55 protein-coding genes and 1 other RNA gene (1 of these 56 running past the window's edge) are annotated in these 56,093 nt (G+C 59.6%); 32 read left to right on the top strand and 24 right to left on the bottom strand.

What is annotated here, in order from left to right; all coding sequences use genetic code 11:
• The 3 genes from gcvA to ACQZ6F_RS08100 form a co-directional block, all read left to right on the top strand.
• Positions 1 to 186: the 3' portion of a transcriptional regulator GcvA gene (gene gcvA / locus ACQZ6F_RS08110; protein ID WP_449092166.1), read on the top strand. Its footprint begins 705 nt before the window's first position; only the last 186 of its 891 coding nucleotides appear in the window; the start codon falls outside the window, past its left edge; it ends in the stop codon at positions 184 to 186.
• A 2-nt stretch (positions 187 to 188) separates the two neighbouring features.
• Positions 189 to 365: a helix-turn-helix transcriptional regulator gene (locus ACQZ6F_RS08105; RefSeq protein WP_449092167.1), complete on the top strand. Its 177-nt coding sequence runs from the start codon at positions 189 to 191 to the stop codon at positions 363 to 365.
• A 97-nt stretch (positions 366 to 462) separates the two neighbouring features.
• Positions 463 to 1,860, top strand: a complete 1,398-nt coding sequence (locus tag ACQZ6F_RS08100) for a hypothetical protein (RefSeq protein ID WP_449092168.1) — start codon at positions 463 to 465, stop codon at positions 1,858 to 1,860.
• Between the two features lie 6 nt (positions 1,861 to 1,866).
• Here ACQZ6F_RS08100 and ACQZ6F_RS08095 read toward each other — a convergent pair whose 3' ends face one another.
• The 4 genes from ACQZ6F_RS08095 to gstA form a co-directional block, all read right to left on the bottom strand.
• On the bottom strand, positions 1,867 to 2,952 hold the full coding sequence (locus ACQZ6F_RS08095) for a glycosyltransferase family 4 protein (RefSeq protein ID WP_449092169.1): 1,086 nt from the start codon (positions 2,950 to 2,952) through the stop codon (positions 1,867 to 1,869).
• An 81-nt stretch (positions 2,953 to 3,033) separates the two neighbouring features.
• On the bottom strand, positions 3,034 to 3,657 hold the full coding sequence (gene pncA / locus ACQZ6F_RS08090; protein ID WP_449092170.1) for a bifunctional nicotinamidase/pyrazinamidase: 624 nt from the start codon (positions 3,655 to 3,657) through the stop codon (positions 3,034 to 3,036).
• Positions 3,658 to 3,769: 112 nt separating this feature from the next.
• Complete coding sequence (locus ACQZ6F_RS08085) at positions 3,770 to 5,056, bottom strand: sugar MFS transporter (protein WP_449092171.1); 1,287 nt, start codon at positions 5,054 to 5,056, stop codon at positions 3,770 to 3,772.
• Between the two features lie 429 nt (positions 5,057 to 5,485).
• Complete coding sequence (gene gstA, locus ACQZ6F_RS08080; RefSeq protein WP_449092172.1) at positions 5,486 to 6,121, bottom strand: glutathione transferase GstA; 636 nt, start codon at positions 6,119 to 6,121, stop codon at positions 5,486 to 5,488.
• A 149-nt stretch (positions 6,122 to 6,270) separates the two neighbouring features.
• Between gstA and ACQZ6F_RS08075 the strand changes: the two genes are divergently transcribed.
• Entirely contained in the window at positions 6,271 to 6,594 is a 324-nt protein-coding gene (locus tag ACQZ6F_RS08075; protein WP_449092173.1) for a winged helix-turn-helix transcriptional regulator, read from the top strand.
• Between the two features lie 197 nt (positions 6,595 to 6,791).
• Positions 6,792 to 7,862: a type I restriction endonuclease gene (locus tag ACQZ6F_RS08070; protein WP_077468998.1), complete on the top strand. Its 1,071-nt coding sequence runs from the start codon at positions 6,792 to 6,794 to the stop codon at positions 7,860 to 7,862.
• Between the two features lies 1 nt (position 7,863).
• On the opposite strand, the gene ACQZ6F_RS08065 is transcribed toward ACQZ6F_RS08070, so the two are convergent.
• Positions 7,864 to 10,329, bottom strand: coding sequence for an ATP-dependent helicase (locus ACQZ6F_RS08065; RefSeq protein ID WP_449092174.1), 2,466 nt, complete (start codon positions 10,327 to 10,329; stop codon positions 7,864 to 7,866).
• Between the two features lie 360 nt (positions 10,330 to 10,689).
• On the opposite strand from ACQZ6F_RS08065, the gene ACQZ6F_RS08060 reads away from it, so the two are divergent.
• The 4 genes from ACQZ6F_RS08060 (at position 10,690) to ACQZ6F_RS08045 (ending at position 17,099) form a co-directional block, all read left to right on the top strand.
• Positions 10,690 to 11,856 (top strand): efflux RND transporter periplasmic adaptor subunit, encoded by a 1,167-nt coding sequence (locus ACQZ6F_RS08060; RefSeq protein ID WP_449092175.1) that lies wholly within the window; start codon positions 10,690 to 10,692, stop codon positions 11,854 to 11,856.
• Positions 11,853 to 15,008 (top strand): efflux RND transporter permease subunit, encoded by a 3,156-nt coding sequence (locus ACQZ6F_RS08055; protein ID WP_449092176.1) that lies wholly within the window; start codon positions 11,853 to 11,855, stop codon positions 15,006 to 15,008. The genes ACQZ6F_RS08060 and ACQZ6F_RS08055 overlap by 4 nt, the downstream gene beginning before the upstream one ends.
• Positions 15,009 to 15,256: 248 nt before the next feature.
• Positions 15,257 to 16,270 carry a flagellin N-terminal helical domain-containing protein gene (locus tag ACQZ6F_RS08050; RefSeq protein WP_077468993.1) on the top strand — a complete coding sequence of 338 codons (1,014 nt, stop codon included), beginning with the start codon at positions 15,257 to 15,259 and terminating at the stop codon, positions 16,268 to 16,270.
• A 160-nt stretch (positions 16,271 to 16,430) separates the two neighbouring features.
• The gene (locus ACQZ6F_RS08045; protein WP_068398924.1) at positions 16,431 to 17,099 is read left to right on the top strand and encodes an OmpA family protein; all 669 of its coding nucleotides are present in this window, start codon (positions 16,431 to 16,433) and stop codon (positions 17,097 to 17,099) included.
• Positions 17,100 to 17,160: 61 nt separating this feature from the next.
• Here the strand turns inward: ACQZ6F_RS08045 and ACQZ6F_RS08040 are convergent, their stop codons facing one another.
• Positions 17,161 to 17,568, bottom strand: a complete 408-nt coding sequence (locus ACQZ6F_RS08040; RefSeq protein WP_449092177.1) for a DUF2000 family protein — start codon at positions 17,566 to 17,568, stop codon at positions 17,161 to 17,163.
• Positions 17,569 to 17,582: 14 nt separating this feature from the next.
• On the opposite strand from ACQZ6F_RS08040, the gene ACQZ6F_RS08035 reads away from it, so the two are divergent.
• On the top strand, positions 17,583 to 18,479 hold the full coding sequence (locus ACQZ6F_RS08035) for an AraC family transcriptional regulator (RefSeq protein ID WP_449092178.1): 897 nt from the start codon (positions 17,583 to 17,585) through the stop codon (positions 18,477 to 18,479).
• 7 nt (positions 18,480 to 18,486) lie between these two features.
• On the opposite strand, the gene ACQZ6F_RS08030 is transcribed toward ACQZ6F_RS08035, so the two are convergent.
• The 4 genes from ACQZ6F_RS08030 to ACQZ6F_RS08015 form a co-directional block, all read right to left on the bottom strand.
• Positions 18,487 to 19,212 (bottom strand): amino acid ABC transporter ATP-binding protein, encoded by a 726-nt coding sequence (locus tag ACQZ6F_RS08030; protein ID WP_068398527.1) that lies wholly within the window; start codon positions 19,210 to 19,212, stop codon positions 18,487 to 18,489.
• A complete protein-coding gene (locus ACQZ6F_RS08025; protein WP_068398530.1) occupies positions 19,190 to 19,849 on the bottom strand; it encodes an amino acid ABC transporter permease in 660 nt (219 codons plus the stop codon). Before ACQZ6F_RS08025 ends, ACQZ6F_RS08030 begins: the two co-directional genes overlap by 23 nt.
• Positions 19,846 to 20,517, bottom strand: a complete 672-nt coding sequence (locus ACQZ6F_RS08020; RefSeq protein ID WP_449092179.1) for an amino acid ABC transporter permease — start codon at positions 20,515 to 20,517, stop codon at positions 19,846 to 19,848. The genes ACQZ6F_RS08025 and ACQZ6F_RS08020 overlap by 4 nt, the downstream gene beginning before the upstream one ends.
• Before the next feature lie 63 nt (positions 20,518 to 20,580).
• Complete coding sequence (locus ACQZ6F_RS08015; RefSeq protein ID WP_449092180.1) at positions 20,581 to 21,375, bottom strand: transporter substrate-binding domain-containing protein; 795 nt, start codon at positions 21,373 to 21,375, stop codon at positions 20,581 to 20,583.
• Positions 21,376 to 21,725: 350 nt separating this feature from the next.
• On the opposite strand from ACQZ6F_RS08015, the gene ACQZ6F_RS08010 reads away from it, so the two are divergent.
• Together ACQZ6F_RS08010 and ACQZ6F_RS08005 are read left to right on the top strand one after the other, a co-directional pair.
• Positions 21,726 to 23,138, top strand: a complete 1,413-nt coding sequence (locus tag ACQZ6F_RS08010; RefSeq protein WP_449092181.1) for an FAD-binding oxidoreductase — start codon at positions 21,726 to 21,728, stop codon at positions 23,136 to 23,138.
• Positions 23,139 to 23,499: 361 nt separating this feature from the next.
• Positions 23,500 to 27,261 (top strand): AsmA family protein, encoded by a 3,762-nt coding sequence (locus ACQZ6F_RS08005; protein ID WP_449092182.1) that lies wholly within the window; start codon positions 23,500 to 23,502, stop codon positions 27,259 to 27,261.
• Positions 27,262 to 27,442: 181 nt separating this feature from the next.
• Here ACQZ6F_RS08005 and ACQZ6F_RS08000 read toward each other — a convergent pair whose 3' ends face one another.
• The 4 genes from ACQZ6F_RS08000 to ssrA form a co-directional block, all read right to left on the bottom strand.
• Positions 27,443 to 27,655, bottom strand: coding sequence for a ribbon-helix-helix domain-containing protein (locus ACQZ6F_RS08000; RefSeq protein WP_068398545.1), 213 nt, complete (start codon positions 27,653 to 27,655; stop codon positions 27,443 to 27,445).
• A 105-nt stretch (positions 27,656 to 27,760) separates the two neighbouring features.
• On the bottom strand, positions 27,761 to 27,955 hold the full coding sequence (locus ACQZ6F_RS07995; RefSeq protein WP_077468980.1) for a DUF4169 family protein: 195 nt from the start codon (positions 27,953 to 27,955) through the stop codon (positions 27,761 to 27,763).
• 56 nt (positions 27,956 to 28,011) lie between these two features.
• Positions 28,012 to 28,521: an SspB family protein gene (locus ACQZ6F_RS07990; RefSeq protein WP_174071616.1), complete on the bottom strand. Its 510-nt coding sequence runs from the start codon at positions 28,519 to 28,521 to the stop codon at positions 28,012 to 28,014.
• Between the two features lie 121 nt (positions 28,522 to 28,642).
• Positions 28,643 to 29,013: a transfer-messenger RNA gene (gene ssrA, locus ACQZ6F_RS07985) on the bottom strand.
• 203 nt (positions 29,014 to 29,216) lie between these two features.
• Here ssrA and ACQZ6F_RS07980 point away from each other — a divergent pair.
• A complete protein-coding gene (locus tag ACQZ6F_RS07980; protein WP_449092183.1) occupies positions 29,217 to 30,137 on the top strand; it encodes a thymidylate synthase in 921 nt (306 codons plus the stop codon).
• A 39-nt stretch (positions 30,138 to 30,176) separates the two neighbouring features.
• On the opposite strand, the gene ACQZ6F_RS07975 is transcribed toward ACQZ6F_RS07980, so the two are convergent.
• Positions 30,177 to 30,704, bottom strand: a complete 528-nt coding sequence (locus ACQZ6F_RS07975) for an N-acetyltransferase family protein (RefSeq protein WP_449092184.1) — start codon at positions 30,702 to 30,704, stop codon at positions 30,177 to 30,179.
• Between the two features lie 149 nt (positions 30,705 to 30,853).
• Here ACQZ6F_RS07975 and ACQZ6F_RS07970 point away from each other — a divergent pair, with 149 nt between their 5' ends.
• From ACQZ6F_RS07970 to ACQZ6F_RS07945, 6 genes are all read left to right on the top strand, one after another.
• Positions 30,854 to 31,420 (top strand): helix-turn-helix domain-containing protein, encoded by a 567-nt coding sequence (locus tag ACQZ6F_RS07970; protein WP_449092185.1) that lies wholly within the window; start codon positions 30,854 to 30,856, stop codon positions 31,418 to 31,420.
• A gap of 147 nt (positions 31,421 to 31,567) precedes the next feature.
• Positions 31,568 to 32,404, top strand: coding sequence for a DUF1932 domain-containing protein (locus ACQZ6F_RS07965; protein ID WP_449092186.1), 837 nt, complete (start codon positions 31,568 to 31,570; stop codon positions 32,402 to 32,404).
• 106 nt (positions 32,405 to 32,510) lie between these two features.
• Positions 32,511 to 33,029 (top strand): dihydrofolate reductase, encoded by a 519-nt coding sequence (locus ACQZ6F_RS07960; RefSeq protein ID WP_449092187.1) that lies wholly within the window; start codon positions 32,511 to 32,513, stop codon positions 33,027 to 33,029.
• A 163-nt stretch (positions 33,030 to 33,192) separates the two neighbouring features.
• Positions 33,193 to 34,326 carry an FtsH protease activity modulator HflK gene (gene hflK / locus ACQZ6F_RS07955; protein ID WP_077468970.1) on the top strand — a complete coding sequence of 378 codons (1,134 nt, stop codon included), beginning with the start codon at positions 33,193 to 33,195 and terminating at the stop codon, positions 34,324 to 34,326.
• The gene (gene hflC, locus ACQZ6F_RS07950) at positions 34,326 to 35,267 is read left to right on the top strand and encodes a protease modulator HflC (protein ID WP_077468968.1); all 942 of its coding nucleotides are present in this window, start codon (positions 34,326 to 34,328) and stop codon (positions 35,265 to 35,267) included. Before hflK ends, hflC begins: the two co-directional genes overlap by 1 nt.
• Positions 35,268 to 35,459: 192 nt before the next feature.
• Positions 35,460 to 37,172, top strand: coding sequence for a DegQ family serine endoprotease (locus ACQZ6F_RS07945; protein WP_449092188.1), 1,713 nt, complete (start codon positions 35,460 to 35,462; stop codon positions 37,170 to 37,172).
• A gap of 4 nt (positions 37,173 to 37,176) precedes the next feature.
• Here ACQZ6F_RS07945 and ACQZ6F_RS07940 read toward each other — a convergent pair whose 3' ends face one another.
• The 3 genes from ACQZ6F_RS07940 to serB are packed head-to-tail and all read right to left on the bottom strand — an operon-like array spanning position 37,177 to position 39,238.
• Entirely contained in the window at positions 37,177 to 37,755 is a 579-nt protein-coding gene (locus tag ACQZ6F_RS07940; protein ID WP_449092189.1) for a GNAT family N-acetyltransferase, read from the bottom strand.
• Positions 37,752 to 38,315 carry a GNAT family N-acetyltransferase gene (locus ACQZ6F_RS07935; protein WP_449092190.1) on the bottom strand — a complete coding sequence of 188 codons (564 nt, stop codon included), beginning with the start codon at positions 38,313 to 38,315 and terminating at the stop codon, positions 37,752 to 37,754. The genes ACQZ6F_RS07940 and ACQZ6F_RS07935 overlap by 4 nt, the downstream gene beginning before the upstream one ends.
• Positions 38,316 to 38,347: 32 nt before the next feature.
• Positions 38,348 to 39,238, bottom strand: a complete 891-nt coding sequence (gene serB / locus ACQZ6F_RS07930; protein ID WP_449092191.1) for a phosphoserine phosphatase SerB — start codon at positions 39,236 to 39,238, stop codon at positions 38,348 to 38,350.
• 13 nt (positions 39,239 to 39,251) lie between these two features.
• Here serB and miaA point away from each other — a divergent pair, with 13 nt between their 5' ends.
• Positions 39,252 to 40,133, top strand: coding sequence for a tRNA (adenosine(37)-N6)-dimethylallyltransferase MiaA (gene miaA / locus ACQZ6F_RS07925; RefSeq protein WP_449092192.1), 882 nt, complete (start codon positions 39,252 to 39,254; stop codon positions 40,131 to 40,133).
• A 7-nt stretch (positions 40,134 to 40,140) separates the two neighbouring features.
• Here miaA and ACQZ6F_RS07920 read toward each other — a convergent pair whose 3' ends face one another.
• Positions 40,141 to 42,165, bottom strand: coding sequence for an ATP-binding protein (locus ACQZ6F_RS07920; protein ID WP_449092193.1), 2,025 nt, complete (start codon positions 42,163 to 42,165; stop codon positions 40,141 to 40,143).
• A gap of 328 nt (positions 42,166 to 42,493) precedes the next feature.
• Here ACQZ6F_RS07920 and ACQZ6F_RS07915 point away from each other — a divergent pair, with 328 nt between their 5' ends.
• The 4 genes from ACQZ6F_RS07915 to ACQZ6F_RS07900 all read left to right on the top strand — a co-directional run bounded on the left by ACQZ6F_RS07915 (position 42,494) and on the right by ACQZ6F_RS07900 (position 46,711).
• Positions 42,494 to 44,287, top strand: coding sequence for an acetolactate synthase 3 large subunit (locus ACQZ6F_RS07915; protein ID WP_449092194.1), 1,794 nt, complete (start codon positions 42,494 to 42,496; stop codon positions 44,285 to 44,287).
• Between the two features lie 89 nt (positions 44,288 to 44,376).
• Positions 44,377 to 44,949, top strand: a complete 573-nt coding sequence (gene ilvN, locus ACQZ6F_RS07910; RefSeq protein WP_174071602.1) for an acetolactate synthase small subunit — start codon at positions 44,377 to 44,379, stop codon at positions 44,947 to 44,949.
• Between the two features lie 91 nt (positions 44,950 to 45,040).
• The gene (locus ACQZ6F_RS07905) at positions 45,041 to 46,078 is read left to right on the top strand and encodes a capsular polysaccharide export protein, LipB/KpsS family (RefSeq protein WP_449092195.1); all 1,038 of its coding nucleotides are present in this window, start codon (positions 45,041 to 45,043) and stop codon (positions 46,076 to 46,078) included.
• Between the two features lie 264 nt (positions 46,079 to 46,342).
• The gene (locus ACQZ6F_RS07900; protein WP_449092196.1) at positions 46,343 to 46,711 is read left to right on the top strand and encodes a DUF7677 family protein; all 369 of its coding nucleotides are present in this window, start codon (positions 46,343 to 46,345) and stop codon (positions 46,709 to 46,711) included.
• A 103-nt stretch (positions 46,712 to 46,814) separates the two neighbouring features.
• Here the strand turns inward: ACQZ6F_RS07900 and ACQZ6F_RS07895 are convergent, their stop codons facing one another.
• Positions 46,815 to 47,663: an aldo/keto reductase gene (locus ACQZ6F_RS07895; protein ID WP_449092403.1), complete on the bottom strand. Its 849-nt coding sequence runs from the start codon at positions 47,661 to 47,663 to the stop codon at positions 46,815 to 46,817.
• A 212-nt stretch (positions 47,664 to 47,875) separates the two neighbouring features.
• Between ACQZ6F_RS07895 and ACQZ6F_RS07890 the strand changes: the two genes are divergently transcribed.
• Genes ACQZ6F_RS07890 through ACQZ6F_RS07875 form a run of 4 tightly spaced genes read left to right on the top strand, consistent with a single transcriptional unit; the run spans position 47,876 to position 50,148 of the window.
• Entirely contained in the window at positions 47,876 to 48,469 is a 594-nt protein-coding gene (locus ACQZ6F_RS07890; RefSeq protein ID WP_449092197.1) for a LysE family translocator, read from the top strand.
• Between the two features lie 23 nt (positions 48,470 to 48,492).
• Positions 48,493 to 49,134, top strand: a complete 642-nt coding sequence (nthA, locus tag ACQZ6F_RS07885) for a nitrile hydratase subunit alpha (RefSeq protein WP_449092198.1) — start codon at positions 48,493 to 48,495, stop codon at positions 49,132 to 49,134.
• Positions 49,131 to 49,790, top strand: a complete 660-nt coding sequence (gene nthB, locus ACQZ6F_RS07880; protein ID WP_449092199.1) for a nitrile hydratase subunit beta — start codon at positions 49,131 to 49,133, stop codon at positions 49,788 to 49,790. The genes nthA and nthB overlap by 4 nt, the downstream gene beginning before the upstream one ends.
• On the top strand, positions 49,777 to 50,148 hold the full coding sequence (locus ACQZ6F_RS07875) for a nitrile hydratase accessory protein (protein WP_449092200.1): 372 nt from the start codon (positions 49,777 to 49,779) through the stop codon (positions 50,146 to 50,148). Before nthB ends, ACQZ6F_RS07875 begins: the two co-directional genes overlap by 14 nt.
• 6 nt (positions 50,149 to 50,154) lie before the next feature.
• Here the strand turns inward: ACQZ6F_RS07875 and ACQZ6F_RS07870 are convergent, their stop codons facing one another.
• Genes ACQZ6F_RS07870 through ACQZ6F_RS07860 form a run of 3 tightly spaced genes read right to left on the bottom strand, consistent with a single transcriptional unit; the run spans position 50,155 to position 51,873 of the window.
• Positions 50,155 to 50,958: an anti-sigma factor family protein gene (locus ACQZ6F_RS07870; protein ID WP_449092201.1), complete on the bottom strand. Its 804-nt coding sequence runs from the start codon at positions 50,956 to 50,958 to the stop codon at positions 50,155 to 50,157.
• Positions 50,955 to 51,509 carry an RNA polymerase sigma factor gene (locus ACQZ6F_RS07865; RefSeq protein WP_077468945.1) on the bottom strand — a complete coding sequence of 185 codons (555 nt, stop codon included), beginning with the start codon at positions 51,507 to 51,509 and terminating at the stop codon, positions 50,955 to 50,957. Before ACQZ6F_RS07865 ends, ACQZ6F_RS07870 begins: the two co-directional genes overlap by 4 nt.
• Positions 51,493 to 51,873 carry a COG4315 family predicted lipoprotein gene (locus ACQZ6F_RS07860; protein WP_449092202.1) on the bottom strand — a complete coding sequence of 127 codons (381 nt, stop codon included), beginning with the start codon at positions 51,871 to 51,873 and terminating at the stop codon, positions 51,493 to 51,495. Before ACQZ6F_RS07860 ends, ACQZ6F_RS07865 begins: the two co-directional genes overlap by 17 nt.
• 152 nt (positions 51,874 to 52,025) lie before the next feature.
• Between ACQZ6F_RS07860 and ACQZ6F_RS07855 the strand changes: the two genes are divergently transcribed.
• The gene (locus ACQZ6F_RS07855; protein WP_068398620.1) at positions 52,026 to 53,153 is read left to right on the top strand and encodes an ATP-dependent DNA helicase; all 1,128 of its coding nucleotides are present in this window, start codon (positions 52,026 to 52,028) and stop codon (positions 53,151 to 53,153) included.
• 165 nt (positions 53,154 to 53,318) lie between these two features.
• A complete protein-coding gene (locus tag ACQZ6F_RS07850; protein WP_449092203.1) occupies positions 53,319 to 54,071 on the top strand; it encodes a pyridoxine 5'-phosphate synthase in 753 nt (250 codons plus the stop codon).
• A gap of 35 nt (positions 54,072 to 54,106) precedes the next feature.
• Here ACQZ6F_RS07850 and ACQZ6F_RS07845 read toward each other — a convergent pair whose 3' ends face one another.
• Positions 54,107 to 54,475, bottom strand: a complete 369-nt coding sequence (locus tag ACQZ6F_RS07845) for a winged helix-turn-helix transcriptional regulator (RefSeq protein WP_077468940.1) — start codon at positions 54,473 to 54,475, stop codon at positions 54,107 to 54,109.
• Positions 54,476 to 54,600: 125 nt separating this feature from the next.
• Between ACQZ6F_RS07845 and ACQZ6F_RS07840 the strand changes: the two genes are divergently transcribed.
• A complete protein-coding gene (locus ACQZ6F_RS07840; RefSeq protein WP_449092404.1) occupies positions 54,601 to 55,185 on the top strand; it encodes a glutathione binding-like protein in 585 nt (194 codons plus the stop codon).
• A gap of 82 nt (positions 55,186 to 55,267) precedes the next feature.
• A complete protein-coding gene (locus tag ACQZ6F_RS07835) occupies positions 55,268 to 55,972 on the top strand; it encodes a hypothetical protein (protein WP_449092204.1) in 705 nt (234 codons plus the stop codon).
• Positions 55,973 to 56,093 lie beyond the last annotated feature (121 nt).

The raw sequence follows: 56,093 nt of genomic DNA, 5'->3' as shown, positions 1-56,093 counted from the left end.
CAGGGCATAGTTCTCGCCAACCGGGATTTCGTCGCACGGGATATGAAGGAAGGGCGCTTGATGCAGGTCGTTGAGGGTACGCTCAGCGGCTCTGCCGACTTCTATCTCGTCTGGCCGCGCTATCGCAAATCCCCGGCAATCGAGACCGTGATCGCCTGGATGAGCGAAGAGGCGAGGAGGAAATAGCGGTGCAGGCCTGCCCAGGTCGGCACTGCTGGTCCCAGAGCGAGCTTGCAGCCAAGTTCGATGTCTTCAGACAGACTGCAAACGCCGTCGATAGCGAGCGCTATCATCCCAGCCTGCCGCTTGCCTTCGTCATCGCCAGGGTTTTTCCCCTGCAGATCGAGGAGATCTTCGAAGAGTGAGGCCGCTACCTAATGACGAATGGCACTTGTCATCCTCTTCCGGAATCTTCCCTTTGGGATTAGCGCTTTTCTCAATCTTTTGCTGTTAGCTGGCTGCATGGCAAAGATCGTGGCATTGGCGGCATATTTCTATCAGGCAGCGGTGGCCTTCGGGCTGCTGATTGCGGTGGCGCATCTGCTTAAGCCTGCAGATTATGCTGCTTATTCACTCTTCATCACCATCAGCCAGTTTGCCGCGATCTTCTGCTTCGAGTGGGTCCGCTTCGCCTGCAGCCGCTTCTATCCAGGATCGACACCGGGAAGCGAAGCGCTTGAGCGGAAGGCTCTGGGCGTCGAGTTCGCGGCATGCGCGGCGATCTGCCTGATCGCAGCATCCACATCGATCTTCTTTTCGGTTCCCGGCGACATTGCTGTCTTCGGTGGTCTGGTAGCGATCCTGCAAGGTGGCAGCGACCTGCATCTGACCATGCTGCGCTTCCGGCAGGAGTTTCGCGTCTTTTCCCGCCTGCAGGGATCGCGAGCCACCATTCTGGCGGTTGGCACACTCGCCGGTGCAATTGTGGCTCCAACCTTTGCTTCAACGGTCGCTGGCCTGTTGGCGGGCTATGTCACCTATGGTTTCTGGGCCGCATTTCTGACCCGCAACAGCCTGCGCGAAGCAGCAAGCTTCGAGCCTGTGTTGGTTCGCAAGCATTTCGTCTATGGCAGCGTCGCGGCCAGTGCGTCGGTCATGGGTATGCTGGCGCCGCTCGGATTGAAGTCCATCCTGACAGCCACGTTGGGAGCAAGTGGAGCAGCCGGCGGGCTGCTGGCGCTCGATCTGCTGCAACGGCCGTTCGTGCTGATCGTTTCCGCCCTGCAGGCCATTCAGTATCCGGATGTGGTGGCGGCCTATGATCGTGAGGGGCCGACACCGGCTTTCAGGAAGCAACTCGGGGATTATTATTCGCTTCTGACCGGCCTTACGCTGATGACGGCGGCCGGTATCTTTGCATTGCTGCAGCCTGTGGGGCAGTGGGTCATTTCCGCAGGCCTACGCACTGAATTTCTAGCCGCGGCGCCTTTCGTCATCGGGCTCGCCACATGCCGCGCGCTGACATCCAATATGCTGCCGACGCCTGCGCATCTACGGCATCGGTTGCTGGCAATTTTCCTGCTTGCGCTGCTCGATTGTGTGCTGTTGAACGCCGGCACCCTGGCGGGCGGCTATCTCGGTTCCTTCGGCGATGCGGAATTGATGGCGGGCGGCATGATCGGTGCGCTGATCGCGATGGCGATCGGGGTGAAGGTGCTGGTGTCACTGCCGTTCGATTTCGTTTGGCAGCCGGTCTTGCTCGCAGCCATTGGTCTCGCTGTGCCGGTGCTTGCGACGGCTGGCTTCCACTATTCGCTGTGGCTATCGGTGTCGGTCGGGGTGTTTGGCGGCGCGCTTTTCTGCCTGCTCGGCCTCTACAGCTACTTCGTGACGATGTTCCGGCGGCAAGTCCGGCCCTAGAGTTTCCTAGAGAGCCTCCAGCATGGCCAGTACACGGTCAGCGCTGCCATCCCAGGAAAAGCGGGTGACATTCTCACGGCCGCGCCGACGCAGATCGTCGCGCAGGGCTTCGTCCGTTGCGATCCGCTGCATGGCAACGACAAGCTCGTCCTGTCGCGTGGGGTCGAAGTAGAGGGCCGCATCACCGGAGGCTTCGCGAACGGCGGGGATATCGGCCGCGAGCACCGGGCAGCCCTGCGTCATGGCTTCCAGCGGCGGGATGCCGAAACCTTCATAGAGGCTTGGAAAGACGAAGGCTGTGGCATGGCGTTCCAGCGCTGCGATCTCCGCGTCCGTCAATCGGCCGGGAAAGAGCAAACGATCGTTCGACTGCGGGCCATCCGACTTGAACACGCTTGGGGCGGTGCCGCCGACCACCACGAGTTTCTGGCTGATATCGCCGAGCGCCTCGAAGGCGCGGATTGCGAAGTCGAGATTCTTGTTCGGCTTCATCGTGCCGACGAGCAGGAAGAAGCCATTCGTCTTCAGTCCGAGCCGCTCGATGATGGTTTCATCGGGCTCGATGGCGGCGAAATGATCGACGGCGTTATAGACGACCTCGATGCCAGCAGCGGATACGCGGAAGACGGAGGCGAGCTCCTGGCGCGAGAACTCGGAGACGGTGCCGATCTTGGCGGTGCGGGTGAGCACGGCGCCGAGCGCGCCATGCAGAAGGCGGTAGCTGCGCTTGAAGGATTGCGGGTGGCGGAAGATGGTGACGTCATGGATGACGACCATCTGGCGGCGATGCAGGAGCGGCCCGCTGCCGCCGAAACCTATCAGCCTGTCCCCGCGCGAGCGTGAAAGCAGTGCCGTCTGCTCCCAGACATGGCCTGGGCCGGAGCCGAAGCTGTCGATCTTTATCGTGGAAAGTTCGAGATCGACGGGCGTATTGTTGGGCACGGCCAGCCGCCAGCTTGCGCCCTTCAATGCAGCGGGCACGGCGCCGGCGGCGATCTTGCGGTCGAGCGCCAGCGTCAGCTCGCGGGCAAAGCGCTGCACGCCGGAGAGTGGCTGGCCGAGGAAACGCCCGTTGATGGTGATCGATTGCACGCGATAGGTCCCGAAATCTTATTGATCGGGAACAGCTTGCACGATTTTCCTTAGGGAAGGTTTAGCTCTGCGTGCTTGATTTCAGGCGAACGCGTCCGTGCTGCTGACAATCGCCACGCCACGCGTCCGCATTTCGTCGATAGCGGCTTTGACGCCAACCGGGTCGATGCCGCGGCTTGCATCCTCGATGAAACGGATTTTGACGCCGGGTAGCATCTCGACTGCGTCGAGCGCCGAGAACTTCACGCAATAATCCGTTGCCAGACCGCAGAGATCGAGCTCGGTGACGCCTTTAGCGCGCAGATGTGCGGCAAGGCCGGTCAGCGCCGCCTGATCGTTGTCGCGGAAGGCCGAATAGCTGTCGACGGCCGGGTTCTGGCCCTTCTGCTGGATGAAATCGATGCGATCGGCATGAAGAGCGGGATGGAACTCCGCGTCTTCGGTATCCTGGACGCAATGGTCCGGCCACATCATCTGCGGCTTGCCCGAGAGCATGCCCATCTCGAAAGGCTTCTTGCCGTGATGGGCCGAGGCGAAGCTGCCGTGACCAGCCGGATGCCAGTCCTGCGATGCCACGATCAGGTCGTATCCGCCGCTGTCGATCAGCCTGTTGGCAACGGGCACTATCTCATCGCCTTCAGGTACCGGAAGATTGCCGCCGGGGCAGAAGCCGTTCTGGATGTCGATGAGCAGCAGTGCTTTCATGAGGCCTGTCCTTCCGTCCTTGTTGCACTGCACGATGCCAAGTGACGGGCTTCGGATCAAGCCTTTTGCGCCCCGCCGATCAAGGCGGCGAGGCGCGATGGTTTGCAAAGGCTTACGCGACGGGCTTGTGGCCCTTGAGGCCATAGTAGGCGATGTAGACGTAGCAGATGATCGGCATCAGGAAGGCGAGGTGGATGCCGATGGTGTCGGCAAGGCCGCCTTGGATCATCGGCAGGATGGCGCCGCCGACAATGGCCAGGCACAGGATGCCCGAGCCCTGGCTCGTATATTTGCCGAGACCATGCAGCGCCAGGCTGAAGATCGTCGGGAACATGATGGAGTTGAACAGGCCGATCGCCAGTACGGACCACATGGCAACGTGGCCTGTCGTCAGCACGGTGACCGCGAGCAGGATGATGACCACGGCGGCATTGAAGGCGAGCGCCTTGCCATCGTCTACATGACGCATGATTAGTGCCCCGACGAAACGGCCGATCATGGCGCCGCCCCAAAAATAGGAGACATAATGAGCGGCGTCCGCCTCGGAGAGGTGGGCAATATCCGGCTGGCTCAGGAAGTTGACGAGGAAGCTACCGACGCTGACTTCGGCGCCGACATAAAGGAAAATGCCGACAGCGCCGAGCACGAGATGGCGATATTGCCAGGCAGAACCGCCGCCGCGCATCGGCTCGACGGTTTCCTCATCTTCGACTTCAGGCAGCTTCAGCGCTGCAAAGACGGCAGCCAGCACCAGGAAGGCTGCGGCAAGGAGCAGGTAGGGGAATTTCACTGCACTTGCTTCCGCGACCCGTATCGCGTCGAGCTGTTCCGGCGTGGCGTTGGTGGCGGCAACGGTTGCCGCCGACAGGATCAGCATGGCACCGAAGAGCGGTGCGATCGTCGTGCCGAGCGAATTGAAAGCCTGTGTCAGGTTCAGGCGGCTTGCGGCGGTATCAGGCGGTCCCAATACGGTGACATAGGGATTGGCGGCGACCTGGAGGATCGTGATGCCGGTGGCAAGCACGAAGAGGGCGCCGAGGAAGAGTGCATAGACGCGATAGCTGGCGGCCGGGATGAAGAGCGCGCAGCCGACTGCTGCAATGGTAAGGCCGACGACAATGCCCCACTTATAGGTGATGCGCTTCACAAGCGCTCCAGCCGGCAGTGATACGATGAAGTACGCACCGAAGAAGCAGAGCTGGATGAGCATCGATTGAGTGTAGTTGAGCTGAAAGACGCTCTTCAGGTGCGGCACCAGAATGTCGTTCAGGCAAGTGATGAAGCCCCACATGAAAAAGAGTGAGGTGAGTGCGATAAGCGCGAATTGGTAATTGCCCTGGCCTTGGCGTGCGGATGCACGCGCGCTGGTGGACGCAGAGCTTGTTGCTGAGCCAGCCACTTTTTTATCCTCGGTTCTAGTTTTACCAGGCTTCGATGTTCGACCCGGGCGGTGAGCCCGAACGGGCCGAAAGACAGGCTGGTAGCGGCTTGCCGAGATATCGCGGAAGGTGCGGAATCCCGAAGCCACTAAGGTCGATATAATCGATTAGGCCTATATTGGTAGCATGCTAGCGATGCGGATTTTGCAGGGCAGGGTTGTTGGAACCGGGATGCGCTTGCGGCAAAAGCCGGATCGCGTTGCAAACGTCTTTTTGAAGTCTAGCAGAGAATTTTGTCTGCCGCCCGATAAACTATTTTGATGCAGGATTTACGATGGATATGGCCGCGCCGGGCTATCGCGCGACCGAAAGACAAGGACATTCTCCGGACTGATGAGAAGGGCGACCGCCCACCGATCTCCCAAGCCGAACGGCGGCATTTGCCCGGATCAATCGAAAGCCAATCCCTCTTCTTCGATAGACTTCCGCACGGCGTCACGCTGTCTCATGTGGGTGTACCAGGCTTCGAGATTGCGCAGCCCATCGAAGTGGATGTCGGCCTTGTAGTAGGACTTGAGCCACGCCGCCTGGCCCCAGCCGGTGAGTGCGAACAGATAGGCATCGGCAACCGTGAACCTGTCACCCATCAGGAAGGGGCGGTCGGCGAGATGCTCGTTGATCCATTGATATCGCTTTTCGAGTTTCGGTCTTGCCGTGTCGACATAGTTTCCCGCCAGCCGCGCATAGAGGAGCGGAATGAAGCCCTTGTGGATCTCCGTCGACAGGAAGCCCAGCATTTCCTGCAGCTTGTAGCGCTCCATCGTGCCGGCGGCAGCGGCCAGCCCGGATTCGGGCTTTAAATCTGCCAGATATTGAACGATGGCCGGCCCCTCCCGTAGGAGATTTCCATCGGCGAGTTCGAGAAGGGGGACATAGCCGTGCGGGTTGATGTCGTAGAAATTAAGTCCCGTCTCGGTCTGGTGGCTGGTGTGATCGACCTTGATCAGCTCCACCTCCAGGCCGAGTTCGTTGATGACGATATGGGGCGAGAGCGAGCAGCTTGCGGGCAGATAGTACAATTTCATGAGGGAACTCCATGGTGTTTCCGATGCCAGCTTCCGCTTGGAAAGACGGCTGCTGATCCATGTATTCTCTCTGGTATGGAATAGTAAGAACGGAAAAGTTTGACATCTAGGTACAAAAATTATACCGCCTTGCATATGAGGTACATCCGATGAAAAAGACCGTGACAGGCTGCTCCGTCGAAGAGGCGATGCATTTGCTGGGAGGCCGCTGGCGGCTGCTGATCGTCTCCTATCTGGTCGATGGTCCACAACGCTTCAACGAGTTACGGCGACTGATGCCGGGCATCTCGCAGAGAATGCTGACTTTGGACCTGCGTGCGCTGGAGGAGGCGGGTCTTATCAACCGCACGGTCTATCCCACGGTTCCTGTGAAGGTCGAGTATTCGCTCACGGAGGACGGGTGCCGTCTGGAGAAGGTGGTGGCGGTGGTCAAGGAGTTTGGGCTGTGGCTGAAGGATCGGGATGCGGCTTGAGTTTGGCTTTTCGCTTTGAGGGAGCGCATGGGAACAGGGAAGATATCGTGAGTTCCGAGTTTTTAACGGCGATGGACTACACGCTATATTTGGTATCGGCCCTGTAGGTAAACTCAATCAAAAATATACGCTCGCATCGATTGCATCCGGCGACAAATATAATATTGTTTTGTTGGGGATCGAATTTGGGAGCTAGTATGTCGTTCAAGGAACAAGTTGCGGAACTATCGAAGCGCGCGATTTCTGCGCAGAATATCGCTCTTACTGAAGAAGCGACAAAGAACGCTCTTGTTATGCCATTTCTGCGCACGCTTGGCTTTGATGTTTTTGATCCAACACAAATTGTGCCGGAATTTATAGCTGATGTTGGTTTGAAAAAGGGAGAGAAGGTCGATTATGCTGTAAAGATAAATGACCGGATTGAATTCATTCTGGAAGCGAAGGCTGTTAGTGCGAATCTTTCGCAGGCCCAATACAGCCAGCTTTATCGGTATTTTTCGACGACCGATTGCTCAATTGCGATCCTCACGAATGGCATACAAATCTGGTTTTTTACCGATCTTGATGCGCCCAACAAACTTGATAGCAATCCGTTCTTTAAATTCGATCTTTTCGACTACGACGATAACGATCTGAAGGAACTCGAAAAATTTCACAAAGAAAAATTTTCGATTGAAGACATTAAAAGCTCGGCCAGTATTCTCAAACGGATGAAGGCGACGATTAGCTGCATAGAAGCACAATTCAACGATCCTGATGACGAGTTCGTTCGGCTCATTTCAAAGGAAATACATGACGGCAAGCTCACTGCAACCGTCGTTGCTGAATTCAAGCCGATTATCAAACGGGCGTTCGAAGATCTCGTTCGTCAGAAAATCCAAAAGAAATTAAGTGCTGCATTCAACGAGAATGTGAATATTCCGACGATAAAGGACGTAGATTCGGTCACTCAAATCAATGACGAAGGCGACGGTATCGAGACAACCCAAGAGGAAATTGACGGATTTAATATTGTCAGAGCAATCGGAGCAGAACTGGCGGATGTCTCGCGAATTGTCATGCGTGATCAAAAATCCTATTGCGGCATCAATTTCGACGACAACAATCGTAAACCGATTGTCAGACTACATTTTAATTCCAAAACCAAATTTCTCACGATCTTCGATGCTGAGAAAGTTGGATCTCGGTTTGATATTACGCAAACTGCAGATATCTTTAAGGCCAAAGCGCAAATACACGCTGTAATCCAGTCGTACGTTGCTTCTTGATTCACACCCTCTCCACAAACCCATCCAGCACTCTTTTCTGCCCCGCCCGATCGAACTCGATTGTCAGCTTGTTGCCTTCGATCCCTGACACATTGCCGTTGCCGAACTTGATGTGGAAGACACGGTCGCCGACCATGAACTTCGAAGGTTCGGCGGAGGTGGATTTGGCCACCAGTTCGCCGTCGATGGTGCGGGTCTTCGGGCCGCTTTCGCCATAGCCGATGCGTTCGACGGCGTGGCCGGAGCGAGAGCCCCAGTTGTCGCGGGTGGCGTCGGTCTTGTTGGCCTGGGCGCGTTTCCAGCCTGGGGTCGAGTAGGAGTTGGCGAAGGGTTCGGCCTTGTCGAAGCGCGACTGGCCGTAGCCGCCACGGCCGTAACCGCCGTAGGATTGCTCGACTTCGGCGACTTCGACATGGGTGATCGGCAGTTCGTCCAGGAAGCGGGAAGGGATGGTCGACTGCCATAGGCCGTGGATGCGGCGGTTGGAGACGAACCAGATGTGGCAGCGGCGCTTGGCGCGGGTGAGGCCGACATAGGCGAGGCGTCGCTCTTCCTCCAGACCGGCGCGGCCGCTTTCGTCCAGCGAGCGCTGGTGCGGGAAAAGGCCTTCTTCCCAGCCGGGTAGGAAAACGGTTTCGAATTCCAGGCCCTTGGCTGAGTGCAGCGTCATGATCGAGACGGCATCGAGATTTTCGTTCTGCTCGACATCCATGACCAGCGCGACATGCTCCAGGAACCCGCGCATGGATTCGAAGCTGTCCATCGAGCGGATGAGTTCCTTCAGGTTTTCCAGCCGTCCGGGCGCTTCCGCCGATTTGTCGTTTTTCCACATGTCCGTATAGCCGGACTCTTCGAGGATCTGCTCGGCAAGGTCGGTATGCGGGGTATTTTCGAGCAGGCCCTGCCAGCGGCGGAAGGACTGCACGACGTCGAATAGCGCCTTGCGCGGCTTCGGCTTCATCTCGTCGGTCTCGATGATGTCGGCTGCTGCCGCCAGCATCGGGATGTTGCGAGCGCGGGCATAATCATGCAGTGCGCGTATGGTGGTGTCGCCAAGGCCGCGCTTCGGCGTGTTGACGATGCGCTCGAAGGCGAGGTCGTCGGCCGGCTGGCAGACCAGGCGGAAATAGGCCATGGCGTCGCGGATTTCGAGACGCTCATAGAAGCGGGGGCCGCCGACGACGCGGTAGTTGAGGCCGAGCGTGACGAAACGATCTTCGAATTCACGCATCTGGAAGGAGGCGCGCACCAGGATCGCCATATCGTTCAGTTTGTGCTGATTGCGCTGAAGCTGCTCGATCTCTTCGCCGATGGCGCGGGCTTCTTCCTCGGAATCCCAGGAGGCGTGCACCTGCACCTTGATATCTTCGGGATCGGAACGGTCGGTAAACAGCGTCTTGCCGAGCCGGCCTTCATTATGGGAAATCAGATGTGCCGCAGCGCCGAGAATATGCTCGGTGGAGCGATAGTTGCGCTCGAGCTTGATCACCTTGGCGCCGGGAAAATCCTTCTCGAAGCGAAGGATATTGTCCACTTCCGCACCGCGCCAGCCATAGATCGACTGGTCGTCATCACCCACGCAGCAGACATTCTGCAACTCGCCCTTCGGCCGCTGCGCCAGGAGACGCAGCCACATATATTGCGCCGTGTTGGTATCCTGATACTCGTCGACGAGGATATAGCGGAAGCGTTGGTGATAATCCTTCAGCACATCCGGATTCTGCCGGAACATGTTGATCGGATGCAGCAAAAGGTCGCCGAAGTCACAAGCATTCAGCGTCTTCAGGCGGTTCTGGTAGGCGGCGTAGAGTTCGCGGCCCTTACCATCGGCAAAGGCGCGGGCATCGCCCTCCGGAATCTCGGCCGGGCTGAGGCCTTTGTTCTTCCAGGTGTCGATCATGCCGGCGAATTGCTTGGCCGGCCAGCGCTTGTCGTCGATGCCCTCTGCCTGGATCAACTGCTTGATCAGGCGGGTAACGTCGTCGGTATCGAGAATGGTGAAGCTGGAGGTCAGGCCCACAAGTTCGGCATGGCGGCGCAGCAGCTTGACGCCGATCGAGTGGAAGGTGCCGAGCCAGGGCATGCCTTCGACCGCCCCGCCGACGAGCAGGGCGACGCGTTCCTTCATCTCGCGGGCCGCCTTGTTGGTGAAGGTGACCGCGAGGATCTGGCTGGGGAAGGCGCGGTTGGTGGAGAGGATATGGGCGATGCGGGTCGTCAGCACGCGCGTCTTGCCGGTACCTGCACCAGCAAGCACCAGAACGGGGCCGTCGAGCGTTTCCACCGCTTCGGCCTGCTCCGGGTTGAGGCCCGACAGATAGTCCGGCCGGCGATGGCTGTCGCGCGCCGCCATGGCACGGGCCGCAATGCCGCCGCCGATGCTGCCGGTATCCGGCGCAACGCGGCGCGGCGCCAGGTGCTCCGGCTCCTCGTCAAAGAAGGGAATGTCGTCATGTCCGATGGTCATGCGGCCCAATGTAATGATTCTACCCTGAAAGGCAAAAGAAACGGGCCCAAAATAGAACAAAAAGTGCACATTCACAGGGAGAAAGCAGTGAGGGAGACGCTATTTCAGTGTCCGAAAGGCGACGTTGGGCTACGAATGAAACGCCTCGTTGTCCGCGCAAAGATTACAACTTCGTCATAATCGGCAGCAAAGCTTGCTGCATATGTATAAAAAAACGATATTGCAGCAAATCGGGCACAATCGTGCGTTATACCACCGCCGACCCGAACTTGGCCTCAGTAAGTGCGCTTGGCGAAATGAGGCCATATTGAACTGACGACGCGATTTCATCGCCTCTGACACAAAGAGCCGGAGACGTACATGACCGCCTGGAAGCAACTTTCCTTGTGTTTTTTCTTATTGCTGGCAGGTCTTGCCGCCGCCGTGGCTTTTGTGCCGGGCGCAGCCAACCTGTTGCGGGGGGCTGGTGTTCCCGAGGCTGCTGTGGCGGTCCTTGCGCCCGGCAAGAACAACAGTGGCGGGAAGCAGGCGGATGCGGCCAATAACGCAGGGCGGCGTGGGAAGAATGTGCCGTTGGTGGTCACCGAGCCAGTGGTGGGCGCCATCGTCAATGATCGGCTGAGCGCGATCGGCACGGGCGATGCCATCCGTTCCGTGGTCGTCATGCCGCAGGCAGCCGGCACAATCCGGGAAATCCTCATCAAATCCGGCGACCGCGTGACACAGGGGCAGGTGCTGGCGCGCCTCGACGATGATGAGCAGATCATTGCCCGCGGCCAGGCGGAAGTGGCGCTGAAGAGCGCCTCCGAGAAATCCCAGCTTTATCGCAATATCAAATCCAGCGTCTCGCGAATGGATGTTTTCGATGCCGAGATCGTCGAGCAGGGGGCGAAGCTTGCGCTGCAATCGGCGGAGCTGGCGCTGAAGCGCCGCGACGTTGTTGCGCCGATCGACGGCATCGTCGGCATCGTGCCCGTTGTCGTCGGTGATAACGTGACGACGGCCACCAGCATCGTGATGCTGGACGATCGCTCCGAGATCCTGGTGGACTACTGGGTGCCGGAGCGTTTCGCCAACACCGTCAAGGTCGATCAGCCTGTCGAGGCGACATCGGTTGCGCTGCCGGGGCGCGTCTTCACAGGCGCGGTCGAGGCGGTAGACAATCGCGTCGACGGTGCCAGCCGGACCCTGCGTATTCGCGCGCGCATCGACAATGCCGCCGATGAGCTGCGTGCAGGCATGTCCTTCAACGTCGGCATGCGCTTTGCCGGCGATACCTATCCGTCCGTCGATCCGCTTGCCGTGCAATGGGATGGGGAGGGCGCCCATGTCTGGCGCGTTGCCAACGGCAAGTCGTCGAAGGTGCGGGTCAGCATCGTGCAACGCAATCCCGATGCCGTCCTGGTCAAGGGTGATCTTCGCGATGGTGATCCCATCGTCATCGAGGGGCTGCAGCGGGTGACCGAGGGCGGCGACGTGCGTTTTGCGCGCGATCTCGCCCAGGCCACGGAGGTCATCACGCAATGACCGGCCACAATGATGATGTGACCGAAGCCGGCGTGAGCCACGGCAAGCAGTCATTCACGGCAATCTTCGTGCGCCGGCCGATCCTGGCGCTGGTCTTCAATACGCTGCTTGTCGTTGCCGGCCTTGCCGCCTATTTCGGCGTCGAAGTGCGCGAATTGCCTGACGTCGACCGTCCCGTCGTCACGGTCAGAACCATGTTCGACGGCGCGTCACCGCAGACGATCGACCAGGAGCTGACCAAGGTCATCGAAGGTGCGGTTGCACGCGTCAGTGGGTTGAAATCGGTCTCCTCCAGCTCCTCCTTCGGGCAGAGCAGGGTGACGCTGGAGTTTTCCGATGCCACGGATCTTTCCGTCGCGGCCAACGACGTGCGCGATGCGATCGGCCGTATCACCGAGCAATTGCCAGATCAGGCCGATGCACCGCAGATTGTCAAAGCGGATTCGGATTCGCAGCCGATCATGCGCCTTGCCGTCACCTCCAATACGCTGACGATGGATGACCTGACCCAGCTCGTCGACAAGGAGATCACCGACCGGCTGGCTTCGGTAGAAGGCGTTGCCGATGTCGAGCTTTACGGCGATCAGGAGAAGGTCTTCCGCATCGATGTCGATCAGGCAGCGCTGGCCGGGCGAGGCCTGACGATCGGCGATCTGACGACGGCGCTTGCGACTGCGGCCCTCGATGTGCCGGCGGGATCGCTGAAGAGTGCGCGCCAGGATATCGTCGTGCGTGCCACCGCTGCGCTACAGACGCCGGAGGAATTTGCGCGGCTGATTATTAAAGACCGTGTGCGGCTCTCGGATGTCGCCACCGTGACGCTCGGTCCGCGCGACGGGACGACCGCCCTGCGCTCCAACGGCGTGCAGGGTGTTGGCTTGGGTATCATTCGTCAGGCGCAGTCGAATACGCTGAATATTTCCGAGGGCGTAAAGGCCGTCGTTGCACAGCTGGCGAAGACGCTTCCGGAGGGAACGCGCATTGCCATCACCAGTGATGACGCCGTGTTCATTCAGGGGGCGATCCACGAGGTCGTGCTGGCGCTCATCCTGTCGGCTCTGATCGTCACTGTTGTTATCTACCTCTTCCTGCGCGACTGGCGGGCAACGCTGATCCCGGTCGTCACCATGCCGGTGGCGCTGACGGGCACGCTTGCCGCGCTCTACATGGTCGGCTTCTCGATCAACATTCTGACGCTCCTGGCTATCGTGCTCGCCACCGGCCTCGTGGTCGACGACGCCATCGTCGTGCTTGAGAATATCGTGCGCCGAAGGTCCGAGAAGATCGGGCCGCGGGCGGCCGCGGTGCTTGGCACACGCGAAGTGTTCTTCGCCGTCATCGCGACGACTGCGACGCTTGCCGCGGTTTTCATTCCGCTGTCGTTCCTGCCGGGGCAAGTAGGCGGCCTGTTCCGCGAGTTCGGTTTCGTGCTCGCCTTCTCGGTCGGCCTGTCGTCCATCGTCGCATTGACGCTTTGCCCGATGCTTGCCTCGCGGATGCTGACCAAGGAGATGCGCGAGGATCACGGCATGCTTGGCCGTTTCGGCGAACTCTTCGCCAGTGTCTATCGTCGCACGCTGCGGGCCTGTCTCCATGGGCCGCTTGTGGTCATCGTCTTCTGTGCGCTGTTCTCGGCTGCCGCCGTCCTGGCATTCATGAATGTCAAAAGCGAACTGACGCCCACGGAGGATCGGGCCATGGTCATGCTGCGGCTGACAACGCCGCAGGGGGCCGGTCTCGATTATACGAAGGATCAGCTGCAGCGCGTCGAGGAGCGGCTGCAGCCGCTGATGGATAGCGGCGATATCCGCAACATCTATGCAATCTCCGGCATGAACAGCCAGAAGAACAGTGGCTTCATGGTGCTGACGCTGGCGCCGTGGAGCGAACGCCATCGCACGCAGCAGGACATCGTTTCCGACATCAATCGCGCCATGGCCAATGTGCCGGCTCTTCGCGGCAACGTCGTCCAGGCAAACAGCCTGCGCATCCGCGGCGCCGGCAGCGGCGTGCAGATGGCGCTCATCGGCAACAATCACGAGGCGCTGACGGAATCGGCACTGAAGCTGGTGCAGGCGCTTGACGCGACGGGACAGTTCGACACGCCACGGCTCAATAACGAGCCGACGCAGGCTCAGGTCTCGGTCGCTATCGACCGCGAGCGCGCCTCCGATCTCGGGGTCGACATAGCCGGCCTTTCGGTGGCGTTGCAGTCGCTGCTTGAAGGTCGCTCTGTGGTCGATGTCTTCGTGGCGGGTGAATCCTATCCGGTGCTGCTCACCTCGACGATGCGTCCGATCGATGATCCCACGGATCTAGAAAACGTCTTCCTGAAAACGGGCGATGGCAAGATCGTGCCGATGTTGGTGATCGCATCGTTGAAGGAGAATGCCGTTGCGCCGCAGTTGACCCGCGAGCAGCAGCTGGCCTCGGTTGCAATCACCGCCGGCCTCAAGAACGGCATGTCGCTTGGACAAGCCGTGGAAGAGGTAACGCGGATCGCGACGCCGCTATTGCCGCCCGGCGCGCGGCTGATGCCGCTGGCCGAAGCAGCGACGCTGGAGGAGAATTCCAGCGGCATGGCGCTGACCTTCGGCTTTGCCATCGTCATCATCTTCCTCGTGCTGGCTGCGCAGTTTGAAAGCGTGCTGTCGTCGCTGATCATCATGTCCACGGTGCCGCTGGGCCTTGCCTGCGCGGTCTTCGCTCTGGTCATCACAGGTTCCAGCCTCAACATTTACAGCCAGATCGGACTGGTGCTGCTCGTCGGCGTGATGGCGAAGAACGGTATCCTGATTGTCGAATTCGCCAACCAGCTCCGCGACAAGGGCGAGGGTGTGCGCGATGCGATCGAGAAGGCCTGTGCGCTACGTCTGCGCCCCGTCATGATGACCATGATCGCGACCATCCTCGGCGGCGTGCCGCTGGTATTTGCCGAGGGAGCCGGTGCGGAGGCGCGCGTAGCGCTCGGCTGGGTGATCGTCGGCGGGCTAGGTTTTGCGACATTGGTGACGCTCTACATCACGCCTGTCGCCTACCTCCTCATTGCCCGCTTTGCGAAGCCACAGATGCATGAAGAGCAGCGCTTGCATGATGAGATGTCGGATGCCGTACTTCGTTCGAAGCTTGCCAATCTGAGGGCCGCGGAATGAAGGCGGCACGGATGAGTTGCTTTCTCTTCGTCCCACGCTCTCATTTATGGTAAATCATACGTTCCGATTAGCGGTTTATTAAGCGTGTTTGCTAATCATAGCGGCATGTAACCGCTGGAGTTCGGGTGTTGTTTTTGCCTGGCTCCTCGTCCGCCGATACTCTCGGCCCGCGTGCATGAGCGCCCGCGGCAAGGTTCCGATGTCTCCCAGTATTTGTTGCGTATTGTTGCGTCCGGAGTTCGTGTGCCGTGAGTATTTTTTCGACCTTCATCAGGGTCAGTCCCTCTGTGAATACAGCGCTGGAAGTGTTGAAAAACACCCAGGCAAAATTGACCAATGCGGAGCGGCAGATGTCGTCCGGACTGCGGGTGCAGACGGCCAATGACAACGCTACCTACTGGAAAATCTCGGTTTTGACGCATACCGACATCGGCGCGATCTCATCGGTGCAGGATGCACTCGGCCTTGCGGCGTCCACGGTCAATACCGCGTCCACGGGCGTCAGTAGCGCGATCGACGTCGTGACGCAGATCCGGACGAAGCTGGTCAGCGCCTACGAGACGAGCGTCGACCGGACCAAGCTCAACGATGAGATCACGCAGCTCAAGCAGCAGTTGCGCAATGTCGGGGAGTCAGCGACCTTCAACGGTGTCAACTGGACCGTGCTGCAGGATGGCACCGATCCGACGAAGCCGCACCAGGTTCCCGGTTCTCTCATCCGCGGCAGCAATGGAACCGTCTCGATCGGCATGCTGAACTACGAAGGCGTGACGTCGACGAGCGGGACCATCACCTCAAGCGATGCGCGTTACCTGATCGACGATCAGTCGAGTGGCTCAGGCGGATATGGCGTACTGACTTCGACTGCCTTTGCCACCGCCGCCGGTTCTGCCAAGAATTATGTGCTGATCGGCAGCAAGAACGGCAATACGAGCGGCCAGGTCGAAATCTCGCTCGATGCCAATACGACGAAGGGTGCCCTGACCGATATGGTCAACACCGTGACGGGGATGCTGCAGCAGTTGAACACAATCGGCTCCGCCTTCGGTTCTCTCGAATCCCGCATCGGCCTGCAGACGGCGTTCGCCCAGCAGCTCAGCGATTCGCTGACCAGCGGCGTCGGCAAGCTCGTGGACGCCGATATGGAGCAGCAGTCCAGCAAGGTCCTGGCGTTGCAGACGCAGCAGCAGCTCGGACTGCAGTCACTCTCGATCGCCAATGCGAGCTACAATACCGTACTGCAGCTCTTCCAGAATCTCTGATCGTCGACCCCTCGGGATCTCGGGGCGGTGATCGGTGTTCTGAAAAGCCGCACGTTTGCGCTGTGCACAGGGGACAACGGTCTGGAGAAGTTTTCTCTTCATCATATTGCCGCAATGCTTCATATCTGCTGCGGCCATCGAACTGGAGAGCGACGATTCTATGATCAAGAAAATTGCCATGCTTGCCCTAGCGGCGGCCTTTTTGAACGCATGCACGACGACCGACCCCTATACGGGCGAGCAGAAGATGTCCAACACGGCGGGCGGTGCGGCACTCGGTGCGGGCGTCGGCGCTGTGGCCGGCCTTCTCATCGGTCATTCGCCGTCTTCGCGCCGCAATGCAGCGTTGATCGGCGCCGGTGTCGGCGCACTCGCAGGTGCCGGCATCGGCAACTATATGGACCAGCAGGAATCCGAGCTGCGCGCACAGCTGCAGGGTACCGGGGTTTCGGTTACCCGCGCTGGTGACCGCATCATTCTGAACATGCCGTCGGCGATCACCTTCGATATCGACCGGGATGCGATCAAGCCGGAATTCTTCGCGACGCTTAATTCGGTCGCCATCGTTCTGCGCAAGTTCAACCGCACGCTGATCGACGTCAACGGTCATACGGACTCGACCGGCAGCCTGCAGCATAACCAGGATCTGTCCGAACGCCGCGCCGGCTCGGTTGCCTCTTACCTTGGCAGCCAGGGCATCGACCAGCGCCGCATGTCCGCCATTGGCTTCGGTCCGACGCAGCCGGTTGCATCCAACGCGAGCGAAGCTGGACGCGCCCAGAACCGCCGCGTCGAGATCCAGATCGCGCCGATCACGCAGAACGGCTAAGCCTTTCTCAATCAAAAACGGCCGGATCTCGCGATCCGGCCGTTTTTCTTGCGCGCTGTTATCATGCGTGCATGCTTGCGCCCTTGGTGATCTTGTCGACGATCTTTTTGTCGGCCCGGATGGCGATGCCGACGACCTTGGCGTCTTCGGGGGCGAATTCGGAAAAGACGGCGCGATTGGCCGCATCATGACCGGTCGCAAACATTTCCTCAATGAACAGCGAAGAGGTGACGCCGCGTTCCAGCGAGCGGCGATGGATGGTTGCGATGCTGCCTTCGTCGGCCGAGAGGACGATGATCGGCTGGATCGATAATGCGTTGTAGACGTTGCCGGCACGATCGCGATAGGGTTCGCCGATGATTTCCGGATTTTGTCCGGCTATGCCGCTTGTGAGAAATGCGGTCACATTCAGTTTTTGCCAGGATTGAAGGTCGCTTCGCAGGACGATCGCGATTTTGGTATCGAACATCGGTGGTCACTTTCATGCAGTCTGGAAATGGGACGTTGCGCGAGGATGTAGCCGGACAGATCTTCGAGGGTCTTGAACGTTTGTGCGTGACGCCTGAAGCGAACCGCATCCTGTCGGCGCCCGCCTATCCGGGCATCGAACGCATACAGGCGCAATTTCGCGGCGACGCCTTCGATCTCCATCGGCACGACACCTATGCGCTGGGGGTCACCATGCGCGGCGTTCAGACCTTCCGTTATCGTGGCGAGCAGCGCTACAGCCTGCCGGGGCGGGTGATCGTTCTGCATCCGGACGAGCTGCATGACGGCGGGGCGGCAACCGATGACGGCCTCGTCTACCGGATGCTCTATCTGGAGCCTTCCCTGCTGTTTCAGTGTCTGGAGGCGGCACGCATCGGCCTGCCTTTTGTCGACGAGCCTGTGATTGAGGATAATCGCTTTGCCGGCCTGCTGTTGGCAGCGCTTGGTGAACTCGACCGGGAACTCGATGAACTCTTCGTGGACGACTTCGTCTCGCAGCTTGCCGATGGTCTCGTGCAGCATGCGCGCCTGCCGCTGAGGCCGCTGGGCAGCATCGCCTGGGGGCAGGCGAAAGCGGCGCGCGACTATCTGGAAGCGCATGCGACCCGGGGCGTGAGTTCACAGGACCTTGAGCGGATCACCGGCCTCGATCGGTTCGCGCTCGCCCGGCATTTTCGAGCTGCCTTCGCCACCAGTCCGCACCGCTTCCTGCTGATGCGGCGGCTGCAGCAGGCAAAGATCATGATCAGCCAGGGGGAGCCGATTGCCGAAATTGCCGCTGCGACCGGCTTTGCCGACCAAAGCCATCTGACCCGACATTTCAAGAAGGCCTTCGGCATCGCGCCCGGTGCTTGGGGCAACATGGTGCGGGGAGGCGGACAGCGGGGCTGACCAGCTTTCAGTGGTGGCCGAGGAACTGCTTGAGTTCCGGCGTCTGCGGATTGGCGAAGACGTCGCTCGGTGGCCCGATTTCGTGAACTCGCCCCTGATGCATGAAGACCACGCGGGAGCAGACGTCGCGAGCGAATTTCATCTCATGCGTCACCATCAGCAGCGTCATGCCTTCGCTTGCCAGTTCGCGCACAACGGCGAGAACTTCGGCGACCAGCTCCGGGTCGAGCGCCGAGGTGATCTCGTCGCAGAGAAGCGCGATCGGCTGCATGGCGAGTGCTCTGGCAATTGCGACACGCTGTTGCTGGCCGCCGGAGAGTTCGTCCGGATAGGCGTCGAACTTGTGCCCGAGGCCAACGCGATCGAGCATCCGCCGCGCCATGGCCTCCGCTTCTGCCTTGGCGATCTTCTTGACGACCATTTGCGACAGCATGACGTTGCGGCCCGCACTCAAGTGCGGGAAGAGATTGAATTGCTGGAAGATCATGCCGACCTTCAGCCGCAGCGCCTTCAAGTGCAGGTCGTCGGGCAGGAGTTGCGCGCCTGCGACTGAGATCGAGCCGTCATTGATCGTCTCCAGCCCATTGATGCAGCGCAGAAGCGTCGACTTTCCCGAGCCGCTCTTGCCGATAATGGCGATCACCTCGCCGGGTTCGACATCAAGGTTGATGCCTTTCAGAACCTCGTTGGTGCCAAAGCTCTTGCGGACTTCAGTGACCTCGATGAGCGACATTGAGCTTCCTTTCCAGGATCTGGCTGCTTTTCGACAGCGGCCAGCACAGGGCAAAATAGATGAGTGCGACGAAGCCGTAGACGGTGAATGGCTGGAAGGTCGCATTGGTGATGACGGTGCCGGCCTTCGACAACTCTACGAAGCCGATGATCGAGGTGAGGGCGGTGCCCTTGACGACCTGCACGGAGAAACCGACCGTCGGCGGCACGGCGATGCGCAGCGCCTGCGGCAGGATGACGTAGCGCATCTGCTGGATATAGCCCATGCCGAGGCTGGCGGAGGCCTCCCATTGGCCTTTGGCGACCGCCTCGACGCAGCCGCGCCAGATTTCGGTAAGGAAGGCGGCCGACCAGAGGGTCAGTGCAGCGCCCGCAGCGAGCCACGCCGGTACGTCGATGCCGAACAGGCCCAGGCCGAAGAAGGCGAGGAAGAGCTGCATCAGCAGCGGCGTGCCCTGAAACAGCTCAACGAAATACTTGACGGCGATGCGCCCGGCTTTGCGCTTGCCGATGCGCAGGAACAGCAGGGTTGCGCCGACGATGGCGCCGCCGGCAAAGGAGACCAGCGACAGAAGTATCGTCCAGCGCGTGGCCAAAAGCAGGCCGCGGAGAATATCCCATGTGGTGAACTGGATCATCGGCTGGCCCTGCGTGGAAAGATCAATGCGCCGACAGCCGCAAGCGCCTGCCGGAGCAGGATCGCCAGCGCCAGATAGATCGCCGTAGACACGAAATAGGCTTCGAAGGCGCGGAAGGAGCGCGACTGGATGAAGTTTGCCGCGAAGGTCAGATCTTCCGCCGCGATCTGCGAGACGACCGAGGAGCCGAGCATGACGATGACGACCTGTGATGACAGCGCCGGCCAGATGCGCTGCAGGGAGGGCACGAGGACGACATGACGGAAGGTCTCGAATGGCGTCATCGCGAGGCTGGCGCCGGCCTCAAACTGGCCGCGCGGGGTTGCCTGTATGCCGGCGCGGATGATCTCGCAGCTATAGGCGCCGAGATTGATGACCATGGCGAGATTGGCGGCCGTCATCTCGTTCATCTGGACACCGATGCCGGGCAGGCCGAAGAAGATGAAGAACAGCTGGATCAGAAATGGCGTGTTGCGGATCAGCTCGACATAGGTGGCGACAAGAGGTTTGAGCCAGCCTGGGCCGAGCGCACGCACCCAGGCGCAGGCTATGCCGAGAATGATGCCGAGCACGGCGCCGATCAGGGTCAGCTCGAGCGTGACGAGGACACCCTTGATCAGGACCGGGTAATATTCGGCGAGCCAGCCGAAGTCGAAATGATAGCGCATGGGAAGATGCCTCGCTCGGACAGACCGCGCCGCCAGTGGACAGCGCGGTCTGTCGTGCGTTGATCAGAAGCCGGCGGGAAGGTCAGCGCCGAGCCACTTCTGCGAGATCTTGTTCAGCGTTCCATCGGCCTTGGCGGCGGCGATGATCTCATCGACCTTCTTCTGCAGGGCCGGCTCGCTCTTGTTGAGGCCGATATAGCAGGGCGAATTGGTGATGAGGAATTTCATCTCGGGCTTTTTCGGCGGGTTCTTGGCAAGGATCGCCGCGGCGACGACATTGCCCGTGGCGATCAATTGCACCTGGCCAGAGAGAAAGGCCGAGATGGTGCCGTTATTGTCTTCGTAGCGCTTGATCGTCGCGTCCTGTGGCGCGACCTTCGTCAGCGCCAGATCCTCGATCGCGCCGCGGGTGACGCCGATCGTCTTGCCGGAAAGATCCTCCGGCTTGGCGGCGGCCGTCTCAACCGGGCCGAAGATCCCGTTGAAGAACGGCGCATAGGCGTCGGAGAAATCGATGACCTTTTCACGGTCAGGATTCTTGCCGAGGCTCGAAATCACCAGATCGACCTTGTTCGTCTGCAGATAGGGAATGCGGTTGGCACTGGTGACCGGCACAAGTTCCGTTTTAACGCCAAGCTTTTCGCCGATCAGGTTGGCGATATCGATGTCATAGCCCATCGGCGCCATGTCCGTGCCGACGCTGCCGAATGGCGGGAAGTCCTGCGGAACTGCGACGCGCAGCGTGCCGCGCGATACGATGTCGCTCAAGGCGTCCGCCCTTGCTGCGTGCGGGGCGGAAAGCGATCCCGTCGCGAGTATCGCGATGCCGAGTGCCATGAGCAATTGTCTGCGCTTCATCGAATGTCCTTCCAATCGGGCTATGTAAGCTGGAAGGCAAAAAGCAAGCGCCATGCCAGTCGCCTGTGTGGCGCCGATCTCCACTAACTGTCAGTGCCATCGCGAGAAGGCTTCATCTTCGGCGGGTAGTTTGTGCGGCGTTTGCATAAAATTTACGCATATTCAGCCGTGTCGCTTCTTTGTGCGGGCCTTTTCCAAGCCTTTGAGGCCCGCCCGATCCCAAAGGTGCGAGGGGCAATATGAGGTCGGGAGTACGGGTCATTTTCATGACTGGACACCGCCCTTTCTATGTCCCATAGAACCGTCAAAAGGTTAACGCCTTTCGATGTGCGCGATGGGAGATTCGGATTATGGTTCTGGCTGATGCGAAGGCGGGGATACGTAACGAGGCTGGGATATCAGTCGTTCTCGGTGTCCTGAAACAGGCATTCGGCGAGCGCTTCCAGACCGGCGAAAGCTTTCGCTCGCAACATGCCCATACGACCACCTATATTCCCGCTCAGCTTCCCGATGGTGTCGTTTTCGCTGAAACGAGCGAGGATGTGCAGGCCGTCGTCAAGGCTTGCGCGGAGCACAAGGTGCCGATCATTCCCTTTGGCGCGGGCTCTTCCCTGGAGGGGCAGGTGAATGCGCCACAGGGTGGAATTTCCATCGATTTCAGCCGGATGAATCGCGTGCTGGAAGTCAATGCCGAGGATCTTGACTGCACGGTGGAGCCCGGCGTGACGCGCGAGGATCTCAACACCTATCTTCGCGACACCGGCCTGTTTTTCCCCATCGATCCCGGCGCCAACGCCTCGATCGGTGGCATGGCGTCGACGCGTGCCTCAGGCACCAACGCCGTGCGATACGGCACGATGAAGGACAATGTGCTGGCAGTGACCGTCGTCACTGCAAATGGCGAGGAAATTCGCACCGCGCGCCGCGCCAAGAAATCATCCGCCGGCTATGATCTGACCCGGCTGTTCGTCGGTGCGGAAGGCACGCTCGGCGTGTTGACGTCGGTAACGCTGCGCCTGCAGGGCATTCCCCAGAAGATCGCTGGCGGCGCCTGCGCATTCCCGGATGTGAAGGCGGCCTGTGATGCCGTCATCATGACGATCCAGATGGGCATTCCCGTCGCCCGCATCGAGTTGCTCGATGCCATGCAGATGCGCGCCTGCAACCGTTATTCGGGCCTTACCTACGATGAGAAGCCGACGCTTTTCCTCGAGTTCCATGGCACGGAGGAGACAGTTGCGCTGCAATCTGCGCAGTTTGCCGAGATTGCCGCCGAATGCGGCGGTGGCGAATTCCTTTGGACTGCCAATGCCGAGGAGCGCAACAAGCTCTGGAAGGCGCGCCACGATGCCTATTGGGCATGCCGTGCGCTGGCGCCGGAGCTGACAGCCTTGTCGACGGATGTGTGCGTGCCGATCTCGCGGCTTGCCGAATGCGTTGCCGAGACCCAGGCCGATATCGAGGCGCATGGGCTGCTGGCGCCGATCGTCGGTCATGCCGGTGACGGCAATTTCCACGTGCTTGTGCTGTTCGACGACAAGACGCCCGAAGGGATTGCCACGGTCGAGAATTTCGTTGCGCGCCTGAATGCGCGCGCGCTCGCCATGGACGGCACCTGCACCGGCGAGCATGGTGTCGGACAGGGCAAGATGTCGTTTCTCGAGCAGGAACTCGGCAGCGCCGTCGATCTGATGCGCCAGATCAAGGAGGCGCTCGACCCCGATGCGATTTTCAACCCCGGAAAGATATTCCATCCCCACTGAGAACGGGAGCGTTCCCACGATCCTGCCTTGCTGCCGGTGCGAATGACGCTAGAGCCGGACCATTTTGGGTCGAACCGACCTGAAATCTGAATCCGCCCTAGAATCAAACAGGTAGAGCCCGATGCCGTCTGAAAACCGCTTACACTTTTCGGCATCATGCTCTAGGCTGCAGCCGCTTTTCCCAACTTATGTCATGGAAAGCAGCCAGGATGCGCTAGATCATGCGGCAGGCCCTGGAAAAATGGTGCGATTTTGAAATGGGGTTCAATAGAAACGTGCGTATCCGGGGCGATGTGGTGTATGTGCTCCGATAGGTCACGGTTTATCGCTTATTTGGAATGCAGATTGGAGACGGTGCGCATTGTTAGGTAGGGTCCTGGTTTTTCTGGGTGGATTGCTCGTAGTGGTGCTGTTCGTGGCACTGCTCGCTCCGCTCTTCATAGACTGGACCGATTTTCGCAAGAATTTCGAGGATCAGGCGAGCCGCATCATCGGCAAGAAGGTGACGGTTCACGGCACTGTCGACGCGCGTCTCCTGCCTTTCCCATCCGTAACTCTGCATGATGTCCGCGTTGGCCAGGAGACTGATGGAACGCCGCTCGTGCAGATTGACGAATTCTCCATGGATGCGGAGCTTGCTCCCTTCCTGTCCGGCGAAGCGCTGATCTTCGACATGCGCGTGTCGAAGCCGAAGGTGCGCCTGCGGCTGCTGAAGGATGGCACACTCGACTGGATGCGCGGCAGCCAACCCGAGATTCCCGCAAAGTCAGTGGTGCTCGAAAGCGTGCATGTGGAAGACGGCGATCTGCTGTTCATCGACGAGCAATCCGGCCGTACCCGGCATGTGACCGGTCTCAATGCCGAAATGTCCGCCAAATCGCTGGCCGGTCCGTGGCGTATCGAAGGCGATGCGGCGCTCGACGGCGAGCACGGCAACTTTACGGTTTCCAGCAGCCAGCCGGATGACAATGGCGTGTTGCGCGTCCGCACCCGGCTGATGCCCGATCGTCATCCCCTCAATGTCGATCTCGATGGCGAGCTGAAGCTGGTCGACAGCAAGCCGGACTATATGGGTTCGTTCAATGCCGGTGTCGACGACAAGCGCTCCGGCAATTCCGGCGAGCAGCAAGCCCAGCCTCGCATCAAGGGTCGCTTCGAGCTGACCAACGATCGCATTCGTGTACCAGAGTATCGCCTGGAGGTCGGTGCTGCCGACGATCCCTATGTGGTGACGGGCGAGGCGACGCTGGATACGGGGACGAAGCCCGAGTTTCTGCTGACCGCCGATGGCCAGCAGATCGACGTCAATCGTCTCGGCAACAACAAGGGTACCAACGGCAAGACCAACCGCAACCCGGCGGTCTCGGCACGTCAGCGCCTGAACAGCCTGATTGCGATCGCCGCTGAAATTCCGGTGCCGCAGGTACCCGGCAAGGCGACCTTCCGCCTGCCGGCAATCGTCGCTGGTGACACAACCGTGCGCGACGTGCAGCTCGATCTCGAGCCGGCGGGAACGGGGTGGAAGATCGATCATGCGATCGGCACGCTGCCTGGGCGTACGCAGGTCGAGGCACGCGGCAACCTGATGCTGCAGGGCGAGCCAAACTTCAGCGGCAATCTCGTCGTCGCGTCGAACCAGCCCTCCGGGCTTGCTTCGTGGTTGGTCGGGTCTGTCGATCCATCGATCCGGCAGCTGCGGCAGGCAGGTTTCTCCGCCGATGTCAGCCTGCGCCATGAGGAGCAGCGCTTCGAGAACCTGGAGATCGCCATCGGCCCGGCGATGCTCAAGGGCCGGCTTGATCGGGAAGTGCCGAACGAGAAGGATGCACCGAAGCTCGCCGTCGATCTCATGGGGGATACGCTCGATCTCGATGCGCTGAGAGCGTTGACGGGCCTCTTCACCGGCCAGGACGGTGGGGAATCATTGTTCGATCATCGCATCACCGCGCATCTGCAGGCCGGAAAGTTCGTCGCCTTCGGTGTGCCGGCCGATAATGTCGACACATCGTTTTCCATCGCGGGCGGTGCACTGACGATCGACAAGCTTGCCGTGCGCAATGTCGTCGGTGCCGAAATCACCGCAACGGGGCGTGCCGATGGCTCACCCTCGGATTACAAGGGTTCGGGCGAAATCACCTTCAAGGCTGCCGATCCCGGCCCATTCTTCGAAATGCTGCGCCAACATCTGCCGCATCATCCCGTCATGGACCGGCTGGTGCGCAATGCCGCCTGGTATGGAAACACGGCGCTTCGCGGCGCAGTGACACTCGGCGGCGATCAGGACAATGCCTTGACCGTGACGCTCGCCGGTGTCTCCAATGGCAGCCGTGTGAATTTCGATTACCGCATGTCTGATCTCTCGGCCTTCACCGGCAAGGGCACGACAACGCTTGAGGGAACGCTCGAAAACTCGATTACCTCGATCCTTTTCGGTCAGGCAGGTCTCGATCCACTGCCGGTGGAAGCTGATGCCAATGGCCGCATGACCCTGAAGGTGTCTGCAAACGGTACTGATCCGGCCGATGCTGCGCTGACCTTCGCGACCGACAAGACGTCGTTCACCGCGAATGGCAAGGTCGATGTGCGGCCTGACAGTTTCCTCAATGGCAATATCGCGCTGTCGCTCGAAAGTGCCGATCTCGATCCATATTTCGTGATGAACGGTATCGGCACGCCGCAAATGGGCACCGGCCTGCCGGTCAAATTCCAGGCCAATGCCGCGCTGAGCCCCGACAAGATCGTTCTGTCCGATATGAAGGGGTTGCTCGCCGACAATAATGTGTCGGGTGCGCTGACCTTCGACAGAAAGGCTGCCAATATCAAGGCGACCGGTGCGCTGGCGCTCGACAAGGTGGATCTTGGTTGGCTGGCGGAGTCGATCTACGGGCCGATGACGGATGCCAAGACTGGCAATCTGTCCAGGGAGAAGCTCGGATTGCCGGCCTTCACCGGGCTTGATATCGGCGTCAAGCTGTCTGCGAAGCAACTATGGCCTGGCGTATTCGGTCCAATATCGAATTTCACGGGTAATGCCGCCTATAAGGGCGAGGAGCTTCGGTTGAACGATCTGACCGGCGGCTGGAACGGCGGCACGGTGAGCGGCAGCCTGATGCTTGCCAACTCCGACGGCACCGGGCTGCTGCAAACGAAGCTGAACCTTGCCGACGGCGATCTCGCTGCCGTTGCCTGGCAGCGTGACGGCGCGCCGCTCGCCAGCGGCCGCTTTGGCCTGGGAATGAATGTCGAGGCAAGCGGCAAGAGCCTTGCCGAGCTTGCGGCCAATGCCAGCGGTTCGGGCGAGATCAAGCTTGGTGAAACGCATGTGCGTGGCCTCAATCTTGCCGTCCTGCCGCCATTGCTGTCTGCGACCGACCAGATCCAGGGTGACATCACGGCCGACAAGGTGCTGCCAATCGTGCAGACGCTGCTCAACAATGGCGAAGCGGTGCTGCCGGCCACGAGCATACCATTCAACATCTCCGCCGGCGTCGTGCGCGCGACCAATATTGCGGCCGGCAATGATCTGGCGAAACTTTCCGGCAATGCCGAAATCAGCCTGCCGGACGAGCGCATGCGCGGGTCGCTCGGCATCGACTTCAATGCCGGAAGTGAGACGCAGAGCGGCGCAGAACCAGCTGTGCGCCTCGATTTTGCCGGTCCGCTCGCAACGCCGGGCCGGACGATAAATATCACCGACGTCACCAGCTTCCTCTCGGTGCGTGCTTTCGAGCGCGAGCGCCGTCGGGTCGAGCGCCTCCAGGCCAATGTGCTGGAGAAGCAGCGGCTCCGGCGCGAGGTGGCGCTCTACAAATATGCCGCCGGCGTACGTGAGGCGCAGAGGCAGCGGGATGCGGCCATTGAGCAGCAACGCCGTGCAGAGGAGATCCGGCTGCGCGATCTCGCCCGGCAGGCAGCTGCGCAAAAACAGGCGGAAGATGATGCCAAGGCCAAACAGGCAGCGGACGAGGCCAAAGCGAGAGCCGCCGCCGAGGAGGCGAAGGCTAAGGCCGCCGCAGAGGCAAAGGCCAGGGCCGAAGCCCAGCAGACGCCTGCACCCAGTGGCCAGGCTCCGAAAACCGGAGCACCCCTGAATTTCAACGAATTGCCTGGTGTGGCTCAGTAGTCATCCGCGCTTGTGAGCCTGTTCGCAGCCGTGGCGGTCAAGCCGCCAAAGGAGCGCTGCCGTATTTCCCAGGAATTGCCAGAGCACTTCCAGGAAAAGTGCGCAGCGGTTTTCCATCCGGAATGCGTCAAGAAAGAAAAAGATAGAGCGTTTTCGCGATTCGAAGAAAAGCGGAAATGTTCTAGTGGCGGTCTTTCAGCCATTTGAGAACATAAAGGCGCAGCGCAGAGGAGAGGTTGCTGCCGGCCTCACGCCCGTCGTCGATTTCGGAGATCAGTGCTGCGAGCGAGATGCCGCGCGCATTGGCGATCGCCTTCAGTTCTGTCCAGAAGGCGTCCTCAAGGGAAAAGCTCGTGCGATGGCCATGCAGCGTCGCGGAATGTTTACGGATCATCGGTGGATCGATCAAAAATCGGAAAGGGTAGGGTGTTTCTGAAAATGATTCAAAATGCTTTAGTAAGCAACTGATTTCTGAAGTTTTTTTATGCCGACACAGTAATTATTCGTCTGCTTTCGGCGTGTCCATCCGACCAGCTTCGTGGGTCTTCGCGGCCTTGTCGTTGAGCGCTTTCGTCAGGTTCTTTTCTGCCTTGGTGCGGCCGAAGCTGATGCGGTTCTGCTCAGCCTCCTTTTCCTTTTCGGAACGGGCTTGCTTCTTGCGAAACTGACGCAGATTGACGATTTCCGCGCTCATCGAGCTCTTCCTATTGGCGATGTGGAAAGGGGAAGCAGATGCTCCCCCTGATACGGCTATTGTTTCTTGCGGAATGAGTCGAGGGATACGACAGATCCCGGCTTCTTTTCCTCGCCATCCTTGGCTGCCACGGGCTCTTCCGCGCCTTCGGCCGGAACCGGATAGGCGGTGATCTCGCCGGACGTGGTTTCCTCCTCGTCGTCGGCCAAGGGAACGTCGAATTCGAGTTCGAAATTGACCGAGGGGTCGTAGAAGCCGCGGATCGCATTGAAAGGTACGACCAGCTTTTCCGGGACGTCGGAGAAGGACAGGCCGATCTCGAACAGGCTCTCGGTGATTTTCAGATCCCAGAACTGATGCTGGATGACGATGGTCATCTGCTCCGGATACTTCGACTTCAGGTGCTGCGAAATGCGCACGCCAGGCGCGCCCGTCAGAAAGGTGATGAAGAAATGGTGATCACCGGGTAGACGGCCGGTAGCGCCGACTTCAGTCAACACCTTACGGATGACTCCACGCAGGGCGTCCTGTGCCAAAATATCGTAGCGGATGTGATCCTGCGCCATGCTTTCCTGTCTTTCGTTAGCCCATGTTTTTTTAAAGGCTTATGCCACGCTCGGCGCCAAGGGGAAAGCCCCGTGCGCGAGTCATCGCCTTGTCTTACTATAATATAGCACTGGAGGATAAGGTGAAGGCTTCTGTTGCCAGGTGCCTTCGAACCCCGCCTAAGAGTGCGACCCCTTAGGACTTTATTTGAAGTGTCACACCGCGATTAAGCAGCGAGACGAGCTTCCGCATAGTTGTCGTTTGCAACTACAATTTTAGCCCGATAACGGCGGTACAATGCCGAGCAAAAAGTCGATCTTTACACCCTTGTCGATCCTGTTTCGCCCCCATCAAAAGCCGGTCTGACGCCGATTTTGCCGGCCGGTTTTTGGTGGAGGCGCCGGGTACCGCCCCCGGGTCCAATAGGTTTATTACACCGCTCATTTATCGCCATAGCCGGCCCGAAGACCGGCAAGGGTGATATAGTGTTTTCCGCGGGCGAAGGGAAGGGCAATTGTCACAAATGCTTTGCCAAAACAGCGGTTGGCGACGCCGGATACGACATTTGGCCGGGATTACGCCGCGCTATGGTTGGTTTCGTGCCGGCTTGTCATTAAACTCGCGAAAAAGGAATCGGCTGATCGTAGGCCGATGAATTGCCGCTGGCGGTTTTCGCGCCGACTGCAAAACTTCAAGAACGATTTCGGAGCTGAAGATGGTTCGCCACCCGGAGTATCAATATCTCGACCTGATGGCGCACCTGCTCGAACATGGTGACAGGCGCATCGACCGGACGGGCGTCGGCACTTTGAGCGGTCTCGGCGCGATGATGCGCTTCGATCTGTCGAAGGGGCAGATCCCGATCTTCACGACCAAGCGCGTCTACTGGAAGCTCGCGGTCAAGGAAATGCTCTGGTTTCTGACCGGCGACACCAATATCCGCAATCTGCTGAAGGAAAATGTGCGGATCTGGACGGATTGGCCGCTCGCGAAATATCGCAAGGCCACCGGCGAGGACATCGACCAGGTCGCCTTCGAGAAACGGATTCTGGAAGACGAAGGTTTTGCGATTCAGTGGGGCGATCTCGGTCCGGTCTATGGCAAACAATGGCGCCAGTGGCGCGATGCCGAGGGCCGCGTGCATGATCAGCTAGCATCCGTCATCAGGGATCTGAAGACCAATCCCAGCAGCCGCCGCATGATCTTTCATGCCTGGAATGTCGGTGAGCTTGCCGAGATGGCGCTGCATCCCTGCCACATGGTCTATCAGTTCCATGTGTCGAATATATCCAATGCAGACGGCAGCCGTCCGCGCCTCAGCCTGATGGTCTTCCAGCGCTCATGCGACCTTTTCCTCGGCAATCCCTTCAACATATCGCAGCAGGCGATCTTGCTGGCGATGATCGCGCAGCAGGTCGACATGGATATGGGGGAACTGGTCTGGTCGGGTGGTGACGTCCACCTCTATCTCAATCATCTGGATGCGATCCGTGAGCAGTTGAGCCGTGATCCCAAGCCCTTTCCGACACTGCGCCTGCTGCGCCGGCCTGACAGCATCGATGACTACCGTATTGAGGATTTCGAAGTTTTCGGTTACGAACCGCACGCCGCGATCGCGGCCGAAGTCGCGGTTTAGCCGGCGCCCGCCTCTGTGAGCAGAGTGATGCGGCAGCTTTCAGGCTGCGGGTTTTGAATCGGGATCAGTACGCTCGTCGAGCAGCAATTGCAGGAAAGCGAGGTCAAGCCAGCGGCCGAACTTCGTGCCGACTTGCGGGAGCAGGCCGACCTGCTGGAAGCCGAGCTTTTCATGAAGCCTGATAGAGGCCGCATTGCCAGCCTCAATGCCGGCGACCATCGCATGCTTTCCGATCGCTCTGGCACGTTCGATCAGTTCGACCATCAGCGCCTTGCCGATACCGCTTCTATATTGGTCGTTGCGGACATAGACGGAATGTTCGACCGTGTGGCGATAACCGTCGAAGGCGCGCCAATCGCCAAACGAGGCATAGCCGACAACATCGCCATGGTCGTTGGTGGCGACAAGCACCGGATAGCCCAATTTGCGCCGATCCTGCAGCCATAGCCTGCGATTGTCGATGTCGACCTGCGTGTCGTTCCAGATCGCGGCCGTGTTGACGACAGCGTCATTGTAGATCGCGGTTATTCCCGCAATATCGGCATCATTGGCATCGCGAATCTGCATCGGCTGCTCCGTGAAGCTATCCACTAAATTGGATGAATGTTGGATTGATCCTTACGTCTCTCATACGCCGATTTCAGCGATTGTCCATGATATTATTAAGCTTGCCCAGCTAATTGCGGGTTTTCCAATAGTCTACTATAGTAGCACATATGTCCCATCTTGACGATATAGACAGGCGGATAGGCGCACGTATTCGCATCGAACGCGAGAGCCGCGGCTGGTCGCTGACGGAGCTTGCGGAACGCTCCGCCGTTTCGCGCGCCATGATCCATAAGATCGAGCGCGGGGAAAGCAGTCCGACAGCGACGCTGCTGGGTAAGCTGTCGGGCGCCTTCAGCCTGAGTATGTCGGCCTTGATGGCCCGTGCGGAAATGCAGCAGGGTCGTTTCTTGAAGAAGGAGGATCAGCCCGTCTGGGTCGATCCGCAGACTGGTTATGAGCGGCGGCATGTTTCCCCAAAGTCGGATCTGCCGCTGGATCTGGTTCGCATCGAATTGCCTGCAGGCGCGGACGTTCCGATGCCGGCATCGGCCTATGCGTTCATGCGGCAGCTCATCTGGGTGCTGGAGGGTGAACTGACCTTTATCGAGGGCACTGCAAGACATCATATGTCGGCAGGCGATTGTCTCGAGCTCGGCCCACCGACGGATTGTGTGTTCAGGAACGAGGGCGACAAGCCCTGCACCTATGCCGTTCTTGTTCTGCGCAACGTCTAGCCTCAGCCCAATCCGCCATGCGGTGCAAAGTAGGCTGCGGAAAGTTCTCCACGCGCAGTAAAACTTATCGTTACCGCTAGCCATTCCGCTCGTCCGGTCATGCCCGAGGCGCTATGTTGTCGCCTTGCGTGGAGAAGGAGTTCAGTCGTGGATATTGCAGTCATCGGAGCAGGCGCGATGGGCAGCGCCATTGCGAGGCGTTTGGTCGAAAACGGTGCGAAGGTGCTGACTTACCTTGAGGGCCGCTCACCGGCGACCATCGAGCGTGCGAAGGCTGCGGGTATGGAGCCCGTCGGGCTAGACGTTATCGCCGGCGCGGGTCTCATCCTCTCCATCGTACCGCCTGCCAGTGCCATTGGCGTGGCCAAACAGGTCGCTGCCGCGATACGCCAGCGCGGCTCGAAAACGGTGTTCATGGACTGCAACGCGATTTCGCCGCAGACGATGACGCAGGTCGCGGCCGTTTTCGGCAATGATTGCGGCGTCGTTCTCGATGGCTGCATCATCGGCGGGCCGCCGAAAAGCGGGCAAAAGGGGCCAAAGCTTTATGTGAGCGGCGACCAGGCCAACAGCGGCGCCGTGCTTTCTGAACGAGGCCTCGAGGTGCGCCGTGTCGATGGGGCGATCGGTGCCGCCTCGGCCCTGAAGATGTGCTATGCCGGCATCAATAAGGGCGTGACGGGTCTGGGTACGGCCATGCTGCTTGCGGCGATCCGTTCCGGTGCGGACGAGGCGCTGAAACGCGAACTTCAGGACAGCCAGCCGGATCTCGATGCAAAACTGGTGCAGGGCATTCCGGACATGTATCCGAAGGCCTATCGCTGGGTTGCCGAGATGGAGGAGATCTCGGAATTTCTCGGCGAAGATGATCCTGCCTCCCTGATATTCAGGGGAATGGCTGGCCTCTATCGCAAGATGGCGGAGGACCGGGAAGGCGGCGGCGTGCTGGCCGAGCAGCTCGACGGGCTCAATAAAGGTATCTGACGGGGCGTTGAAAGGGGTGCTCTTGATCCATCGTCCAGACTATCATGCGGCGGAAGCGCAAGGCCGACTCGCATATGACGGCAGCGACCGTATTTGAGGAAGACGCATGACCCAGCCGATCAAGACCATCGTCGTTGCCGTATCGCGCAACAATATTATCGGGCGCGACGGCGATATGCCCTGGCGGCTGTCTTCCGACCTCAAGCGCTTCAAGGCGATGACGCTCGGCAAACCTGTCATCATGGGGCGCAAGACCTTCCAATCGATCGGCAAGCCGCTGCCTGGCCGTCCGAATGTCGTGATTACGCGCGATGCAAGCTTTTCGCCCGAAGGCGTGACGGTGGCGCATTCGCTGGAAGAGGCCGTTGATGCAGCCGCCCACATTGCCGCGGAAGGCGGCATTGACGAAATCTGCATTCTCGGTGGCGGAGAGATCTATCGGCAGGCGATCGGTCTGGCCGACCAATTGCTGATCACGCATGTCGAAGCGGAGGTGGATGGCGACACATCCTTTCCGATCATCGATCCGGCCCTTTGGCGGGTTGATAGCGAGCTTGCCTTGCCGGCAGGTGAAAAGGACACCTATCCGACGCGGTTCGTCACCTATCTTAGGCGAAAAGCATGAAAGCGGCGGCGAAAAAGCAAATATTTTCCAGTTAATCCGACGAACTTCCTCAAGTCGCGTTGAAAGCAGGTGTGTCGATACCTATAACGGGAAACAATCGCTGCCGCCTGCGAATTTCGTGGGTTCGGCGCGATATTGGGGTTCAACAAACAAAGAGGTCTTGATGCCTTGGAGCAATCAGAATGGCGGCGGTGGCGGCCCGTGGGGCGGCGGCGGCAGCGGCGGTGGTGGAAATAACCAGGGACCTTGGGGGCAGGGACCGAACCGGCCGCGAGGAAGCGGTAACGGTGGTCCTCCGGATCTTGAGGATATTATTCGCCGCGGCCAGGACAGGCTGAAGGGGTTCATCCCCGGTGGCTTCAACGCCGGCGTCTTTCTTATCATTGCCGCTGTTATCGGTGTTTTCTGGCTCATTCAGTGCGTCTACACGGTGCAGCCCGATGAGCGCGGCGTGGAACTGCGTTTCGGCAAGCCGAACACGGAAGTTTCGATGCCCGGCCTGCACTTCCATTTCTGGCCGATGGATCGCGTCGAGTTCGTCAAGGTGACGGAACAGCAGCGCAATATCGGTAGCCGTTCGACAGCCGGTTCGACCAACGGTCTGATGCTGACCGGCGACCAGAACATCGTCAACGTGCAGTTTTCGGTTCTTTATGCGGTGACCAACCCGCAATCATACCTCTTCAATCTCGAAAGCCCCGACGAGACATTGCAGCAGGTTTCCGAAAGCGCAATGCGTGAAGTTGTTGGCCGTCGTCCCGCCCAGGACATCTATCGTGACAACCGTCAGGAAATCGCCGTTCAGGTGAGGGCGATCATTCAGGATACGATGGATCGCTATGGCGCTGGCATCACCATCAACGCCGTGCCGATCGAGGATGCCTCGCCGCCGCGTGAAGTGGCAGATGCCTTCGATGAGGTGCAGCGTGCCGAGCAGAACGAAGACCAGCAGGTCGAAGAAGCCAATCAGTACGCCAACCAGCAGCTCGGTCAGGCTCGCGGTCGCGCGGCTCAGATTCGCGAAGAAGCAGCTGCGTACAAGGATCGCGTCGTGAAGGAAGCTCAGGGTGAGGCTCAGCGCTTCATCTCGATCTATGACGAATACATCAAGGCACCGGTAGTGACGCGCAAGCGGCTGTTCCTTGAAACCATGGAGACCGTTATCGGCAATTCCAACAGTGTCATCATCGACGACAAGCAGGGCGTCGTTCCCTACCTGCCGCTGAATGAAGTCGGCAAGCAGTCCACGACGCAGGCGGCCAAGCCTGCCACTGCAGCTCAGCCGGAGGCCAAATAATGACGTCCAGCCGTTTGCCTACCATTCTTATCGCGCTTGCGGTGATATTGTTGCTTGTCTATTCGTCGGTGTTCGTGGTCAACGCCAAGGAGCAGGCCATCGTCCTGCGCTTCGGCCAGATCCGCGCGGTCAAGACGGAGCCGGGCCTCTACTTCAAGCTGCCCTTCGCGTTCATGGACGCCGACCGCGTCCAGTACATCCAGCAGCAGGAGCTCCGTTTCGATCTGGACAATATCCGCGTCCAGGTTTCGGGTGGTAAGTTCTACGAAGTCGATGCGTTCGTCGTCTACAAGATCACCGATGCGCGGAAGTTCCGCGAAACGGTGTCGGGTGATCGCGACGCGGCGGAATCGCGTCTCAGAACCCGCCTCGATGCCTCGCTGCGTCGCGTCTACGGTCTGCGCGGCTTCGAAGCGGCGCTGTCCAACGAACGCGCGTCGATGATGACCGAAGTGCGTGACGATCTGCATCGCGATGCCGAAACGCTCGGCCTCAACATCGAGGACGTCCGTATTCGCCGCACCGACCTGACGCAGGAAGTCTCGCAGCAGACATACGACCGCATGAAGGCCGAACGTCTGGCGGAAGCGGAACTGATCCGCGCACGGGGTAACGAAGAAGGCCAGCGCCGCCGTGCTATTGCCGACCGTCAGGTCGTCGAGATCGTTGCGGATGCGCAGAAGGATTCGGAAGTCCTGCGTGGTCAGGGTGAAGCAGAGCGCAACGGTATCTTTGCCGATGCCTCCTCGCGCGATCCGAACTTCTATGAATTCTACCGCACGATGGCTGCCTACAACAAGGCATTCGTCAACGGTGGCAAGACGCTGGTGCTGCCGCCGAACAAGTCGGACTTCTTCAAGTTCTTTGATAGTCCGAATGGCACGGCGCCCGATTCCGCTGCGCCGGCACTTGCCAATCCGACGACGACCCCTGCGAACTGAGGGGTCATGCGCTGAAATCGAAGGGCTGCCTCACGGCGGCCCTTTTCTTTATGTGACGAGGCCGCACCTTTACCATAAAGCCAAGGGCCGGGCGGAGGTTCGGGGATATCGCAAAAAGGTGATTTCATGCTTCATCATTCCGCCTTATGCTGATGCTTATACAAGATTTCCCAAATTCGACGAGGATGCCTGATGGCTTCGAACACTAGCCTGCCCTTCAGACGTTCGTTCGCTTTGCTGGCCAGCATCGCGTTGATTGCCGGCCCTGTTGCGGGCGGCGCGAAACAGGCTTTCGCTCAGGCACAGAATAGTGGTTTGGGCGCTGGTATTCAGGCCCCGCCCGTTACCAACAACCAGACGCCGCCCGCAAATACGCCGACCATGTCGATGAACCCGGCAATGAACGCCGGCCCCGCTTCGGTGGCTGATCTTGCGGCTGGACTGCTCAATGCCGTCGTCAATATCTCCACCTCGCAGAAGGTGAAGGATGAGGGCGATGGACCGGCGACGCCGAAAGTGCCGGACAATTCACCGTTCCAGGATTTCTTCAACGATTTCTTCAAGAACCGGAACAATGACGACAGCAACCGCAAGGTCAGCTCGCTCGGCTCCGGCTTCGTCATCGATCCTGCAGGCTATATCGTCACTAACAATCACGTCATCGAGGGTGCTGACGATATCGAAGCGATCTTTCCTGACGGCACCAAGCTGAAGGCAAAGCTGATCGGAACGGACACGAAGACCGATCTTTCGGTTCTCAAGGTCGAGCCGAAGCACCCGCTGACCGCCGTCAAGTTCGGCGATTCCGCCAAGATGCGGATCGGAGACTGGGTGATGGCGATCGGCAATCCCTTTGGTCTCGGCGGCTCCGTTACCATCGGCATTGTCTCGGCCCGTGGGCGCAACATCAATGCCGGCCCCTATGACAATTTCATCCAGACGGATGCCGCGATCAACAAGGGCAATTCCGGCGGCCCGCTCTTCAACATGAAGGGCGAGGTGATCGGCATCAACACGGCCATTATCTCCCCGAGCGGCGGCTCGATCGGCATCGGCTTTGCCGTGCCCTCGGAACTGGCCGAAGGCGTCGTCAACCAGCTGAGAGATTTCGGCGAAACCCGCCGCGGCTGGCTTGGCGTGCGCATTCAGCCGGTAACGGACGATGTCGCGACCAGTCTCGGTCTTGGCAGCGCCAAGGGTGCGCTCGTGGCCGGCGTCATCAAGGGGGGCCCGGTCGACAATGGCACCATCAAGGCGGGTGACATCATCCTGAAGTTCGACGGCAAGGATGTGGACGAGATGCGCGACCTGCCGCGCGTGGTCGCCGAAAGCCCGGTTGGCAAGGCTGTCGATGTGATCATCTTCCGCGATGGCAAGGAACAGACCGTCAAGGTCACGCTCGGGCGGCTTGAGGATAGCGATCAGGCGGCAGCAGCCAGCACCGACAAGGACAAGAAACCGCAGCTTGCGCCCGATGGCAACGGCAACCGTGACGGCATCATCAATCCCGATGGGAGCGATGATGGCAATGATGACGGCATGGATGGAGAGGATCAGGGCGACAACCAGCAGCAGTCGCCGCAGGCTCAGCCACCGGCCCAGGCAAGTTCGGCCATACTCGGCATGAAACTGGCGACGCTGACCGCGGAAAACCGCAAGAGCTTCGGCATTGCCGACAGTGTCGACGGTGTCGTCATCACCGAAGTGGCGCCGGGTTCGGCTGCGGCCGAGAAAGGTTTGAAGCCGGGCGATGTCGTCGTGGAAGTTGCTCAGGAGTTCGTGCAGACACCGAGTGCTGCTTCGGAAAAGGTATCGTCGCTGAAGCGCGAAGGACGCCGCAACGCGCAGATGATGATTGCGTCTCCGAAGGGTGACTTGCGCTTTATCGCCGTCCCGTTGGAATAGGCGCTCAGCCTTCGGCTGGCCGGGTCCGGAGCGAGCGCCACGCGGTGGCGCTCAAGCGATAAACGACGTGGCGCTTCAAATGCGGATGCGTGTCCGGAATTTGTGGATGGTCGAAATCGCCTGTTGGGTCGGCATCCATGCCGATTTTTCGCATGACCGCCAGGGCAGGGTAATTGTCATGCACGGCGATCGACAGGACTTCTGCGAGCTTCAGTGTCTCGAAGGCATGGTGCAGAAGCCCCATGCCGGCTTCGGTGGCGTAGCCGTTGCGCCAATGGCTCGCCGAGATCCGCCAGCCGATCTCCACCACGCCTTCGGGCAGATGAGGTTGGAGTTGCGGCTTCGACAGGCCGCAAAGCCCGACTGCCGCACCGCCTTGCTTCAGGGTCATCACCAGAAGATCGAATCCCGGCTGCGACGTGAGCTCCCGGATCATGGTGAAGACCGCATCGGCATCTTCGCGACTGCGGCGAAAGGGAAAGAATTTGAGGACGGCGGGATCGGAGCTGAGTTCGTAGAAGAGATCGCGATCCTCTTCCCGGCAGGGCCGCAAGATCAACCGCGATGTTTCAACCGATGTCATCGCCCGGCGCGCCACTCTGCTGCCGTCAGGTGATAGAGCACATGGTGTTTCAGGTGGGGGTGGGTATCCGGTACGACAGGGTGATCGAAATCGCCACCGACGACGCGATGCATGCCGATCCGCTCCATGACGGCGGTCGACCTGACATTGTTGTGCACGGCAAAAGAGACGATCTGGTCGAGACCGAGCTTTTCAAAGCCATGGGCAAAAAGTGCCCGCGCCGCCTCGCTGACCAGGCCCTTGCCCCAATGCCGTTTCACCAGCCGCCAGCCGATTTCGACTGTTCCGGCCGCGATGTATGGTTCCAGGTGATCGGTTCGCATCAGCCCGCAATAGCCGATTGCCTCGCCAGTTGCCTTGAGTTCGAGAACATAAAGACCGAGGCCGGTCTCGGCGATCATCGAGTGGACGCGGTCGAAGAAGGCATCCGATTCCGTGCGGTTGCGGCGGAACGGAAAAAACTCCATGACCGCATCGTCGGAGTTGATCTCGAAGGCCAGGTCGCGGTCGGTCTCGCGCCAATTGCGGATGATGAGGCGTTCGGTTTCCGTGATGATCATCGGTGCCCCCGATTTCGGCAACTCTGCCGGTTCTATGGTTTGATGAAGTCGCTCTTTCGATAGCCCTGGATGTAGAGCAGGGCGGTCAGGTCGCCGTGGTCGATGCGCATCCTTGCCTGTGCTGAAACCGTCGGCTTGGCGTGCAGCGCGACGCCGGAACCGGCGAGTTGCAGCATGCCGAGATCATTGGCGCCGTCGCCGACGGCGAGTGCTTCGTCGGTGGAAATGCCGAGCTTTTCAGCGATATCGTTGAGTGCATCGACCTTGGCCTGCTTGCCGAGGATGGGTTCCTCAACAAAACCAGTCAGCACGCCATTCTCCTCCAGCAGGAGATTGGCGCGATCCTCGTCGAAGCCAAGCGTCGCGGCGATGCGGCTGGTGAAGACGGTGAAGCCGCCGGAAACGAGGGCGGTGTAATAGCCCTTCGCCTTCATGGTGGCGATGAGTTCGGGGCCGCCCGGCGTCAGGGTGATGCGCTTGGCGATGACATCGTCGACGACGGAGAGCGGCAGGCCTTTCAGCAAAGCCACGCGCTCGCGCAGCGCCGGTTCGAAGGCAATCTCGCCGTTCATGGCGCGGGCGGTAATGTCGGCGACCTTATCCTTCAGGCCGACTTCGGCTGCCAGCTCATCGATGCATTCCTGGCCGATCATGGTGGAATCCATGTCGGCGATCAGCAATTTCTTGCGCCGGGTCTCGGCACTCTGAATGACAAGGTCGATCGGCGCGTTGCCGATCGTGGCGAGGATATTGGCTTCGGCCGCCTGCAGATCGGCATCGTCACGTAGCGCGATATCGCAGGCAATGCCGTCGGCCAGCCAATAGAGCCCGGAAGCCTTGGCGGCCTCTGCTGCCCGTTCGGCAATCGCCGGAACAAGAACGGGGTTTGACGGATTGGCAATAAGCGTGGCAACGAAGGCCATGAGCAGAAACCTTATGAGCGATATCGACGCGATCCTGATAACCGGGCCGACCGCCAGCGGCAAGTCCGCGCTTGCGGTTGAATTGGCCCGTGCGCATGACGGCGTGGTCATCAATGCCGACAGTATGCAGGTCTATGATACGTTGCGGCTGCTGACTGCACGGCCTTCCGAAGAGGATATGGAAGGCATTCCGCATCATCTCTATGGTCACGTTCCGGCCGGACGGGCTTATTCCACCGGCGTCTGGCTACGCGAGGCCACCGAACTGGTTGCGCGCTTGCGCGGTGAGCGGAAATTGCCCGTTTTCGTCGGCGGAACAGGACTTTATTTCAAGGCGCTGACGGGCGGTCTTTCGGATATGCCGGCCATTCCCCTGGAGATCCGCAACAGCCTGCGCGCACGGTTGCTCGCGGAGGGAGCTGAGATCCTGCATCGCGAGCTTGCCGCTCGTGACGCTCCCGTTGCAGAAAGCCTCAATCCTCAGGATGGCCAGCGCATCGTCCGTGCTCTGGAGGTGATCGAGGCGACGGGGCAATCCATCGCCGCCTATCAAGGCAAGACCGGGCTCGTGGTGATCGATCCTGACCGCGCGCAAAAGATCGTGGTGCTGCCCGAACGCACCCTGCTGCATCAGCGCATCAACGGCCGCTTCGAGGCGATGTTGGCGATGGGGGCCGAAGAGGAGGTGCGGGCTCTGCTGGCGCTGGATCTGCCGGCAGAGATGCCGGTCATGAAGGCGATCGGGGTGTCGCAGATCGCGGCGATGCTGAGGGGCGAGATGACGCGCGACGAGGTTCTTGAAACCGCGTCAGCGGCAACGCGGCAATATGCCAAGCGCCAGATGACCTGGTTTCGCAACCAGATGGATGAAAGCTGGGAGCGCGTCAGCCCCTGAGCTGACATCAATCCTTGTCGTAAAGGCTGCTGAGCGGCTTCTTCAGAATGCTGTCACGCAAGGAAAGGCCGGGCTCGCGCCGCAGCGACGGGGGTGCTTCTCGGGGCGGCAAGGTGCGCGTGCCCGCCGCATCATCGCCTCGGAATTCGCGGCGAAGCTCCGCAAGCTTGCTTTCAATCGATGTCTGTACCGGCAGTTCAGCCTGCAGACCCGCAGCGCGCGGTAGCATATCCGGGCGATATGGTTCGTTTAACGGTGCGTCCATCTCCGCGACACGCGCCGACGTCTGCTCGATGACCAGATCGCTGACTTCGTTTCCGATATCGGCGGCGGCGCTATAACTTTGCTGCAGGGCGCTGATATCGGGGCTGGAAATCGAGCGCATGCGGCTGACGATGGTGCGCAGGTCGACGGTATCCGGCGATTCTTCGCTGGCCTTCGCCGCATTGCCATTGGCTTTCGGCAGCATATGCCCCTCGACGCGCGAAAAACGCATGCGCATCGGCACGGCAATGGCTTCGCCGAATGCGATGGCTTCGCCATTGCCGATCGAAGACAGGAAGCTGGTCGTCGAGATCGAGGAGTTCGGGATAGCCGAGCGGATGATGTCCTGATCGTGGTCGTTGGCAAGGCGCATGGCGAAGAGCGTCGAGCACTGCGACAGGATCGTCTGGTCGAGTTCGCCCGGACGCTGGGTGATGATCCCAAGCGAGACGCCGTATTTGCGGCCTTCCTTGGCGATGCGGGCGATCGCCTGCCGCGTCGGGAAGAAGCCGAGGCTCTGATCGGCGGGGATATAACGGTGCGCTTCCTCGCAGACGACGAGCATGTGGATCGCGCCGTCGCTCCACAGCGCCAGTTCGAAGGCCATGCGGCAGAGGACCGAGGCGACGGAATTAATGACTTCGGACGGGATGCCCGCGAGCTGGAAGGTGCAGATCGGTTTGCCGTCGCCAGGGATGCGGAAGATCTTGGCTATGGTTTCCATGATCGTATCGGTGATCGTATTGTTGGAGAACATGAAATTATAGCGCGGATCGTTGATCGCGGAGATGACGCGCATCTTCAACGAGCGCAGATGCGGCTTCTCCTGACGGCCCTCCAGCCGGCCGATGCGTTCATCGATCAGCGCCAGCAGGTCGGCCATGCGGTAGGGAAGCGGCGTGTCGGCGGTGACGGATGCCTTTTCCGTCTGGCGGCGCATGAAAGCGGAATCGCTGCCGCCGCGGAAGGCGCGCTTCGCCTCGGGAATGAGATCGCGCAACGCATCGAGTTCTTCCGGGACTGCGGGCCGGCCGCGGAAGACGACCTCGCCGAATTCTTCCAGCCGCATCAGCCAGAAGGGCAGGTCGAGGGTATCGGTATCGATGACGACGGCATGCCGCGGGAAGGCGGCGGCGAATTCGTTATGAGGGTCGAGGATCAGGACCCGCAGCTTCGGATCGGTGCTGATGGCCTTGTGCAGCAGCAGCGAGACGGCCGTCGATTTGCCGACACCGGTCGAGCCGACGACGGCGAAATGCTTAGACAACATCGACGGAATATGGATGGCGGCATCGATGCTTTCGTCCTGCGTCAGCTTGCCGATGACACAGCTATTGCCCTTGCCGGCATCGAAAATGCGGATGAGGTCGCTGGCGCGGATACGATGCGCGATCGCGCCGAGATAGGGATAGGCGGAAATGCCGCTGGAGAATTCTTCGCGGCCATCCGGCTCGACGCGAACTTCGCCCAAAAGCTCGACCTCGATGCGGAAGAGGTTGTCCTGCCCTTCGCCCCAGCCGATACTATTGGTATTCATGGAATAGACGAGGGCGGCGACGCGGTTTGACCCGACACTGATGGAAATCAGCTTGCCGACCGACCAGAGCTCGGTCAGGTCGGTGCCTCCGGCCTCGGCGACGGCGGCGATCGTTGCTCTTGAACCGTTGCACGCGACGACACGGCCGAGGAAACGGTTTCCCGGCTTCAGTCTATCGCGGCGATCAAGGTCTCCGGCCTTGCCAGATGTCTGCAGATCATTGTTGAGCAAACGGCTACCCCAAGCGTTGGATGCCGAAGCATAGGGAGAGCGGCTTAACAAAACCCTTTCGGCATCAAGCGCTTTTTATTCGGAGTAGGAAAGGTCGGGATTTTTTATTGCTTAATACGTTGACGCTTCGAAATTTTCTGTCTATCACTCCACCCCATGAAAATCTCTATCGTACTTATCGTGGTGGGAAGGCGCATGGGCAGGATGGTGTAACCATCCGGCGATAGCCACCCATGCGCTAGATGACAGGCTCCCTAAGGGGCCTTTTTTTATGCCCGAAATTGAGATTTCATCCTTCCAAACCTCCAGTAGACAGCGGAACAAACGTATGACCGGCACAGATAATCAGGCGAGCGGCAATCGAATGACAGGCGCGGAGATCGTGTTGCAGGCGCTCAAGGACAACGGCGTCGAACACATCTTCGGTTATCCGGGCGGCGCGGTGCTTCCGATCTACGACGAGATTTTCCAGCAGGACGACATCCAGCACATTCTGGTTCGCCACGAGCAGGGCGCCGGCCACGCGGCCGAAGGCTATGCCCGCTCCACCGGCAAGGTCGGCGTCATGCTGGTTACCTCCGGGCCCGGCGCGACCAATGCCGTCACGCCGCTGCAGGATGCCCTGATGGACTCGATCCCGCTGGTCTGCCTGACCGGCCAGGTTCCGACGTCGCTGATCGGCTCGGACGCCTTCCAGGAATGCGATACGGTCGGCATCACCAGGCCGTGCACCAAGCACAACTGGCTGGTCAAGGACGTCAACCAGCTCGCCGCCGTCATTCATGAAGCCTTCCGCATTGCGCAATCAGGCCGACCCGGTCCTGTCGTCGTCGATATTCCGAAGGATGTTCAGTTCGCCACCGGCACTTATACGCCTCCGGAAGCGCATGATGCACAGAAGAGCTATCAGCCGAAGGTTCAGGGCGATCTCAACAAGATCAATCAGGCCATCGAGTTGATGAAGAATGCACGTCAGCCGGTCATCTATTCCGGCGGTGGTGTCGTCAATTCGGGCCCGGAAGCTTCCAAGCTGCTGCGCGAATTGGTCGAGCTGACTGGCTTCCCGATCACCTCGACGCTGATGGGCCTCGGTGCTTACCCGGCATCGGGCAAGAACTGGCTCGGCATGCTGGGCATGCACGGCTCCTACGAGGCCAACATGGCGATGCATGATTGCGACGTCATGGTCTGTATCGGCGCGCGCTTCGACGACCGTATTACCGGCCGCCTCAATGCCTTCTCGCCGAATTCGAAGAAGATCCACATCGACATCGACCCGTCGTCGATCAACAAGAACGTTCACGTCGATATCGGCATCCTCGGCGATGTCGGCAATGTTCTGGAAGACATGGTTCGCTTGTGGCGGGCGCTGCCGCAGAAGCCGGCTGCTGAACGTCTTGGCGACTGGTGGGGAAATATCGCCCGCTGGCGTGCGCGCAATTCCTTTGCCTACAAGCCGAACGACGATGTCATCATGCCGCAATATGCCATCCAGCGCCTCTACGAGCTGACAAAGCATCGCGACACTTACATCACCACGGAAGTCGGCCAGCACCAGATGTGGGCGGCACAGTTCTATGGTTTCGAACAGCCGAACCGCTGGATGACCTCGGGCGGCCTCGGCACGATGGGCTACGGCCTGCCGGCGGCGCTCGGCGTTCAGATCGCTCATCCGGAAAGCTTGGTCATCGACATTGCCGGTGATGCCTCGATCCAGATGTGCATTCAGGAAATGTCGGCCGCGATCCAGCACAATGCGCCGATCAAGATCTTCATCCTGAACAACCAGTACATGGGCATGGTTCGCCAGTGGCAGCAGCTGCTGCATGGCAACCGCCTGTCCAACTCCTATACGGAAGCGATGCCCGATTTCGTCAAGCTGGCCGAAGCCTATGGCGCAGTAGGCCTGCGTTGCGAAAAGCCAGGCGATCTCGATGCGATGATCCAGGAGATGATCGACGTCGACAAGCCGGTCATTTTCGATTGCCGCGTCGCCAATCTCGCCAACTGCTTCCCGATGATCCCCTCGGGCAAGGCGCATAACGAGATGCTGCTGCCGGATGAAGCCACCGACGAGGTTGTTGCAAACGCCATCGACGCCAAGGGTCGCCAGCTCGTTTGATCGCATAGCCGGGGCAGGGTAGAGACCATGCCCCGGCAGTCGATCTCGTTGGCATAGCGAACAGAACCTTAGGAAACGGAACAAGGACAATGAACGCACACCTTCAACCCACCGGCTCAGCCTATTTTATCTCGCCGGAGACCGCAGTCGCCGAGAGCCACACGCTTTCTGTACTGGTCGACAACGAGCCCGGCGTTCTCGCCCGCGTCATCGGCCTTTTCTCCGGCCGGGGCTACAACATCGAAAGCCTCACGGTTTCGGAGACTGAACATCAGGCGCATCTGTCGCGCATCACCGTCGTCACGCGGGGCACGCCGCAGGTGCTCGAGCAGATCAAGGCACAGCTTGAGCGTATCGTTCCCGTTCACCGCGTCGTCGATCTGACAGTGCGCGCCCGCGAACTCGGCCAGGAGCGGCCGATCGAGCGCGAAGTGGCGCTGCTGAAGGTGACCGGAAGCGGCGAGACCCGCGCCGAGACGCTGCGGCTGGCCGATGCCTTCCATGCCAAGGTGGTGGACGCAACCGTCGAGCACTTCATTCTCGAGATCACCGGCAAGTCCTCGAAGATCGATCAGTTCATCGCCATCATCAAGCCGCTCGGCCTGATCGAAGTCTGCCGTACCGGCATCGCAGCGATGAATCGCGGCTCGCAGGGGATGTAATGACCCTCTGTCATTGACCGGCTTGCGGGCGTCGCCTAGCCTTTGCGACGCTCGGGCCGATCGACGGCTTGATTTATACGGGGTAGCAGAGGTGGCGGCCGTCGCTGGCGAGATTTTTCCCGATATCGGCGAAAAGCCCTGGCATCCGCCGGCGGACATGCGGCTCGGCGCCGCCTTCTTCGTGCGCAATGATTTTCCCTGGCTCAATCAATATTTCGGAAAGCAGAGGCTTGCCTCGGTTGTCTCACCCGGCATAGGCGGCATCATTTCTTGGGGTGGCCGCATATCCGCCAAGACGGCGGCGGCCATTGCCCGGTTTCGTCATCTGCCGCACTGGTATCTGGAGGATGGTTTTCTCCGTTCCGTCGGGCTCGGCAAGGCGGGGGCTATTCCGCTTTCCATCGTGATGGATGATCTCGGCTTGCCCGTCGATGCAAACCGGCCGTCACGCCTTGAACGTCTCATAGAGGGCGCCGGCGATGCGGGTGCTCTCGGTAGCGCCGTTCGGGAGCAGATCGTTCTCAACAGACTATCGAAATATAATCATTTGCCGCATCGACCGCCCCGGATCGAACGGACGGGCAAGCGCCGCATCCTGCTGGTCGATCAGGTGGTCGGGGATGTTTCGGTCGGCAGGGCGCTCGGTTCGGAAGCTTCTTTCAAGAAGATGTTGGCCGATGGGCTGGCAAGCGGCGCGCAATGCCTGATCCGCACCCATCCCGATGTCATGGCCGGACTTCGCAAGGGATATCTGACTGCAGATGCCGCAAAGGGGGATGCAGTGCTGGTCGACGATGCCGTATCCGTGGCCTCGATCCTCGAAGTTGTCGACGAGGTCTGGACAGTCTCCAGCCAGTTCGGTTTCGATGCGCTGCTGCGCGGGCTTCCGGTCCGCTGCTATGCCGCGCCGTTCTATGCCGGCTGGGGCGTGACGCAGGATCACTACGGCGTCTACACCAAGGCGGCGCTGGCAGGCAGGCGCACCAAGCTGCGGACCGTCGACCAGATTGCCGCTGCCGCCTTTTCGCTTTATCCGACCTATCGCGACCCGACGGACTGGCGGGAGATCGACGTCTTTCAGGCGATCGAGTTGATCGTCGCGCAGCAGAGGGCGGCGGCTCTTGGCTAGGTCCCGAACATAGTCTTCGACCGATAAGACATTCATCCCCCTATTCAAAGACACCGACTGTCATGGAAGGTTTGCTACTTGCTCCTTTCGGGAAACCAATTTGCGGATGGAGCTGTAACTTTCCCATCACACCAGCTGCAGAGAAAGTGCGCTCGCCTATTGCCAATGGAACATCGGAGGCATTTTTTGCCAGACGACAGGTGTTGTTTGACCTCTCAGATCGAGAGAGGTGTTTTTTAAATGCGCGAAAGATGGAGGGTATGAATGGATAACTTAAAAGAAGAGGGTAAGCCTCGCCGGATGCATCCCGATCTTCGCGGAGCAATAGCTAGATTTTCCCTTTGGATTGCGAACGGTTCGGTTGGATACCCATTGCTTGAGGGCGTGGATTATTCGGAAGTGCTCCATGAACCGAGCGCAATGGAAACACTTTTCACCGTTTTTACGAACAACATGGAGTTAAATGAGGAAGGTGCCCCTTTGAACTCCCGATACTGCGAGGAGCGTGCCGCTCAATGGCTTCGTCAGTATTGCGACCCGGACTATGTAGTTGATCCACCGTGGGCCGATCACGAGCACGAGCCGCATTGGCCACCCGTTTTGGAAAACGCGCCGGGCTGGCAACCTCGGTAACGGCGCTCTCATAGTATTCTCAATCGAAAAACTTGCTAGCTGTACCTCGCAAGACGGCTTGGTCGGTTTGGGTGCGACGCTACGTTGATTTCGTCTACACAGCCTACAGCATGTCCAACGACTTCTTTCGCGATGGCGGCGGGAAAGCGGCATCGAGGACGGCCCAATCCTCGTCGGTAATGTCGAGGTCAATGCAGCCGCGATTTTCCTCGATGCGCTGCGGGTTCGAGGATTTCGGAATGGCCATCACGCCGTCGCGTTCCAGCAGGAAGGCAAGCGCGACCTGGGCGGGCGTGGCTTGATAGGTCTTGGCGATGTGGATCAAATCCGAATGGTCGAGCAGGCGGCCCTGTTCAATGGGGGAATAGGCCATGATCGGAATGCTGCGCTCCTGGCACCAGGGCAGCAGATCATATTCGATGCCGCGCCGGGCCAGATTGTAGAGCACCTGATTGGCCGCGACATTGCCGCCGTTTGGCACCGCGAGCAGTTCATCCATATCGTCGACGTCGAAATTCGACACGCCCCAGGCCTCGATCTTGCCGGCCGCCTTCAGTTTTTCGAAGGCTTCCACCGTTTCTTCCAACGGATGATTGCCGCGCCAATGGAGCAGGTAAAGATCGATGCGATCGGTCTTCAGGCGCCTCAGGCTGCGCTCGCAAGCTTCCACCGCGCCTTTGAGGCTTGCATTGGCAGGATAGACCTTGCTCACAAGAAAAACCTCGTCGCGCCGACCTTCTATGGCCTGCCCGACGACTTCCTCTGAGCCACCATCCGCATACATTTCGGCGGTGTCGATCAGCGTCATGCCGAGATCCAGTCCGGTTTTCAGGCTGGTGATCTCATCCCGGGCGCGGGAGGCGTCATCACCCATATTCCATGTCCCCTGGCCGAGCGCGGGAACGGCAATGCCGGAGGGGAGAGTGACGGTGGGAATCGGGTCTCGCATGATATGTCCTCACTTCTAGGAGCGAAGGATAGGTTCATTCTGCCGCTTTTCAATCGACAGTACTGATGTCACCGTGACAATCGCCCTATGGCTTTCGGATTTGGCGCGAATTAATGTCGCCTCAGGCATGCGTCGGTTTATCCGCGCGTGGACAATGTCTATTGAAAAGAATTTGGATGCCGCCCTTTGTCACATACGGTGTCCGGGGAGGCTTCATGGCGCTGGATACATTTCTGGCTCTTCTTCTGTTTGCATTCACGACCTCGATCACGCCAGGGCCGAACAATATGATGCTGTTTACATCCGGCGTGAATTTCGGTTTCCGGCGCACCATCCCGCATATGCTCGGCATCGGCGTCGGCTTCTTTGTGCTGCTGATTGCTGTTGGATTGGGACTGGGCGCGGTTCTGCACACCGTACCGCTGCTCTATACTGTGCTGAAATTCGCCGGCGGGGCCTATCTCGTCTGGATCGCCTGGAAGATCGGCACGTCACGCAGCCTGAGCGAGAGTGAAAGCAATGCGCAGCCGATGAGCTTCATCAGCGCCGCCGCCTTTCAATGGGTCAATCCCAAGGCGTGGGTAATGGCCGTCACCGCCATGGCTACCTATACCAACGAGCAACTCTATCTGTTCAGCGTGCTGGTGGTCGGCCTGGCCTTTGCAGCGGTGAACGTTCCAAGCGTCTCGACCTGGGCCGGCTTCGGCTCGGCCCTGCGGGACTGGCTGTCGGTTCCCGTTCGGCTCAAATGGTTCAACATCACCATGGCGGTGCTGCTGGTGCTCAGCCTCTGGCCGATGCTAAAGTAGATCGGAAAAGACAGGAGGCAGCCATGTCCCATGAGCATCCCGATGATGATGACCGCCATCATCATGACCACGACAACAGCTATTCCGACATGCAGGCGCGCGTGAAGGCGCTGGAGACGCTGCTGACGGAAAAGGGGTTGATCGATCCGGCTGCGATCGACCGGATCGTCGAAACCTACGAGACGAAGGTCGGGCCGCGCAACGGGGCGCAGGTGGTGGCAAAAGCCTGGAGCGACCCCGCCTTTGCCGACTGGCTGCGGCGCGATGCGACGGCTGCTATCGCGAGCCTCGGTTTCACTGGCCGACAGGGCGAGCATATGCGCGCCGTGTTCAATACGCCGGATACCCATAATCTGGTCGTCTGCACGCTTTGCTCCTGCTATCCGTGGTCCGTGCTCGGGCTGCCGCCCGTCTGGTACAAGGCGCCGGCCTATCGCTCGCGCGCCGTGATTGATCCACGTGGGGTGCTGGCCGAGTTTGGTCTGGCATTGCCACAGGAAACCAAGGTCCGTGTCTGGGATTCGACGGCGGAGCTACGTTATCTGGTCATCCCGCAACGGCCTGCCGGTTCTGAAGATCTGGACGAGGCTGATTTGGCCGATCTCATCAGCCGCGATGCCATGATCGGAACGGCGCTCGCGAGATCCCCGGAGGCGGAGCTATGAACGGGCCGCACGATCTCGGCGGGCAGATGGGCTTCGGTCCGGTCGCACCGGAACAGAACGAACCGTATTTCCATGCCGAATGGGAAAAGCGCGCGCTCGGCATCACGCTCTCCTGCGGTGCGTTTGGCGCCTGGAACATTGACGAGAGCCGGCACGCGCGGGAAAACATTCCGCCATCAGACTATCTCGCCGCCAGCTACTACGAAATCTGGACGAGAGGCATCGATACACTGCTGGAGCGGCATGGCTTTGCCACGGCCGAGGAGCTGCGAACCGGCCATTCCCTCCAGCAGGGAAGAGCGCCGAAGCGGGTTCTAAAGGCGGATATGGTCGATGCCGTGCTCGCCAAGGGTGGTCCTTGCGATCGGCCAGTCGATACGGCGCCACTTTTTGCCGTCAGCGATCGCGTGCGCACGAAGAATTTCAACCCGACCGGCCATACGAGGCTACCGCGATATGCTCGCGCCAAGACCGGTGTTGTCGAGGCGGTGCAGGGCTCCTTTGTCTTTCCGGATGATAATGCCCATGGCCGTGGCGAGAATCCGCAATGGGTTTACACAGTCGTCTTCGACGGTCTGGAAATCTGGGGTGAGGGCGCCGATCCCTCGCTGACGATCTCCATCGACGCCTGGGAGAGCTATATTGAGCGCGTGTGAGGTCGCTTCGTCACTGGCGCAGTCACCGGAGCTGCCGAAATCTGCTGATGGCGAACCGGTTTTTCCGGAACCCTGGGCTGCCGAAGCCTTCGCCATGACCGTGCATCTGCATGAGAAAGGCGTGTTTGCGTGGAGCGAATGGGCAGAACGGCTTTCGGCCGAGCTGCACAAACCGGGTCGTGCGCCTGACGGCAACGATTATTTCGACTGCTGGGTGGCGGCTCTCTGCAATCTGCTGGTGGCGAAGGGTATTGCCGATGCCAGTGCGATCCTAACTTTGCAGCAAAGCTGGCAGCGCGCGGCGGAGGCAACACCGCACGGACAGCCGATTGCGCTGGAAAACGATCCGCAGCGTTAGGCAGCCCTAAGACGAGAATTGCTTGTAGCATTCGTCCGCAACCCGCTGAAGCATCTCGCGGGAGATTTCGCCGGTCACGGTGTAACCGAGGCTGCCATCGATCCAGTAGAAGGTCTCGACGTCACCGTTGCTGGCGAAACGGAAGCTGGTCGTCGTGTTTGCGGTGTTGTGGCCGACAAGCACGGTCAGACGTTGGCCGCCGGCATTTTCATACATGAACATGGCGCCCGGCGTGCCGTTGATCGGTAGCAGTCTGCCGCCCACCAGCTGGAAACCAAGTACCTGCAGGCTCGGCACCTTGAGGCCGGCAACATTCATGCGTTTGCCGAGCCATGTGGCGAGATGCGCTTCCTGATCCGCGCCGACTTCGACTGGATGTCGCACCTCGCTCGCATAGACGATGAAGGCGGAGTGGGCCTGTTGTGGCCAGGCTTCCATGGCGGTCAATTGCAATTCGGGTCTCGCAAACAGATCCGGGCCGAAATGGCCGGCCACGGCGCCGGCGAGGAAGAGCGTCAGCGAGGCAGCAAACATAATTAGCCGGCGAAATTTATGTGGCGCCGCCTTCTCTTCAAGCAGAGCTCTTCTGCTTCTTGCGATCAGATCCGGATCATCCTCCCTGGAGATCCCATAGGGAGCGAACAGGGCCTTGATGCCATCGCTCTGGGTCTGCCATGCGGCGACGGTGGCGGCGTCTTTCGGATTTTCGGCAAGCCATGCCTCCATCTGCGCCTGTCTTTCCGGCGGCAGCTGGCCGTCGGCAAAGGCGTGGAGATCCGCTTCGGTCACGGTGGGGTTGCGTTCGGTCATTTTGGCCTCCGAAGCGTAATGACATTGTCGGCGCTCATCAGGCTGGTCATCTTCTGGCGCGCGCGAGACAGGCGCGACATGACGGTGCCGATCGGGATATCCAGCATGTCAGCGACGTCCTGATAGCTGTAGCCTTCGACGACGACGAGCATCAGCACTGCGCGATACTCCTCGCTCAGGCTATTGAGGGCTATCTCCAGCCGCGAGCGTTCCAGCGGGTCATTATCCGTTTCGGTCGCAGGCAGATGATTATTGTCGTCGATATCGACGAAGCTGCGGTTGCCTTGCTGGCGCAATCCGTTGCGATAGATATTGGTCATGATGGTGAGAACCCAGCCGCGCAGGTTCAGCCCGCGCCACTGGTCGCGTCGCGTCAACACCTTTTCCACGCAGTCCTGCAGCAGGTCCTCGCCGTCGGCGTCGGAGCGCGTGAGACTGCGCGAATAACGTCGCAGCGAGGGGAGGAGCGTCAGCACCTCCGCCTCGAAACTATCGGGCGCGGACGGGGATGTCGCCGCGCCCTTTCCGGTCCTGTCAGGGCCGTGCGGCATTCCAGACGTCCTTAAAGCCATCGCCGGCGACATCGCCGGACTTTGCATCCTTAACGAAGAAATAGAGTGGCACGCCGTCCTTTGCCCACTGTTTCATCCCGTCCTTGCGGGTGATGATGGAATATGCACCTTCCGCCTTGGCTTTGTCATCGGCCATCAACGGCGGCCAGGCTTTGGCGCAATCGCCGTTGCAGTTGGATTCACCCGACTTGTCGTTCTTGAAGGTGTAAAGCGTCATGCCGTTTTCGCCGGCAAGGACCTTGCCCTTGGCGCTGTCGACTGTCTTCACCGGCGCAGCGGCGAAGGCGACTGTGGCAAAGGCGGATGCGGCGGCAAGCGCCGCCAGGAATGTCACGGTCTTCATGATATCTCTCCTCGGGTGATGGACGCATATCCGTCCAGGCCTCGCATTCTGCGCTGCCGGATGTGAGACACGCTCCGTTCTTATTTTATTCCCGGCCGCGGGCATGTTTTTTACGGCTTGCGTCCGGAGACCGAATCCTGCCAAGTCGACCGATGCAATTTGCGCCACAACAAGATGAAGCGCTCAAGGCCGTTGCCAAATGGCTGAAGGAAGGGCGCTCCCCGCTGTTTCGCCTGTTCGGCTATGCCGGCACGGGCAAGACGACGCTTGCGCGGCATTTTGCCGAGCATGTCGATGGCGAAGTCCTGTTTGCGGCCTTTACCGGCAAGGCGGCGCAGGTGCTGCGTTCGCGCGGAGCCAGCAACGCCAAAACAATCCATTCGCTGATCTACCGTCCGCGCGGCGAAGAATCCGTCGAGGATGAGGAAACCGGCAAGACGTCGATCGCGCCGATGTTCACCATCAACCGCCAGAGCCCCGTAGCCAAGGCCGCGCTGATCATCGTCGACGAATGCTCGATGGTGGACGAGGCGCTCGGCAAGGATTTGATGAGTTTCGGCACGCCGATCCTCGTGCTTGGCGACCCCGGCCAGTTGCCGCCGATCTCAGGCGGTGGCTTCTTCACCGATCAGGAGCCCGACTATCTGCTGACCGATATTCACCGCCAGGCCCGTGACAACCCGATCATCCAGCTCGCTATGCATGTGCGTGAGGGCAAGGAGATCATGCACGGCGATTACGGGACGGCGCAGGTGATTTCGAAGAACGAGGTCACGCAGGCTCTGGTCATGGAGGCGGATCAGGTGCTCGTCGGCACCAACCGAACCCGCAAGCGCTACAATCAACGCCTGCGCGAACTCAAGGGCTTTTCGACCGAATATCCGCAATCCGGCGACAAGCTCGTCTGCCTGCGCAATGACCCCGCCAAGGGCCTGCTCAACGGTTCGCTCTGGCAGGTGATGACCTCTTCCAAGGAAACGACTAAGCCCGGTATCAACCTGCTGATCCGGCCGGAAGACGACGACATGGACAGGGGTGCGGCGAAGATCAAGCTGCTGAAGCAGGCCTTCGAGGATGTCGAGGGCGAGATCCCGTGGTCGACCCGCAAGCGCTATGACGAGTTCGATTACGGCTATGCGCTGACAGTACACAAGGCGCAGGGCTCGCAGTGGAACAATGTCGTGCTGTTCGATGAAAGCTGGGCGTTCCGCGATACGCGTGAACGCTGGCTTTATACGGCTATCACCCGCGCCGCCGAAACGCTGACGATCGTCCGATAACATCGCGCTTGTGGCGCTGCGGCCTATCTGTCACCGAGTGGTGACCGATGTTCCGAACGTCCATCAAAGTTTTGCATGGGTTGATGTCGGAATCTCGTTGGTTTTGCTGGCCATAATGGCATAAAACGGCGCTACCATCCGGTCTGAAAATCAGGGATTTCGATCATGCCCGCCAAGCTTTCCGTGAACCTCAACGCCATCGCTATGCTGCGCAACCGGCGTGACCTTCCCTGGCCGAGCGTCACGGGACTTGGCCGTATCGCGCTTGCGGCGGGCGCGAGCGGTCTCACGGTGCATCCGCGGCCCGACCAGCGTCATGTCCGCTTTTCCGATCTGCCCGAAATCCGCGCGCTGATCGATGACGAATTTCCGGAGGCGGAGTTCAATATCGAGGGCTACCCCTCCGACGAATTCTTCGATCTCTGTGCTTCGGCCGAGCCTGAGCAGGTGACGCTGGTGCCCGATGATCCCACACAGGCGACATCGGATCACGGCTGGGATTTCCGCAAGAACCGCGAGCTGCTGGTCGATGTCGTCGCCAAATACAAGAAGATCGGCTGCCGCGTGTCGCTGTTTGCCGATGGCGACGGTGATGTTGACGCGGTGAAGATTGCCAGGGAAGTCGGCGCCGATCGCATCGAGCTCTACACCGGCCCTTACGGCGGTTGCTATGATGATCCGCAGAAGGCCGCCGTCATTCTCGAAGCGCTCGGCAAAACAGCCGACGCCGCCTTCGCCAACGGCCTTGACGTCAATGCCGGCCACGACCTGACGGTTGCCAACTTGCCGGCGCTCGTGAAGCGCATTCCGAAGCTCGCCGAAACCTCGATCGGCCATGGGCTGACCGCCGATGCGCTGGAATATGGCATGGCCGAAACGGTGCGGCGCTTCCGCCGGGCTTGCGGGCAGGTGGTCTAATCAGCGACGATCGTAAGCATCGGATCGCTGCTTCATCAAAGCTGACGAGTGTCGTAGTGAAGGCGGTTGTCTTCGATCTCTCCCCGATGGGCTGCAGCCCAATCGGCGAGATGACGCGCGGTTTCCGACAGGGAATGTCCGAGCGGCGTTAGCGTGTATTCGACCTGTGGCGGGGTGCTGTGGTGAACGGTGCGCTCGACCATGCCGTCGCGCTCCAGCGTCTTAAGCGTCCTCGTCAGCATTTGCTGCGAGATACCCACCACACGCCGCTTGATTCCGTTGAAGCGCTGCGAGCCCGCGCGAAGTACGACAACCACCTGGATCGTCCACTTGTCGCCGACGCGGCTGAGGATTTCGCTCACGCCCTTACAGTCGGCTCCTGCGGGCTTGACGGTCACATCCATCTGACCTGCTCCTAAAAATATGCTTTTGACCGTTAGTTTTTGGTCCCATAAATGGCTGTGGTCAACATTGTAGACCTTATCTTCGACCGGGAAATGTCGAGATGGGGCCACCCACGGAGACCACCATGAACCTCTTCTACTATCCCGCCGCCTGCAGCCTGGCTGATCACATAGCGCTTATCGAGGCCGGGCTTCCCTACAAGCTCCTCAGCATCAACCGCGAGAAAAAGACCGAAGATGGCCGGGATTTTCTGTCGATTAATCCGAAGGGTTATATCCCAACCCTTGAGATGGACGACGGGGCGATCCTCACGGAGAACCAGGTCATCCTGGCCTATATTGCGGAACAGAGCGGCAAACTCCTGCCCGACGATAACATTCTCAGGTGGCGGACCTTCGAGGCGCTCGCCTTCATGTCCTCGGAGATCCATGCAAGCTACACCCCTTTTTTCAGGGATTTCCCAGAGCCGGAGAAGGATCGCGCCCGCGAGAAGCTCAAGAAGTCCTTCGCCATCCTTGCCGATCAGATGGGCGACAAGGCATTCCTGGTGAGCAATGAGATGACGATTGCCGATTGCTATCTTTTCTGGGTTCTGATGGTCGCGCCGAGAAGCGGCGTCGAACTGCCGGAAAATCTTCAGAACTGCCTGGATCGCATGAAGGCGATGCCATCCGTGATCAGGGCGCTCAAGGAAGAGGGATTGAGCTGATCGGGCGGCAGTCCGAACGAGCTGAGCATTTCCCGGCCAGACGCACCCCCGATAGCGGTGCATCTGGCCGGGAAAGCCGAGAGTGAACGAATGGCCGCGTGGCGTGATCCGTCGAGACCTTCGTCCGCCTTCGGCGCAAAGCGGGCAGCATATTCGTTATCATTCTCAATCAAGGCAGCAACTGATAGATTGCACGGCAAAGCTGCGAGCAATCGTAACTCTTGTCACCGACGTGACAGCTTTCATGACCTCTGGTATTTCCAGAATCGCGCTCAGGTTGGGAGAGACTTTCATGAAAAAGCACGCTGTAGCTCTGATGATGGTACTTGCGATCTGCATCCCCATCGCCACAATGAAACCCGCTTTTGCCGCAGATGATGTATGTGCGCCCGTCAGGGCGATGTTGGAAAAATTCAATGTTACATCGCGAATTCGCTTGGTCGGCACCAATAAGGTTAAGGCAATCAATTTCACAAGCCTATTTGTTGACACCAAGCAGTGGTGGCATGAAGATTCTAAACCGTGGCATATAGAGCCGCGCCAATATTCAAAAACCAGCGATCTTGAGAACTGCGAGCATCTCGGCAGCGAAATTATAGATGGAATCCGGACCGAAATTTGGAATTACGACCACTTAGCGTACCAGCAGGTTGACTACTTTAAGATTTGGATATCCGATGATACAGGGTTGCCGGTGAAATCCCATTTCAAGCGGGTCCGGCCTAAAGCGTTTATCGAGTGGGACGGCACTTACACGTACGGCTCTGATATCAAAGATCCCGTTTGAACTAGAGCACGTCGTCCTCGATATAAGTCATCGTCGGCTTCCCAATGGCCGTTTATTGCGCAAACACCCCAAAGGATCGCCGGCAAACGGCCGGTGGTATGGGGTGTGTAATTTCGACCGG

It is taken from the genome of Rhizobium sp. A22-96, assembly GCF_053521805.1.
This window is presented reverse-complemented; position numbering and strand designations above follow the sequence as displayed.

Coding starts and splice junctions, on each gene's coding strand:
- ACQZ6F_RS07935 (WP_449092190.1), bottom strand. CDS start 38,315: ATGATCATCACGGAAACCGAACGCCTCATCATCCGCAATTGGCGCGAG.
- miaA (WP_449092192.1), top strand. CDS start 39,252: ATGAGCGATATCGACGCGATCCTGATAACCGGGCCGACCGCCAGCGGC.
- ACQZ6F_RS07940 (WP_449092189.1), bottom strand. CDS start 37,755: ATGACATCGGTTGAAACATCGCGGTTGATCTTGCGGCCCTGCCGGGAA.
- ACQZ6F_RS07850 (WP_449092203.1), top strand. CDS start 53,319: ATGCCCGCCAAGCTTTCCGTGAACCTCAACGCCATCGCTATGCTGCGC.
- ACQZ6F_RS07915 (WP_449092194.1), top strand. CDS start 42,494: ATGACCGGCACAGATAATCAGGCGAGCGGCAATCGAATGACAGGCGCG.
- ACQZ6F_RS07865 (WP_077468945.1), bottom strand. CDS start 51,509: ATGCCGCACGGCCCTGACAGGACCGGAAAGGGCGCGGCGACATCCCCG.
- serB (WP_449092191.1), bottom strand. CDS start 39,238: ATGGCCTTCGTTGCCACGCTTATTGCCAATCCGTCAAACCCCGTTCTT.
- ACQZ6F_RS07995 (WP_077468980.1), bottom strand. CDS start 27,955: ATGAGCGCGGAAATCGTCAATCTGCGTCAGTTTCGCAAGAAGCAAGCC.
- ilvN (WP_174071602.1), top strand. CDS start 44,377: ATGAACGCACACCTTCAACCCACCGGCTCAGCCTATTTTATCTCGCCG.
- ACQZ6F_RS07980 (WP_449092183.1), top strand. CDS start 29,217: ATGGTTCGCCACCCGGAGTATCAATATCTCGACCTGATGGCGCACCTG.
- ACQZ6F_RS07860 (WP_449092202.1), bottom strand. CDS start 51,873: ATGAAGACCGTGACATTCCTGGCGGCGCTTGCCGCCGCATCCGCCTTT.
- hflC (WP_077468968.1), top strand. CDS start 34,326: ATGACGTCCAGCCGTTTGCCTACCATTCTTATCGCGCTTGCGGTGATA.
- ACQZ6F_RS07870 (WP_449092201.1), bottom strand. CDS start 50,958: ATGACCGAACGCAACCCCACCGTGACCGAAGCGGATCTCCACGCCTTT.
- ACQZ6F_RS07945 (WP_449092188.1), top strand. CDS start 35,460: ATGGCTTCGAACACTAGCCTGCCCTTCAGACGTTCGTTCGCTTTGCTG.
- ACQZ6F_RS08065 (WP_449092174.1), bottom strand. CDS start 10,329: ATGACCATCGGACATGACGACATTCCCTTCTTTGACGAGGAGCCGGAG.
- ACQZ6F_RS08100 (WP_449092168.1), top strand. CDS start 463: ATGGCAAAGATCGTGGCATTGGCGGCATATTTCTATCAGGCAGCGGTG.
- ACQZ6F_RS08025 (WP_068398530.1), bottom strand. CDS start 19,849: ATGATCCAGTTCACCACATGGGATATTCTCCGCGGCCTGCTTTTGGCC.
- ACQZ6F_RS08020 (WP_449092179.1), bottom strand. CDS start 20,517: ATGCGCTATCATTTCGACTTCGGCTGGCTCGCCGAATATTACCCGGTC.
- ACQZ6F_RS08055 (WP_449092176.1), top strand. CDS start 11,853: ATGACCGGCCACAATGATGATGTGACCGAAGCCGGCGTGAGCCACGGC.
- ACQZ6F_RS08070 (WP_077468998.1), top strand. CDS start 6,792: ATGTCGTTCAAGGAACAAGTTGCGGAACTATCGAAGCGCGCGATTTCT.
- ACQZ6F_RS07960 (WP_449092187.1), top strand. CDS start 32,511: ATGACCCAGCCGATCAAGACCATCGTCGTTGCCGTATCGCGCAACAAT.
- ACQZ6F_RS08075 (WP_449092173.1), top strand. CDS start 6,271: ATGAAAAAGACCGTGACAGGCTGCTCCGTCGAAGAGGCGATGCATTTG.
- ACQZ6F_RS08040 (WP_449092177.1), bottom strand. CDS start 17,568: ATGTTCGATACCAAAATCGCGATCGTCCTGCGAAGCGACCTTCAATCC.
- ACQZ6F_RS08030 (WP_068398527.1), bottom strand. CDS start 19,212: ATGTCGCTCATCGAGGTCACTGAAGTCCGCAAGAGCTTTGGCACCAAC.
- ACQZ6F_RS07840 (WP_449092404.1), top strand. CDS start 54,601: ATGAACCTCTTCTACTATCCCGCCGCCTGCAGCCTGGCTGATCACATA.
- ACQZ6F_RS08015 (WP_449092180.1), bottom strand. CDS start 21,375: ATGAAGCGCAGACAATTGCTCATGGCACTCGGCATCGCGATACTCGCG.
- ACQZ6F_RS07890 (WP_449092197.1), top strand. CDS start 47,876: ATGGCGCTGGATACATTTCTGGCTCTTCTTCTGTTTGCATTCACGACC.
- ACQZ6F_RS07900 (WP_449092196.1), top strand. CDS start 46,343: ATGGATAACTTAAAAGAAGAGGGTAAGCCTCGCCGGATGCATCCCGAT.
- nthB (WP_449092199.1), top strand. CDS start 49,131: ATGAACGGGCCGCACGATCTCGGCGGGCAGATGGGCTTCGGTCCGGTC.
- ACQZ6F_RS08045 (WP_068398924.1), top strand. CDS start 16,431: ATGATCAAGAAAATTGCCATGCTTGCCCTAGCGGCGGCCTTTTTGAAC.
- nthA (WP_449092198.1), top strand. CDS start 48,493: ATGTCCCATGAGCATCCCGATGATGATGACCGCCATCATCATGACCAC.
- ACQZ6F_RS08000 (WP_068398545.1), bottom strand. CDS start 27,655: ATGATCCGTAAACATTCCGCGACGCTGCATGGCCATCGCACGAGCTTT.
- ACQZ6F_RS08035 (WP_449092178.1), top strand. CDS start 17,583: ATGCAGTCTGGAAATGGGACGTTGCGCGAGGATGTAGCCGGACAGATC.
- ACQZ6F_RS07855 (WP_068398620.1), top strand. CDS start 52,026: ATGCAATTTGCGCCACAACAAGATGAAGCGCTCAAGGCCGTTGCCAAA.
- hflK (WP_077468970.1), top strand. CDS start 33,193: ATGCCTTGGAGCAATCAGAATGGCGGCGGTGGCGGCCCGTGGGGCGGC.
- ACQZ6F_RS07970 (WP_449092185.1), top strand. CDS start 30,854: ATGTCCCATCTTGACGATATAGACAGGCGGATAGGCGCACGTATTCGC.
- ACQZ6F_RS07845 (WP_077468940.1), bottom strand. CDS start 54,475: ATGGATGTGACCGTCAAGCCCGCAGGAGCCGACTGTAAGGGCGTGAGC.
- ACQZ6F_RS07990 (WP_174071616.1), bottom strand. CDS start 28,521: ATGGCGCAGGATCACATCCGCTACGATATTTTGGCACAGGACGCCCTG.
- ACQZ6F_RS08010 (WP_449092181.1), top strand. CDS start 21,726: ATGGTTCTGGCTGATGCGAAGGCGGGGATACGTAACGAGGCTGGGATA.
- pncA (WP_449092170.1), bottom strand. CDS start 3,657: ATGAAAGCACTGCTGCTCATCGACATCCAGAACGGCTTCTGCCCCGGC.
- gstA (WP_449092172.1), bottom strand. CDS start 6,121: ATGAAATTGTACTATCTGCCCGCAAGCTGCTCGCTCTCGCCCCATATC.
- ACQZ6F_RS08060 (WP_449092175.1), top strand. CDS start 10,690: ATGACCGCCTGGAAGCAACTTTCCTTGTGTTTTTTCTTATTGCTGGCA.
- ACQZ6F_RS07975 (WP_449092184.1), bottom strand. CDS start 30,704: ATGCAGATTCGCGATGCCAATGATGCCGATATTGCGGGAATAACCGCG.